Origin of the sequence: Mesorhizobium australicum WSM2073, from assembly GCF_000230995.2 — a bacterium.
Lineage (GTDB): Bacteria > Pseudomonadota > Alphaproteobacteria > Rhizobiales > Rhizobiaceae > Mesorhizobium > Mesorhizobium australicum.
On sequence record NC_019973.1, the window covers coordinates 4,289,544 to 4,343,768 of the forward strand.

The 54,225-nt window shown below is 62.0% G+C and carries 63 protein-coding genes and 3 tRNA genes (1 of these 66 cut by a window edge); 8 read left to right on the top strand and 58 right to left on the bottom strand.

What is annotated here, in order from left to right:
* The 6 genes from MESAU_RS20560 to MESAU_RS20585 form a co-directional block, all read right to left on the bottom strand.
* On the bottom strand, positions 1–381 hold the beginning of the coding sequence (locus MESAU_RS20560) for an RluA family pseudouridine synthase (protein WP_015317967.1). It extends 600 nt beyond the left edge of the window; the window shows 381 of its 981 coding nt (coding positions 1–381); it begins with the start codon at positions 379–381; its stop codon lies beyond the left edge, outside the window.
* A 63-nt stretch (positions 382–444) separates the two neighbouring features.
* Positions 445–819, bottom strand: a complete 375-nt coding sequence (gene crcB, locus MESAU_RS20565; protein ID WP_015317968.1) for a fluoride efflux transporter CrcB — start codon at positions 817–819, stop codon at positions 445–447.
* A 182-nt stretch (positions 820–1,001) separates the two neighbouring features.
* The gene (locus MESAU_RS20570) at positions 1,002–1,832 is read right to left on the bottom strand and encodes an aspartyl/asparaginyl beta-hydroxylase domain-containing protein (protein ID WP_015317969.1); all 831 of its coding nucleotides are present in this window, start codon (positions 1,830–1,832) and stop codon (positions 1,002–1,004) included.
* A 155-nt stretch (positions 1,833–1,987) separates the two neighbouring features.
* The gene (locus MESAU_RS20575) at positions 1,988–2,515 is read right to left on the bottom strand and encodes a DUF930 domain-containing protein (RefSeq protein ID WP_245262885.1); all 528 of its coding nucleotides are present in this window, start codon (positions 2,513–2,515) and stop codon (positions 1,988–1,990) included.
* Between the two features lie 149 nt (positions 2,516–2,664).
* Positions 2,665–3,972, bottom strand: coding sequence for a replication-associated recombination protein A (locus MESAU_RS20580; RefSeq protein WP_015317971.1), 1,308 nt, complete (start codon positions 3,970–3,972; stop codon positions 2,665–2,667).
* A 144-nt stretch (positions 3,973–4,116) separates the two neighbouring features.
* Positions 4,117–5,610, bottom strand: a complete 1,494-nt coding sequence (locus tag MESAU_RS20585) for a DegQ family serine endoprotease (RefSeq protein ID WP_015317972.1) — start codon at positions 5,608–5,610, stop codon at positions 4,117–4,119.
* A 137-nt stretch (positions 5,611–5,747) separates the two neighbouring features.
* Here MESAU_RS20585 and MESAU_RS20590 point away from each other — a divergent pair, with 137 nt between their 5' ends.
* Positions 5,748–6,359: a hypothetical protein gene (locus MESAU_RS20590; RefSeq protein ID WP_015317973.1), complete on the top strand. Its 612-nt coding sequence runs from the start codon at positions 5,748–5,750 to the stop codon at positions 6,357–6,359.
* A 63-nt stretch (positions 6,360–6,422) separates the two neighbouring features.
* Here the strand turns inward: MESAU_RS20590 and rplQ are convergent, their stop codons facing one another.
* From rplQ to rpsL, 31 genes are all read right to left on the bottom strand, one after another.
* Complete coding sequence (gene rplQ, locus MESAU_RS20595) at positions 6,423–6,854, bottom strand: 50S ribosomal protein L17 (RefSeq protein ID WP_015317974.1); 432 nt, start codon at positions 6,852–6,854, stop codon at positions 6,423–6,425.
* Positions 6,855–6,958: 104 nt separating this feature from the next.
* Entirely contained in the window at positions 6,959–7,969 is a 1,011-nt protein-coding gene (locus MESAU_RS20600) for a DNA-directed RNA polymerase subunit alpha (RefSeq protein WP_006205443.1), read from the bottom strand.
* A 103-nt stretch (positions 7,970–8,072) separates the two neighbouring features.
* Positions 8,073–8,462: a 30S ribosomal protein S11 gene (rpsK, locus tag MESAU_RS20605; RefSeq protein ID WP_006205444.1), complete on the bottom strand. Its 390-nt coding sequence runs from the start codon at positions 8,460–8,462 to the stop codon at positions 8,073–8,075.
* A 122-nt stretch (positions 8,463–8,584) separates the two neighbouring features.
* Positions 8,585–8,953: a 30S ribosomal protein S13 gene (gene rpsM / locus MESAU_RS20610; RefSeq protein ID WP_006205445.1), complete on the bottom strand. Its 369-nt coding sequence runs from the start codon at positions 8,951–8,953 to the stop codon at positions 8,585–8,587.
* 200 nt (positions 8,954–9,153) lie between these two features.
* Complete coding sequence (locus MESAU_RS20615) at positions 9,154–9,750, bottom strand: adenylate kinase (RefSeq protein ID WP_015317975.1); 597 nt, start codon at positions 9,748–9,750, stop codon at positions 9,154–9,156.
* Positions 9,747–11,087: a preprotein translocase subunit SecY gene (secY, locus tag MESAU_RS20620; protein WP_015317976.1), complete on the bottom strand. Its 1,341-nt coding sequence runs from the start codon at positions 11,085–11,087 to the stop codon at positions 9,747–9,749. The genes MESAU_RS20615 and secY overlap by 4 nt, the downstream gene beginning before the upstream one ends.
* 193 nt (positions 11,088–11,280) lie before the next feature.
* The gene (gene rplO, locus MESAU_RS20625) at positions 11,281–11,754 is read right to left on the bottom strand and encodes a 50S ribosomal protein L15 (protein ID WP_015317977.1); all 474 of its coding nucleotides are present in this window, start codon (positions 11,752–11,754) and stop codon (positions 11,281–11,283) included.
* 22 nt (positions 11,755–11,776) lie between these two features.
* A complete protein-coding gene (gene rpmD / locus MESAU_RS20630) occupies positions 11,777–11,974 on the bottom strand; it encodes a 50S ribosomal protein L30 (RefSeq protein ID WP_006205449.1) in 198 nt (65 codons plus the stop codon).
* A 24-nt stretch (positions 11,975–11,998) separates the two neighbouring features.
* The gene (gene rpsE / locus MESAU_RS20635) at positions 11,999–12,562 is read right to left on the bottom strand and encodes a 30S ribosomal protein S5 (RefSeq protein WP_006333394.1); all 564 of its coding nucleotides are present in this window, start codon (positions 12,560–12,562) and stop codon (positions 11,999–12,001) included.
* A gap of 132 nt (positions 12,563–12,694) precedes the next feature.
* On the bottom strand, positions 12,695–13,054 hold the full coding sequence (gene rplR, locus MESAU_RS20640) for a 50S ribosomal protein L18 (protein WP_015317978.1): 360 nt from the start codon (positions 13,052–13,054) through the stop codon (positions 12,695–12,697).
* Between the two features lie 137 nt (positions 13,055–13,191).
* Positions 13,192–13,725 (bottom strand): 50S ribosomal protein L6, encoded by a 534-nt coding sequence (gene rplF / locus MESAU_RS20645; RefSeq protein WP_015317979.1) that lies wholly within the window; start codon positions 13,723–13,725, stop codon positions 13,192–13,194.
* Positions 13,726–13,813: 88 nt separating this feature from the next.
* Positions 13,814–14,212, bottom strand: a complete 399-nt coding sequence (gene rpsH / locus MESAU_RS20650) for a 30S ribosomal protein S8 (protein WP_006205453.1) — start codon at positions 14,210–14,212, stop codon at positions 13,814–13,816.
* 12 nt (positions 14,213–14,224) lie between these two features.
* A complete protein-coding gene (rpsN, locus tag MESAU_RS20655) occupies positions 14,225–14,530 on the bottom strand; it encodes a 30S ribosomal protein S14 (RefSeq protein ID WP_013895695.1) in 306 nt (101 codons plus the stop codon).
* Between the two features lie 27 nt (positions 14,531–14,557).
* Entirely contained in the window at positions 14,558–15,136 is a 579-nt protein-coding gene (rplE, locus tag MESAU_RS20660) for a 50S ribosomal protein L5 (protein ID WP_015317980.1), read from the bottom strand.
* Positions 15,129–15,443 carry a 50S ribosomal protein L24 gene (gene rplX / locus MESAU_RS20665; protein WP_015317981.1) on the bottom strand — a complete coding sequence of 105 codons (315 nt, stop codon included), beginning with the start codon at positions 15,441–15,443 and terminating at the stop codon, positions 15,129–15,131. Before rplX ends, rplE begins: the two co-directional genes overlap by 8 nt.
* A 12-nt stretch (positions 15,444–15,455) precedes the next feature.
* A complete protein-coding gene (rplN, locus tag MESAU_RS20670) occupies positions 15,456–15,824 on the bottom strand; it encodes a 50S ribosomal protein L14 (protein ID WP_006205457.1) in 369 nt (122 codons plus the stop codon).
* Between the two features lie 72 nt (positions 15,825–15,896).
* Positions 15,897–16,136 carry a 30S ribosomal protein S17 gene (rpsQ, locus tag MESAU_RS20675; protein ID WP_010909280.1) on the bottom strand — a complete coding sequence of 80 codons (240 nt, stop codon included), beginning with the start codon at positions 16,134–16,136 and terminating at the stop codon, positions 15,897–15,899.
* 11 nt (positions 16,137–16,147) lie between these two features.
* Positions 16,148–16,348, bottom strand: a complete 201-nt coding sequence (rpmC, locus tag MESAU_RS20680) for a 50S ribosomal protein L29 (RefSeq protein ID WP_006205459.1) — start codon at positions 16,346–16,348, stop codon at positions 16,148–16,150.
* Between the two features lie 13 nt (positions 16,349–16,361).
* Positions 16,362–16,775 carry a 50S ribosomal protein L16 gene (rplP, locus tag MESAU_RS20685; RefSeq protein ID WP_006205460.1) on the bottom strand — a complete coding sequence of 138 codons (414 nt, stop codon included), beginning with the start codon at positions 16,773–16,775 and terminating at the stop codon, positions 16,362–16,364.
* Positions 16,776–16,802: 27 nt separating this feature from the next.
* Positions 16,803–17,528, bottom strand: coding sequence for a 30S ribosomal protein S3 (gene rpsC, locus MESAU_RS20690; RefSeq protein ID WP_013895697.1), 726 nt, complete (start codon positions 17,526–17,528; stop codon positions 16,803–16,805).
* A complete protein-coding gene (gene rplV / locus MESAU_RS20695) occupies positions 17,528–17,917 on the bottom strand; it encodes a 50S ribosomal protein L22 (RefSeq protein WP_010909277.1) in 390 nt (129 codons plus the stop codon). Before rplV ends, rpsC begins: the two co-directional genes overlap by 1 nt.
* A 2-nt stretch (positions 17,918–17,919) precedes the next feature.
* Complete coding sequence (rpsS, locus tag MESAU_RS20700) at positions 17,920–18,198, bottom strand: 30S ribosomal protein S19 (protein ID WP_015317982.1); 279 nt, start codon at positions 18,196–18,198, stop codon at positions 17,920–17,922.
* Between the two features lie 16 nt (positions 18,199–18,214).
* Complete coding sequence (gene rplB, locus MESAU_RS20705) at positions 18,215–19,048, bottom strand: 50S ribosomal protein L2 (RefSeq protein WP_015317983.1); 834 nt, start codon at positions 19,046–19,048, stop codon at positions 18,215–18,217.
* Positions 19,049–19,071: 23 nt separating this feature from the next.
* A complete protein-coding gene (locus MESAU_RS20710; RefSeq protein WP_010909275.1) occupies positions 19,072–19,365 on the bottom strand; it encodes a 50S ribosomal protein L23 in 294 nt (97 codons plus the stop codon).
* Positions 19,362–19,982, bottom strand: a complete 621-nt coding sequence (rplD, locus tag MESAU_RS20715; RefSeq protein ID WP_015317984.1) for a 50S ribosomal protein L4 — start codon at positions 19,980–19,982, stop codon at positions 19,362–19,364. Before rplD ends, MESAU_RS20710 begins: the two co-directional genes overlap by 4 nt.
* On the bottom strand, positions 19,982–20,704 hold the full coding sequence (gene rplC / locus MESAU_RS20720) for a 50S ribosomal protein L3 (protein WP_015317985.1): 723 nt from the start codon (positions 20,702–20,704) through the stop codon (positions 19,982–19,984). Before rplC ends, rplD begins: the two co-directional genes overlap by 1 nt.
* Before the next feature lie 61 nt (positions 20,705–20,765).
* On the bottom strand, positions 20,766–21,074 hold the full coding sequence (gene rpsJ / locus MESAU_RS20725) for a 30S ribosomal protein S10 (protein ID WP_010909272.1): 309 nt from the start codon (positions 21,072–21,074) through the stop codon (positions 20,766–20,768).
* A gap of 69 nt (positions 21,075–21,143) precedes the next feature.
* Positions 21,144–22,319, bottom strand: coding sequence for an elongation factor Tu (gene tuf, locus MESAU_RS20730; RefSeq protein ID WP_015317986.1), 1,176 nt, complete (start codon positions 22,317–22,319; stop codon positions 21,144–21,146).
* 66 nt (positions 22,320–22,385) lie between these two features.
* Positions 22,386–24,476, bottom strand: a complete 2,091-nt coding sequence (gene fusA, locus MESAU_RS20735) for an elongation factor G (protein WP_015317987.1) — start codon at positions 24,474–24,476, stop codon at positions 22,386–22,388.
* Positions 24,477–24,505: 29 nt separating this feature from the next.
* Positions 24,506–24,976 (bottom strand): 30S ribosomal protein S7, encoded by a 471-nt coding sequence (rpsG, locus tag MESAU_RS20740; RefSeq protein ID WP_008875664.1) that lies wholly within the window; start codon positions 24,974–24,976, stop codon positions 24,506–24,508.
* Between the two features lie 74 nt (positions 24,977–25,050).
* Positions 25,051–25,422, bottom strand: a complete 372-nt coding sequence (gene rpsL, locus MESAU_RS20745; RefSeq protein ID WP_006333356.1) for a 30S ribosomal protein S12 — start codon at positions 25,420–25,422, stop codon at positions 25,051–25,053.
* Between the two features lie 472 nt (positions 25,423–25,894).
* Here rpsL and MESAU_RS20750 point away from each other — a divergent pair, with 472 nt between their 5' ends.
* Positions 25,895–26,176 (top strand): hypothetical protein, encoded by a 282-nt coding sequence (locus MESAU_RS20750; RefSeq protein ID WP_015317988.1) that lies wholly within the window; start codon positions 25,895–25,897, stop codon positions 26,174–26,176.
* 154 nt (positions 26,177–26,330) lie between these two features.
* The gene (locus MESAU_RS20755; RefSeq protein ID WP_041163842.1) at positions 26,331–27,254 is read left to right on the top strand and encodes a Gfo/Idh/MocA family protein; all 924 of its coding nucleotides are present in this window, start codon (positions 26,331–26,333) and stop codon (positions 27,252–27,254) included.
* 21 nt (positions 27,255–27,275) lie between these two features.
* Here the strand turns inward: MESAU_RS20755 and MESAU_RS20760 are convergent, their stop codons facing one another.
* The 13 genes from MESAU_RS20760 to tuf (MESAU_RS20820) all read right to left on the bottom strand — a co-directional run bounded on the left by MESAU_RS20760 (position 27,276) and on the right by tuf (MESAU_RS20820) (position 44,389).
* Positions 27,276–27,941: an O-methyltransferase gene (locus MESAU_RS20760; RefSeq protein ID WP_015317990.1), complete on the bottom strand. Its 666-nt coding sequence runs from the start codon at positions 27,939–27,941 to the stop codon at positions 27,276–27,278.
* A gap of 82 nt (positions 27,942–28,023) precedes the next feature.
* A complete protein-coding gene (gene rpoC / locus MESAU_RS20765; RefSeq protein ID WP_015317991.1) occupies positions 28,024–32,220 on the bottom strand; it encodes a DNA-directed RNA polymerase subunit beta' in 4,197 nt (1,398 codons plus the stop codon).
* 152 nt (positions 32,221–32,372) lie between these two features.
* Positions 32,373–36,509, bottom strand: coding sequence for a DNA-directed RNA polymerase subunit beta (gene rpoB, locus MESAU_RS20770; protein WP_015317992.1), 4,137 nt, complete (start codon positions 36,507–36,509; stop codon positions 32,373–32,375).
* 265 nt (positions 36,510–36,774) lie between these two features.
* A complete protein-coding gene (gene rplL / locus MESAU_RS20775) occupies positions 36,775–37,152 on the bottom strand; it encodes a 50S ribosomal protein L7/L12 (RefSeq protein ID WP_015317993.1) in 378 nt (125 codons plus the stop codon).
* A gap of 54 nt (positions 37,153–37,206) precedes the next feature.
* The gene (rplJ, locus tag MESAU_RS20780; RefSeq protein ID WP_015317994.1) at positions 37,207–37,725 is read right to left on the bottom strand and encodes a 50S ribosomal protein L10; all 519 of its coding nucleotides are present in this window, start codon (positions 37,723–37,725) and stop codon (positions 37,207–37,209) included.
* A gap of 407 nt (positions 37,726–38,132) precedes the next feature.
* The gene (rplA, locus tag MESAU_RS20785; protein ID WP_015317995.1) at positions 38,133–38,831 is read right to left on the bottom strand and encodes a 50S ribosomal protein L1; all 699 of its coding nucleotides are present in this window, start codon (positions 38,829–38,831) and stop codon (positions 38,133–38,135) included.
* Between the two features lie 4 nt (positions 38,832–38,835).
* Positions 38,836–39,264 (bottom strand): 50S ribosomal protein L11, encoded by a 429-nt coding sequence (gene rplK, locus MESAU_RS20790; RefSeq protein WP_010909262.1) that lies wholly within the window; start codon positions 39,262–39,264, stop codon positions 38,836–38,838.
* A gap of 174 nt (positions 39,265–39,438) precedes the next feature.
* Positions 39,439–39,966, bottom strand: a complete 528-nt coding sequence (gene nusG / locus MESAU_RS20795; RefSeq protein ID WP_015317996.1) for a transcription termination/antitermination protein NusG — start codon at positions 39,964–39,966, stop codon at positions 39,439–39,441.
* Positions 39,967–39,993: 27 nt separating this feature from the next.
* Positions 39,994–40,197 carry a preprotein translocase subunit SecE gene (secE, locus tag MESAU_RS20800; RefSeq protein ID WP_013531408.1) on the bottom strand — a complete coding sequence of 68 codons (204 nt, stop codon included), beginning with the start codon at positions 40,195–40,197 and terminating at the stop codon, positions 39,994–39,996.
* A 359-nt stretch (positions 40,198–40,556) separates the two neighbouring features.
* Positions 40,557–40,632 (bottom strand) — tRNA-Trp (locus MESAU_RS20805).
* A 191-nt stretch (positions 40,633–40,823) separates the two neighbouring features.
* Positions 40,824–41,306, bottom strand: coding sequence for a group II truncated hemoglobin (locus MESAU_RS20810; RefSeq protein WP_015317997.1), 483 nt, complete (start codon positions 41,304–41,306; stop codon positions 40,824–40,826).
* Positions 41,307–41,402: 96 nt separating this feature from the next.
* On the bottom strand, positions 41,403–42,923 hold the full coding sequence (locus tag MESAU_RS20815) for a COG3904 family protein (RefSeq protein ID WP_263495494.1): 1,521 nt from the start codon (positions 42,921–42,923) through the stop codon (positions 41,403–41,405).
* Positions 42,924–43,213: 290 nt separating this feature from the next.
* On the bottom strand, positions 43,214–44,389 hold the full coding sequence (tuf, locus tag MESAU_RS20820; RefSeq protein WP_015317986.1) for an elongation factor Tu: 1,176 nt from the start codon (positions 44,387–44,389) through the stop codon (positions 43,214–43,216).
* Between the two features lie 293 nt (positions 44,390–44,682).
* Here tuf (MESAU_RS20820) and MESAU_RS20825 point away from each other — a divergent pair, with 293 nt between their 5' ends.
* The gene (locus tag MESAU_RS20825; protein WP_015317999.1) at positions 44,683–45,570 is read left to right on the top strand and encodes a DMT family transporter; all 888 of its coding nucleotides are present in this window, start codon (positions 44,683–44,685) and stop codon (positions 45,568–45,570) included.
* 109 nt (positions 45,571–45,679) lie between these two features.
* Here MESAU_RS20825 and MESAU_RS20830 read toward each other — a convergent pair whose 3' ends face one another.
* Positions 45,680–45,937 (bottom strand): GlsB/YeaQ/YmgE family stress response membrane protein, encoded by a 258-nt coding sequence (locus MESAU_RS20830; RefSeq protein WP_015318000.1) that lies wholly within the window; start codon positions 45,935–45,937, stop codon positions 45,680–45,682.
* Positions 45,938–46,068: 131 nt separating this feature from the next.
* Here MESAU_RS20830 and MESAU_RS20835 point away from each other — a divergent pair, with 131 nt between their 5' ends.
* Positions 46,069–46,533: a YidB family protein gene (locus MESAU_RS20835; protein ID WP_015318001.1), complete on the top strand. Its 465-nt coding sequence runs from the start codon at positions 46,069–46,071 to the stop codon at positions 46,531–46,533.
* Between the two features lie 78 nt (positions 46,534–46,611).
* Here MESAU_RS20835 and MESAU_RS20840 read toward each other — a convergent pair.
* Positions 46,612–46,685, bottom strand: a tRNA-Gly gene (locus tag MESAU_RS20840).
* 88 nt (positions 46,686–46,773) lie between these two features.
* A tRNA-Tyr gene (locus tag MESAU_RS20845) sits at positions 46,774–46,858 on the bottom strand.
* Positions 46,859–47,058: 200 nt separating this feature from the next.
* On the opposite strand from MESAU_RS20845, the gene MESAU_RS20850 reads away from it, so the two are divergent.
* Positions 47,059–47,907 (top strand): TrmH family RNA methyltransferase, encoded by an 849-nt coding sequence (locus MESAU_RS20850; RefSeq protein ID WP_015318002.1) that lies wholly within the window; start codon positions 47,059–47,061, stop codon positions 47,905–47,907.
* A gap of 121 nt (positions 47,908–48,028) precedes the next feature.
* On the opposite strand, the gene MESAU_RS20855 is transcribed toward MESAU_RS20850, so the two are convergent.
* The 3 genes from MESAU_RS20855 to gcl form a co-directional block, all read right to left on the bottom strand.
* Entirely contained in the window at positions 48,029–48,940 is a 912-nt protein-coding gene (locus MESAU_RS20855; protein WP_015318003.1) for a 2-hydroxy-3-oxopropionate reductase, read from the bottom strand.
* An 89-nt stretch (positions 48,941–49,029) separates the two neighbouring features.
* The gene (gene otnI / locus MESAU_RS20860) at positions 49,030–49,827 is read right to left on the bottom strand and encodes a 2-oxo-tetronate isomerase (RefSeq protein WP_015318004.1); all 798 of its coding nucleotides are present in this window, start codon (positions 49,825–49,827) and stop codon (positions 49,030–49,032) included.
* A 172-nt stretch (positions 49,828–49,999) separates the two neighbouring features.
* Positions 50,000–51,781, bottom strand: a complete 1,782-nt coding sequence (gcl, locus tag MESAU_RS20865) for a glyoxylate carboligase (protein WP_015318005.1) — start codon at positions 51,779–51,781, stop codon at positions 50,000–50,002.
* Positions 51,782–51,988: 207 nt separating this feature from the next.
* On the opposite strand from gcl, the gene bhcR reads away from it, so the two are divergent.
* Positions 51,989–52,810 (top strand): HTH-type transcriptional regulator BhcR, encoded by an 822-nt coding sequence (gene bhcR, locus MESAU_RS20870; RefSeq protein ID WP_015318006.1) that lies wholly within the window; start codon positions 51,989–51,991, stop codon positions 52,808–52,810.
* 149 nt (positions 52,811–52,959) lie between these two features.
* Complete coding sequence (locus MESAU_RS20875; protein WP_245262886.1) at positions 52,960–53,334, top strand: hypothetical protein; 375 nt, start codon at positions 52,960–52,962, stop codon at positions 53,332–53,334.
* A 67-nt stretch (positions 53,335–53,401) separates the two neighbouring features.
* On the opposite strand, the gene MESAU_RS20880 is transcribed toward MESAU_RS20875, so the two are convergent.
* A complete protein-coding gene (locus MESAU_RS20880; protein WP_041163844.1) occupies positions 53,402–53,707 on the bottom strand; it encodes a BA14K family protein in 306 nt (101 codons plus the stop codon).
* 291 nt (positions 53,708–53,998) lie between these two features.
* A complete protein-coding gene (locus tag MESAU_RS20885) occupies positions 53,999–54,223 on the bottom strand; it encodes a hypothetical protein (protein WP_015318009.1) in 225 nt (74 codons plus the stop codon).
* Positions 54,224–54,225: the final 2 nt, after the last annotated feature.

Here is a 54,225-nt window from a genome sequence, read left to right on the forward strand (position 1 = left end):
CAGCATGTCGTCGACATTGCGGGTAACGCCGGAGCCGCCCTGAACGGCGAGGCCCGCCGGCTTGTTGAAGACGAAGACCTTTGGGTCCTCGTGGATCAGCATCTTGGCGAGCACATCGGCGTCGCCCTGGTTGCGGATCGAGTGGCCGGTGAGCGCGCTCTCGCCCTTCTTGTCCACCTCGAGCGGCGGAACGCGGACCATCTGCCCCGGCTCGACGCGGGTGTCGGCCTTGACCCGGCCGCCATCGACGCGGATCTGGCCGGAGCGCAGCAGCTTCTGTAGATGGCCGAAGCCAAGGCCCGGGAAATGCGTCTTGAACCAGCGATCGAGCCGCATGCCCGCCTCGCCGGCCTCCACAGTGATCTGTTCAACGCCTGCCATGTCTTCTTCGCTTATCCGTTTCCCGAGCAGGGCTCTTGGCCTGCGCTTGGCGCGGCAATAACATTATGAAACGGTTCTTGCGAGCCAAAGTCCCAGAAACAGGGCAATGATCGCGCCAACGACGCTGGCAAGCGCATATCCGAATGCCGGCAGTGTCGAGCCTCGTTCCCACAGGGCGGCGAAGTCGAGCGAAAAGGCGGAGAAGGTGGTGAAGCCTCCGAGAATGCCGGTAGCAACGAACAGCCTGACCTCATCGGACCCGCTGCGACGCGCAAGGATGGCGATGAACAGCCCCATCGCAAACGAGCCGACGATGTTGATCGCCATCGTGCCCCAGGGATAGTTGGGACCGACGAGGCGCAGCGCGCCCATGCTGGTCAGATGGCGGATGCCGGCGCCGATGCCGCCGCCGACGGCTACGAGAAGCAGATTGAACATAGAACGTTACTGCCCCCGCGAGGACGCCGGCGTCAATCCCTTGAGCGAGGTGACGCAGCTTCGGGGATGGCAGAGATAGTCGACCTATCAAGAACCGGGCTTCCAACTCACGTAGCGCAATCACTGCCGTGACGCATTCAGGATACTGCCGGCTCCGCCGGCAATATCGACAGATCTTCAACTTAGGTGGTTTCGACCTTCTTTGGCTTTGTCGAGCCAATCATCTTCCAGTTCTTGTAGAACATCGAGTTGATGCGCTCGACGCTCACCGAGACGACCGCAAGCATGCCAGCGATCAGGCGGGGCACCGGGGATGGCCTGATAATATCCATGAACACGCAGTAGCGGCGGCCATCATACTCGTTGACCGAGCGATGCAGCAGCGTGTCGTCGAAAATGAACTGCGGATTGTCGTACCAGTAGTTCTTGACGTTGCCGCATTCGACGAAAATCTCCGCTTTCACCGGGATCAGATTGTAGAGGATGCGCAGGCTGAGCCGCAGCGGTCCGAAATGCCAGGAGGTCGATTCGCGCTTGCTGAAGACGGAAACGGCAATTGTCTTGATGTATTTGAAATCCTTGTTGAATTCCTCGACGTTGTCGATCCTGTGCTTGCCGTACCACTGGTAGACATACATGCCGCGCCGGCCGGCGCCGAAATTGGCGTCGATGTCGGCGATGATCTCATCCTTGCGCGCCTTGAAGACATCAAGGACCTCATTGACCTCGCGCTGATAGTCGGCGGGAAACTGCTCCAGCTTCCACACGCCCGGATTTCTGTAGCACAGGAGATCGACCAGCAGGTTGAAGGGCGACAGCAACCAGGTGAAGAGCCCGTTGCCAAGGAAGTAGCCGCTGAACAACGCCAAATCCTTCCTGTCGTTGCGCAACACGTCGATCAGACCACAGACGATGAAGATCGTCGTCAGGATCGGGATGAAATAGAAGCCAAGGGCGAGAAGCGGGATGGCAATGGCGAATTTGCGAAGGGATTTGCGAAGGGTTTTTGTCATTTTTCCACGCGCGAAGCGCGATCCTGTTGCGAATGAGGTGCCCAATCATGGCAACGGCCACCGCCCGACCGTGCGCCTTGATAAGGTTTTTTGGGTCACCGCACAACGGCCATGGTGTCTGGCCGGGCTGGTTGCCTGGTGGAGTTTGCCGGGCGTCAATGCACTGCCGGCAAGCCAAGCTCGTCCCATTTGTCCCTGGCCACGGGATCGCCGACCAGAAATTCAAAGCCAATGACGCTTTCGCCGTCCTTGGCGAGCTGGCATTTGAACTTCAGACTGTACCAGTTTTTACGGCTGCGAAAGGCCGCACCATTAGCGGCGATCGTCGTGCCGGTGATCTTCTCCTCCGCGGTCGCGTAGGGCACCACCCGCTCCGGCTGGAAATCCGCATGCCATTGGCGGATTTGGTCCATGGCCTCCAGATTGCAAAGCTGCACCATGCGCTCATCGGATGCGAAGGTCTTGAGATCGGCGCGGGCCTGCTTGCTGCGCGGATCGGCGAGGGTCTTGGCCGATAGCATCCGCGTTGGGCGGATCATGGCGGGCGTGGCGGGAAATCGAGGAGCGCTTGGAGCAGGCGCCGGTGCCTCGGGCATGGGTGCGCGGGGTGCCTCCTCGATGGGAGGTGCGGGCGGCCTTGTCGAAACCTCGAATTGCTGTGGCGTCAGGATGGCGACCGACACGCGCTCCTCCTCTGGCCCGCTCGAGCGCTTCGGCGATGGTAACAACATAACGCTGGCGGCGAGCAGCCCATGCAGGAGAACCGAAGTGGAAATCCCCCAGGGCGAGGCCTCGTTTCGCACTGACAAGGCCACCGGGCTCCGCAAGCCGGCTATTCCCGCTCTTTGCGCAGCTTTGCCCAGTAGTCGAGCCGCTTCCTGATGTCGCGCTCGAAACCACGCTCGGGCGGATCGTAGAAGGTCTGGCGGCCCATCTTTTCCGGAAAATAATCCTGGCCTGAAAAGGCATCTGGCTCATCATGGTCGTAGCGGTAGCCGGCGCCGTAATCCTCTTCCTTCATCAGCTTGGTCGGCGCGTTGAGAATGTGCTTCGGCGGCAGCAGCGAGCCATGTTCCTTGGCGGCCCGCGTGGCAGCCTTGAAGGCAGTGTAAACGGCATTGGATTTGGGCGCGGTGGCGAGATAGACGGTGGCCTCGGCAAAGGCGAGTTCGCCCTCCGGAGAGCCGAGATAGTCATAGGCATCCTTGGCCGCGTTGGCGACGACCAGGGCCTGCGGATCGGCCAGACCAATGTCCTCCATCGCCATGCGAACCAGCCGGCGGCCGAGATAGAGCGGATCCTCTCCGGCATCGAACATGCGCGCGAGATAGTAGAGGGCGGCATCGGGATCCGAGCCGCGCACCGACTTGTGCAGGGCCGAGATCAGGTTGTAATGGCCGTCCTGGCCCTTGTCGTAGATCGGCGCACGGCGCTGGACGATGCGCTGAAGCCCTTCGGGATCGAATATCTCGCCCGGCTTGGCCGCGCGCCAGACCTCTTCTGCCAGGGTCAGCGATGCGCGTCCGTCGCCATCGCTCATACGAATGAGCATCGTGCGTGCTTCATCATCAAGCGGCAGCGCCCTGCCCTCCGCCTCCTCCGCCCGCGTCATCAGCTTGGCGATGCTGTCCTCACCCAGCGAATGAAAGACCATGACCCGCGCGCGCGACAACAAGGCCGCGTTGAGTTCGAAGGACGGGTTTTCGGTGGTGGCGCCCACCAGCACGACCGTCCCATCCTCCATGACGGGGAGGAATGAATCCTGCTGGGCGCGGTTGAAACGATGAATCTCGTCGACGAAGAGCAAAGTCTGGCGGCCGTTGGCACGGCGCAGCTTGGCCGCCTCGAACACTTTCTTCAGGTCGGCGACGCCGGAAAAGACCGCCGATATCTGCTCGAAGGCAAGGCTGGTCTCGCCGGCAAGCAGCCTCGCCACCGTGGTCTTGCCGGTGCCTGGCGGCCCCCAGAAGATCATCGATCCCAGCGAACCGGAGCCGATCAACCGGGTCAGCGCGCCATCGGGTCCCGTCAGATGTTCCTGGCCAACGACCTCCCCAAGATTCTTCGGACGCAGCCTGTCGGCCAGCGGCCGTCCGGGCGGCACCTTTTCCGGTTCGTCAACGCTGAACAGATCGGCCATGCACTTCCTCAGAGCAATTCCCGGAAAAGTGTGAAGCGACTTTCCGTCCGGGATTGCGTCAAAACAAGGATATAGGGCAGGTCGGCGTTTTGGTGAAACGCCGACCTGCTCCAAGTTTGGAGCGCGATCCCTTCAGGGTCGAACTCAGTAACGCAAAACCTGGCGCAGTATCTGCCCGCCGCGCTCGACGGTAAAGCGCCACCAGCGCGTATCCTGCTGGGCTACCTGCGCCAGCACTGCGGCGGTGTCGATGGTGGTGCCGTTGACCTCGCGCACGATGTCGCCTGGCTGAAAGCCGAAATCGGCGGCCGGCGAATCGCGATTGATATCGATCACCGTCACACCCTTGAGGTCGGTACGCAAGCCAAGCTTCTGGGCAAGCCGCGGCGACAGTTCCGAGACCTTCGCGCCCGAGAACGGGCTGCGGCCATGCAGCGTCACTTCCGAGGCTTTTGCCCCCTCCGGCGCGCGCTCCAGCGCAATGTCCATCGCCGCTTGCTGACCCTTGGTCAGGATCGCGAAATTCGCCTTGGTGCCGATCGACAGTGTCGCCATGCGGTAGTCGAGCGCCTCGATGCTCTCGACCGGCTTGCCATTGATCTGCAGCACGACATCGCCCGGCTTCAACCCTGCCTTGCCGGCGGGACCCGTCGCGTCGACCGAGGAGACCAGCGCCCCGGTCGGCTTTTCCATGCCCAGTGATTCGGCGATCTGCGGCGTCACCGCTTCGAATTCGGCGCCGATATAGGGCCGCTCGAAGAAATCGAGACCGGCCTTGGCGGCATCGGCGAAAGCCCGTACCATATTGGCGGGGATGGCGAACCCGATGCCGATCGAGCCGCCGCTGCGGCTGTAGATGGCGGTGTTGATGCCGACCAGCTGGCCGCCCATGTTGATCAGCGCGCCGCCGGAATTGCCGGGGTTGATGGCGGCGTCTGTCTGGATGAAATAACCCGAATCCGAAACGCCGATATGGCTGCGGGCAAGCGCGGAAACGATGCCGCTGGTGGTGGTCTGGCCAACACCGAACGGGTTGCCGATGGCCAGCACCAGGTCGCCGACCTCAAGCGCGTCGGAATCCCCGATGGCGATGACCGGGAACGGCTTGTCGGACTCGATCTTGAGCACGGCGAGATCGAGCGTCTCGTCCTTCAGCATCACCTTGCTGGTGAATTCGCGGCCGTCGGCGGTCGCCACCTTGACCTCGTCGGCATCCTTGATGACGTGGAAATTGGTGACGATGACACCGCTCGGATCGACGAGCACGCCCGAGCCGAGCGAAGACTGCGCACGCGGCTGGGCACGGCCGAAGAATTCCTCGAAGAATGGATCGCCTTCGAAAGGCGATGTCACCTTGGCGGTCTGCGAGGCATAGACGTTGACCACCGCGGGTGCCGTTTGCTTGACCAGCGGCGCGAATGAAAGCTGGACCTCCTCGCGGCCGAAAGGCACGCGCTTGTCCGGACCTGAAGTGGCATTCTCGCCTTCGACGCCATGCAGCAAGTCCGTCAACACATCGGAGAGGCCTGGATCGGCGGGCTTGGCGGCGTCTTCGGCCTGCGCCTGCCGAACTGCCGGTGCGGCTGCGAACACAATGAAGGCGCAGAGCAGAACAAGGGACAGTCTTTTGGCGCGCATTGCGAATCCTCCAAGCGAGTTCGGGCGCATTGTCCCGACGAATGTGCAAAATGAAAGGCTAAGCCGCTGAAATCCGATTTTTTAAGCAGTAAAAGCAGCTAAAGCTGAACCTGAAGCCGAAAACCTCGTCAGCTCACATGAAAAAACAACTCCTGTCATTCCGTGACTTTTTGAAGACCGGCAGCTTGGGGCCGATCCGCCCCGACATGACAATGGCCGAGATTGTCGAGGTGCTCGGCACGCCTGAGCATGCTGACCCGGACTATTGGACGTTCGGAAAGCTCGAAATTTCCTTTGATATCGAGCCACCGCACCAGATGAACTGGTTTCAAATCGAAGAGGCCGGTTATCTCAAAGGCAAGTCGGAGACTGTCACCGATTGCTTTGCGCTTGCTCTAGATGGGCTCAGCGGAAAGACAAAGCCATCAGAGTTCCTGGGGGCCGGCCTTTGGCTTCCAGATCAGGCTAAAGTTTTCTACGCTACGTCTGGCCATGACATCGGGATGAATATCTGCGCCGGACTGATTCAGATTCATTTTCATGTGGCTACTGACTTCATCGGCGATCAGGACACCGAAGCGTATTTGGGCGCGTCCTCCACGTCGCAATCGATGAGGGAGATCGATTCTCGGGCCGTCCTCGACAGTATCTATTCTTACCCCAGCCCGAAGACTGAAGAGGTACCGGGCGCATTCAATTGGAAGCTGTTGAGTGGAAGCCAGTATCTGGCGCTTGCCAGCGGACGGTAAAACATCGGCAGACGCAAAAAGGGGCCCGCAGGCCCCTTCAATTCAATTCGGAAAGACCGAGCCTTATGCGGCCGCGGCATCCGCGTCGGTGGCTTCGGCTTCGATGCGGGCGCGGTCGCCGGCGCCCTTGGCCGAGGTGTCGCGATCGACGAACTCGATGACCGCCATCGCGGCATTGTCGCCGTGACGGAAGCCGGCCTTCATGATGCGCAGATAGCCGCCGTTGCGGGTGGCATAGCGCGGGGCGATGGTGTCGAACAGGCGCTTGACGACGCCCTCATTGCCGATCTGCGCGATCACCTGGCGGCGCGCGTGCAGGTCGCCGCGCTTGCCGAGCGTCACCAGCTTCTCGACGATCGGACGCAGGTCCTTCGCCTTCGGCAAGGTGGTGACGATCTGCTCGTGCTCGAGCAGCGACACCGCCAGGTTGGCGAACATCGACTTGCGGTGGCTTATGCTGCGGGCGAAGCGGCGGCCTTTGAAACCGTGGCGCATGGCTCTTTTCCTTCTTCAGTTGTTCAAGAGGCCACGGCCTCCGAGGGTTTTCCGCATGACCGTCGGATCGAGCGGCTCACGCCGCCGATCCTTGGAATTCATGCTCAATATTGGTCTTCGTAACGCTTGGCGAGGTCTTCGATGTTTTCCGGCGGCCAGTCCGGCACTTCCATGCCGAGGTGCAGGCCCATCGCCGCCAGCACTTCCTTGATCTCGTTCAGCGACTTGCGGCCGAAGTTCGGGGTGCGCAGCATCTCGGCTTCGGTCTTCTGGATGAGATCGCCGATATAGACGATGTTGTCGTTCTTCAGGCAGTTGGCCGAACGCACCGAAAGCTCGAGTTCGTCGACCTTCTTGAGCAGCGCCGGGTTGAAGGCGAGCTCGGTGACGGCTTCGGCGGCGACTTCCTTCTGCGGCTCGTCGAAGTTGACGAACAGGCCAAGCTGGTCCTGCAGGATGCGGGCGGCGAAAGCCACCGCGTCCTCGCCCGAGATCGAACCGTCGGTCTCGATGGTCATGGTCAGCTTGTCATAGTCGAGAACCTGGCCCTCGCGGGTGTTCTCGACCTTGTAGGAGACCTTCTTCACCGGCGAATAGAGGCTGTCGACCGGGATCAGGCCGATCGGCGCGTCCTCGGCGCGGTTGCGCTCGGCAGGCACGTAGCCCTTGCCGGTGTCGACGGTGAATTCCATGCGGATTTCAGCGCCTTCGTCCAGCGTGCAGATGACGTGGTCGGGGTTGAGGATCTCGACGTCGCCAACCGTCTGGATGTCGCCGGCAAGAACCGCACCCGGGCCCTGCTTGCGAACGACCATGCGCTTGGGGCCATCGCCTTCCATGCGGATTGCGATTTCCTTGATGTTCAGGACGATGTCGGTCACGTCCTCGCGCACGCCGGCGATGGACGAGAATTCATGCAGAACACCGTCGATCTGCACGGCGGTGACGGCCGCCCCGCGCAGCGAAGACAGAAGCACGCGGCGCAGCGCGTTGCCAAGCGTCAGGCCAAAGCCACGCTCGAGCGGCTCGGCGACCAGCGTGGTCAGCGTCTTCTTCTTCGACGAGAACTCGATCTTGTTCGGCTTGATCAGTTCCTGCCAATTTTTCTGGATCATGATGCTTTCCTTCCGTTGACCCGCCACCATCCAATCGTGGCGGGCGACCTGGAATACCGTGGAGGAACGCCCTTGGGCGCTCACGCGGCGTTCGATAAATTGCTTAGACGCGGCGCTTCTTGCGCGGGCGGCAGCCATTGTGCGGGATCGGCGTCACATCACGAATCGAGGTGATGGTGAAGCCGGCCGCCTGCAGGGCGCGCAGCGCCGATTCACGACCGGAGCCCGGTCCGCAGACCTCGACTTCGAGCATGCGCATGCCGTGTTCCTGGGCCTTCTTGGCAACGTCCTCGGCAGCCATCTGGGCGGCGAACGGGGTCGACTTGCGCGAACCCTTGAAGCCCTGGGCACCGGCCGACGACCAGGCAATCGAATTGCCCTGCGCGTCGGTGATGGTGATCATCGTGTTGTTGAAGGTCGAATTGACGTGGGCAACGCCCGACGAAATGTTCTTGCGTTCGCGACGGCGAACACGAGCGGCTTCCTTGGCCATGATAGTCCTTTCAGTTGATCTCTACACCGCCGTAATGCCAGCGGCTCCACCTGGAAAAGTGAATAGTGAATTAGTGAGTAGCGATGACGTCCTCACCACCCACTACCAACCACTCACTCTTATTACTTCTTCTTGCCGGCGATCGACTTGGCCGGGCCCTTGCGGGTACGTGCATTGGTGTGCGTGCGCTGGCCGCGAACCGGTAGCGAGCGGCGGTGACGCAGGCCGCGGTAGCAGCCAAGGTCCATGAGCCGCTTGATGTTCATCGACACTTCGCGGCGCAGGTCGCCTTCGACCTGATAGTCGCGGTCGATGGTCTCGCGGATCTGCAGCACTTCCGCATCGGTCAACTGGTTGACGCGGCGCTCGGCCGGGATGCCGACCTTGTCGACGATCTCCTGGGCGAACTTCTTGCCAATGCCGTGAATGTACTGAAGCGCGATGACGACGCGCTTGTTGGTCGGAATGTTGACGCCGGCTATACGAGCCATGTTCTTCTCTTCTCCATGTGGGCCGGACAAGCCGGCATTATTCAGATTGCCCCGCGTCCGGTGGAGGCCGGCCCTTGCGGGAGTTTCCAGTTCAAAGCGACTGCCCTGCCCTTGCGGACAGGCAAAGCGCGCATCTGATAGGAAGACGGGCCGCCATACCGCAGCAAGCCGTCTCCGTCAAGCTTAATCTTTAAATTCCCTTACCGCGCCTTCTCGGCCGCGGCGAGCACGGCTTCAATCTCGGCCGTTACGGCGTCGATGCTGGCCATGCCGTCCACAGTCTTGAGCTTGCCTTTGGCGTAATAGTAGCCGGTCAGCGGAGCGGTCTTCTTGTAGTACTCCCGCAGCCGCTCTTCGAACACGGCGGGATTGTCGTCCTTGCGCACCGGCTGGCCGGCGGCCTTTGCATCATCGGCGCGCTTGACGATTCGACCAACCAGGGCCCTGTCGTCGACGACCAGTTCGATGACGGTGTCGAGACCAATGCCACGCTCTGAAAGCATCGATTCAACCGCATCCGCCTGCACCAGCGTGCGCGGATAGCCGTCGAGGATAAAACCCTTGGCGCAGTCAGCCTGATCGATACGCTCGGCGACGATGGCGTTGACGATGGCGTCGGACACCAGCTCGCCGGCATCCATCACCGCCTTGGCACGCTTGCCGACCTCGGTACCGGCCTGAACGGCGGCACGCAGCATATCACCCGTCGAGAGCTGGGGTATGCCGTGTTTTTCTACCAGTCTTTGTGCTTGTGTCCCCTTGCCCGCTCCTGGCGGCCCAAGCAAAATCAACCTCATCTGGCTTTCTTCCCCCCGCGCAGCTTCGACTTCTTGATCAGGCCTTCATACTGGTGCGCGATCAGGTGACCCTGAATCTGCGCAACCGTATCGAGCGTGACACTGACCACGATCAGAAGCGATGTGCCACCGAGGTAGAATGGTACGCCAGTCGCCGAGATCAGGAACTCCGGCAGCAGGCACACCAGCACCAGATAGATGGCGCCGACGACGGTGATGCGGGTAAGGACGTAATCGATATAGTCGGCGGTGCGCTCGCCCGGACGATAGCCAGGGATGAAGCCCGAATGCTTCTTGAGCTGGTCGGCGGTGTCCTTCGGGTTGAACACGATCGCTGTGTAGAAGAAGGCGAAGAACACGATCATCGCCGCATAGAATGCCATGTAGAGCGGCTGGCCGTGGCCAAGCGAGGCCAGGATCGTGCTGGCCCAGGCCGGCATGTTGGTCGTCTGCGAGAAGCCGGCGACGGTGGCCGGCAGCAGAAGCAGCGACGACGCGAAGATCGGCGGGATGACGCCCGAGGTGTTGAGCTTGAGCGGCAGATGCGAGGTATCGCCCTGGAACATGCGATTGCCGACCTGGCGCTTCGGATACTGGATCAGCAGGCGGCGCTGGGCGCGCTCGAAGAACACGATAAGCGCTATGACGACGATGGCCAGCACGATGATCGCCAGGATCAGGCCGGTCGACAGGGCGCCGGTACGGCCGAGTTCCAGTGTGCCGGAAATGGCATGCGGCAAGCCGGCGACGATGCCGGAGAAGATGATCAGCGAAATGCCGTTGCCGATGCCGCGCGCGGTGATCTGCTCGCCCAGCCACATCAGGAACATGGTGCCGCCGACCAGCGTGACGACGGTGGAGATGCGGAAGAACATGCCGGGATCGCTGACGATGCCGTTGCCGTTCTCCAGTCCCACCGAAATGCCATAGGCCTGCACCAGCGCCAGGAGCACGGTGCCGTAGCGCGTGTACTGGTTGATGACCTTGCGGCCCTGCTCGCCTTCCTTCTTCAGCGCTTCCAGCGAGGGAATGACCGAGGTCATCAGCTGCATGATGATGGAAGCGGAGATGTAGGGCATGATGCCGAGTGCAAAGATCGCCATGCGCTGCACGGCACCGCCGGCGAACATGTTGAACATGCCGAGCACGCCCTTGCTCTGCGAGGAGAAGGCCTGGGCGAAAGCGTCGGGATTGATGCCGGGAAGCGGGATGTAGGTGCCGAGACGATAGACGAGCAACGCGCCGATGGTGAACCAGATGCGTTTCTTAAGGTCCTCCGCCTTGGCGAAGGCCGAGAAATTCAGATTCGAGGCTAGTTGTTCAGCAGCCGAAGCCATGCCTGATTCTCCGCTTGGTAACGCTTGATGGCCCGTGAGGTCAGGCGGTGCGTTTCACCGAAGCTCACGAGATAAGCTCCGGGCTGTAAACATGCAAGCGGCCGCGTCGACGCGGCCGCTAAATTGAGCAGGTCAAAGCGCGATCTCAAGCAAAAACGGATACCACTCTTGCCGACCGCTCTTCAAATTGCCGTTACTCGGCGGCTGCCTTTTCCGGCAGCTTGACCGAACCGCCGGCCTTTTCGATCTTCTCGATCGCGGCCTTGGAGGCGCCGGCGACGTCGAAGGCGAGCTTGGCCTTGAGTTCGCCATCGGACAGCACGCGCACGCCATCCTTGACGCGACGGATGACGCCGGCGGCGACAAGCGCCTCGGCCGTCACGGTCGCCTTGACGTCAAGCTTCTTGGCATCGACGGCTTCCTGGATACGGGCCAGCGAGACGACGGTGAAGCTCTTGGCGAAGATGTTGTTGAAGCCACGCTTCGGCAGACGCCTGTAGAGCGGCATCTGGCCACCCTCGAAGCCGTTGACGGCGACGCCGGAGCGCGCCTTCTGGCCCTTGACGCCGCGACCGGCGGTCTTGCCCGAGCCGGAGCCGATACCGCGGCCGAGACGCTTCTTGGAGTGCGTCGCGCCGTCCTTGTCACGCAGATCATTGAGTTTCATCTGGGTTCTCCTGCGCTCTTGCTCAGCCCTCGTCCACGACGCGGACGAGATGCTGGACGGCAGCGATCATGCCGCGCACGGAAGGCGTATCTTCCAGCGTGCGCTGCTTGTGCATCTTGTTGAGGCCGAGGCCGACCAGCGTTGCGCGCTGTTCCTTCGGGCGGCGGATCGGCGAACCGATCTGCTCAACGGTGATGGTCTTGGTTGCTTTCTTGGCCATGGTCAAAATCCCTGGTCAGATCGACTATTCTTCAGCCGCAACGGCGGTGCCGCGGCGGGCCTGAAGGGTCGAATACTTGATGCCACGCGCGGCAGCCACATCCTTGGGATGCATCTGGCTCTTCAGCGCGTCGAAGGTGGCGCGAACCATGTTGTACGGGTTCGACGAACCCATCGACTTGGCAACCACGTCGTGCATGCCGAGCGTCTCGAAGACGGCGCGCATCGGGCCGCCGGCGATGATGCCGGTACCCTGCTTGGCGGCGCGCAGCAGAACACGGCCAGCGCCCCAACGTCCCTCGACGTCATGGTGCAGCGTGCGGCCCGAGCGCAACGGCACGAAGATCATGTCGCGCTTTGCGGATTCGGTTGCCTTGCGGATAGCTTCCGGCACTTCGCGCGCCTTGCCGTGACCAAAGCCAACGCGGCCCTTCTGGTCGCCGACGACGACGAGCGCGGCAAAACCAAAGCGACGGCCGCCCTTGACGACCTTGGCGACGCGGTTGATGTGGACGAGCTTGTCCACCATGCCGTCATCGCGTTCTTCACGATCGCGGCCGCGGCCGCCATCCCTACGTTCCTGTGCCATATCCTGTTCCTTGTTCTTTTCCGGAAGCACGGGTTGCTGATTGCCGGCGCCGCTTTGGGTCGCCGACGGTGAAAACTATTTCTTCCTTTGCATGATCTTATCCGAAAAGTCTGCAACTTTTCGGGGTCATGCTTAGAAGCTGAGACCGCCTTCGCGGGCCGCTTCAGCCAGCGCCTTGACGCGGCCGTGATAGATGTAGGCGCCGCGATCGAAGACGACTTCCTTGACGCCAGCCTTGGTGGCGCGCTCGGCGATCAGCTTGCCGATCGCAGCGGCGGCAGCAGTGTCAGCGCCGGTCTTGAGCGAACCCTTGAGATCCTTCTCGAGCGTCGAGGCGGCGGCAATGGTGTGGCCCTTGGCGTCGTCGATGACCTGAACGTAGATGTTCTTAGACGTGCGATGAACCGACAGACGCGGACGCTCGCCGGCGACTTTCTTGATCTGACGGCGCACGCGCTGCGCGCGGCGCTGGATGGATTCCTTGATAGCCATGATAGTTCCTTGCCTTCAAAAAACGGGGGCCGCCATATGCGGTAGGCGAAGCGCCTCCCGCGACCGCTCCCCGCGGCGTTAACTTCCGTGGCTTGGTCCCTGTCCGAAAAGTCTGCAACTTTTCAGGACCAAGCCGATTACTTCTTCTTGCCTTCCTTGCGGACGATCTTCTCGCCAGCGTAGCGGACGCCCTTGCCCTTGTAGGGCTCGGGACCGCGGTATTCGCGGATCTCCGCCGCGACCTGGCCGACCTGCTGCTTATCGATGCCGGCCACGGTGATTTCGGTCGGCTTCGGCACGGTGATCGTGATGCCGGCCGGCGTCTCGTAGACGACATCATGGCTGAAGCCAAGGGCCAGTTGCAGGTTCTTGCCCTGCAAGGCGGCGCGATAGCCGACGCCGGTGATCTCGAGCTTCTTCTCGAAACCGTCCTTCACCCCCTGCAGGATGTTGACGATCTGCGTGCGCGACATGCCCCACTTGGAGCGGGCGGTCTTGGTCTGGTCGAGCGGCTGGACAGCGATTTCGCTGCCTTCCATCTTGACCAGGACTTCGTCGTTCACCACGAACTTCAGCTCGCCCTTGGGGCCCTTCGCCGTCACGGTCTGGCCATTGACGGTCGCGGTCACGCCCTGCGGCAGCGAAACGGGTTTCTTTCCAATACGAGACATCAGGTTGTCCTCGTCACTTCTCTTGTTTCAGGTCTCTGTCTTCGGGAACGATCCGAAGACCGAATTCCACGTGCGGTAAGCTGCCGGATCAGAAGATCTGGCAGAGGATCTCGCCGCCGACGTTCTGTTCGCGTGCTTCATGGTCGGCCATCACGCCCTTCGGTGTCGAAAGGATGGCAATGCCGAGGCCGTTGGCAACGTGCGGAATCGACTTGGCCGAGACGTAAACGCGGCGGCCGGGCTTCGAAACGCGGGCGATTTCGCGCACGACCGGGGCACCGTCGAAATACTTCAGCTCGATTTCGATCTCGGACTTGCCGTTGTCGAAATCGGTCTGGCTGTAATCGCGGATATAGCCTTCAGCCTTCAGCACGTCGAGGACGCGGGTGCGCAGACGCGAGGCCGGCGTCGAGACACTCGACTTCTTGCGGCCATAGGCGTTGCGGATACGGGTCAGCATATCGCCGAGAGGATCGCTCAATGACATGTTATGTCCTCCTTACCAGCTCGACTTGACCAGGCCCGGGATCTGGCCGTTATTGCCGAGGTCCCGAAGCGCGATGCGCGATACTTTGAGCTTGCGATAGTAGGCGCGCGGGCGGCCGGTGACTTCGCAGCGGTTGCGGATGCGGATTTTGGCCGAGTTGCGCGGCATGGCGGCAAGCTTGAGCTGAGCGCGGAAGCGCTCTTCCATCGGCTTGGATTGATCCATGATGATCGCCTTGAGCGCAGCCCGCTTGGGACCGTATTGGTCTGCAAGCTTGCGGCGCCTGTTGTTCTTCTCGACTGAGCTGGTCTTTGCCATTTCAGATTTTTCCTTTTCTCGCTGCCGTTACTGGCGGAAGGGGAAGTTGAAAGCCTTGAGCAAAGCCCTGGCTTCGTCGTCCGTCTTCGCAGTCGTACAAACGATGACGTCCATGCCCCAGATCTGATCAACCTTGTCGTAGTTGATCTCCGGGAACACGATGTGCTCCTTGATGCCCATGGCGTAGTTGCCACGGCCATCGAAGCTCTTGGGGTTCAGTCCGCGGAAGTCGCGGACGCGCGGCAGCGCGATGTTCACGAGACGGTCGAGGAACTCGTACATGCGTTCCTTGCGCAGCGTGACCTTGGCGCCGATCGGCATCTTCTCGCGAACCTTGAAGCCCGCGATCGAATTGCGGGCGCGGGTGACGACGGCCTTCTGGCCGGCGATCATCGCCAGGTCCTCGGCCGCGACCGAAGGCTTCTTCGAATCGGCGGTCGCTTCGCCCACACCCATGTTCAGCACGATCTTGTCGAGGCGCGGAACCTGCATCTCGTTGTCGTAGCCGAACTGCTCCTGCAGCGCCTTGCGGATGGTCTCGTTGTAGACCTGCTTGAGACGCGGCGTGCTGTTGGCAGTCGCCTGCTTGGTTTGAGCCTTAGCCATTGATGACTTCTCCCGAGCGCTTGGCGACGCGCACCTTCTTGCCGTCCTTCTGGAAGACGAAACCGACGCGGGTCGGCTTGCCATCCTTCGGGTCGGCCAGCGCGATGTTCGACAGCTGGATCGGCGCTTCCTTGGTGATGATCCCGCCCTCTTGGGACTGGGACTGCTTCTGGTGACGACGGATCATGTTGACGCCGCGCACCAGCGCGGTGTCATCCTTCGGCTGAACCGAGAGGACTTCGCCCGAACGGCCCTTGTCCTTGCCGGCCAGCACGACGACCTTGTCGCCTTTTCTAATCTTTTGCATTGGTCCGGCTCCTTACAGCACTTCAGGCGCGAGCGAGATGATCTTCATGTGGTTCTTGGCGCGAAGTTCGCGCGGAACCGGTCCGAAGATACGCGTGCCGATCGGCTCTTTCTTGTTGTCGACGAGAACGGCCGCGTTCTTGTCGAAACGGATCACGCTGCCGTCCGGGCGGCGGATGTCCTTGGCCGTGCGAACCACGACCGCCTTCATCACATCGCCCTTCTTAACGCGGCCGCGCGGAATGGCTTCCTTGATCGACACCACGATGATGTCGCCCACGGAAGCGTATTTCCGCTTCGAGCCGCCCAGCACCTTGATGCACATGACACGACGCGCGCCGGAATTATCCGCCACGTCGAGGTTTGTTTGCATCTGAATCATGACTGGCCGCCTTCTTCTTTTCTAACGGGATGGGCTCGAAGCCCCTCCCCGGTCTGTCCAAAATTCGTTTGTTTACGCCTGATCCGAGGATACGACGATCCAGCGCTTATCCTTGGAAATCGGCTTCGATTCCTGGATGAACACCTGATCGCCGACCTTGTGGGCGTTGTTCTCGTCGTGCGCCTTGTACTTCTTGGTCATGCGCACGGTCTTCTTCATCACGGGATGCGTGAAGCGCCGTTCGACCTTGACGACAACCGTCTTCTCGTTCTTGTCGCTGACGACGGTGCCCTGCAGAATGCGCTTTGGCATGGTTTTCGTCCTTAAGCCTTCTTGGCCGCGGACTTTTCCGCAGCGATGGTCTTGATACGCGCAATGTCCTTGCGAACCTGCCTCACGCGCGCGGTCTTCTCGAGCTGGCCGGTGGCCTTCTGGAAGCGCAGGTTGAACTGCTCCTTCTTCAGGCTGGCCAGGTCGTCGGTCAGCTGGTCCTGGGTCTTGGTCCGGATGTCTTCGGCTTTCATGATCAGCCCGTCCTTATTCTGCGATGCGCTGTACGAAGCGCGTCCTGACCGAGAGCTTGGCCGCGCCGAGACGCAGCGCCTCACGGGCGGTTTCTTCATTGACGCCGTCGATCTCGAACATGATGCGGCCCGGCTTGACGCGCGCCGCCCAGTAATCGACCGCGCCCTTGCCCTTGCCCATGCGGACTTCGGTCGGCTTCGAAGTGACCGGCACGTCCGGGAAAATGCGGATCCAGACGCGGCCGGCACGCTTCATTTCGCGAGTGATCGCGCGGCGGGCCGCCTCGATCTCACGCGCGGTGACGCGGTTCGGCTCAAGCGCCTTCAGCCCGAAACCACCGAAATCCAGGTTGGTGCCGCCCTTTGCGGTACCATGGATACGGCCCTTGAACTGCTTGCGGAACTTTGTGCGCTTTGGCTGCAGCATCGTTCTAACTCCAAATTCCTAAATGTCTCAGGCGTTTTCGCGACGACGACCGCGTTCGCGATCACCACCACCGCCATGCGCGGCATCACCCTCGGTCGCGCGGCGTTCCGAAGCCATCGGATCGTGCTCGAGGATCTCGCCCTTGAATACCCAGACCTTGACGCCGCAGATGCCATACGCCGTGTTCGCCTCGGCCGTGCCGTAGTCGACATCGGCGCGCAGCGTATGCAGCGGCACGCGACCTTCACGGTACCATTCCATGCGCGCGATCTCGGCGCCGCCAAGACGGCCGGCGCAGTTGATGCGGATGCCTTCGGCACCGAGGCGCATGGCCGACTGCACGGCACGCTTCATGGCGCGGCGGAACGCGATACGGCGCTCGAGCTGCTGGGCGATCGACTGGGCGACCAGGGTCGCGTCGATTTCCGGCTTGCGCACTTCAACGATGTTGAGGTGCGTCTCGGACTTCGTCATCTCCATCAGCTTCTTGCGAAGCTTCTCGATGTCGGCGCCCTTCTTGCCGATGATCAGACCCGGGCGCGCGGCATGGATGGTGACGCGGCACTTCTTGTGCGGACGCTCGATCACGACCTTCGAGATCGCGGCCTGCTTGAGTTCCTTCTCAAGATACTTGCGGATCTTGATGTCCTCATGCAGCAGCTTGCCGTACTCGCCGGTGTTCGCGAACCAGCGCGAATCCCAGGTGCGGTTGATGCCGAGGCGAAGACCGATCGGATTGACTTTCTGGCCCATTATGCGGCCTCCCCTTTTTCTTCGACTTCACGAACGACGATCGTGAGGTGCGAGAACGGCTTCTCGATACGGCTGGCGCGACCACGGCCACGAGCGTGGAACCGCTTCATGACGATCGACTTGCCGACATAGGCTTCCGCCACCACCAGCGCATCGACATCGAGGTCGTGGTTGTTTTCCGCGTTGGCGATTGCCGATTCCAGCGTCTTCTTGACCGTGCCGGAAATCCGCTTGGCCGAGAATTCGAGATCGGAAAGCGCTGTCGCGACCTTCTTGCCGCGGATCAGCGCGGCAACCAGGTTCAGCTTCTGCGGGCTGATACGGATCGTGCGCAACACGGCGCGCGCTTCGTTGTCAGCAAGCCTGCGCGGAGCTTTGGCCTTGCCCATGATTATTTCCTCTTCGCCTTCTTATCCGCGCCGTGACCGTAATAGGTCCGGGTCGGAGCGAATTCACCGAACTTGTGACCGACCATGTCCTCGTTCACCGAAACGGGAACATGCTTCTGGCCGTTGTAGACACCGAAGGTGAGGCCGACGAACTGCGGCAGGATGGTGGAGCGACGGCTCCACATCTTGATCACCTCATTGCGACCGCCTTCACGAACCTTGTCTACCTTCTTGAGAAGGTAGCCGTCGATGAAGGGGCCTTTCCAAATAGAACGAGTCACTTGGCGTTACCTCTTCTTAGCTCTTGCGCTGATGGCGCGAGCGCAGGATGAACTTGTCGGTCGCCTTGTTGGACCGCGTCTTCTTGCCCTTGGTCGGCTTGCCCCACGGGCTGACCGGATGACGGCCACCGGAGGTGCGGCCTTCACCACCGCCATGCGGGTGGTCGACCGGGTTCATGGTCACGCCGCGATTGTGCGGACGCTTGCCACGCCAAACCGTGCGGCCGGCCTTGCCGTCGTTGATGTTGCCGTGGTCCGGATTGGACACGGCACCGACGGTGGCCATGCAGGAGCCGTGAACGACACGCTGCTCGCCCGAGTTGAGGCGCAGGATCGCCATGCCCTGGTCACGGCCGACCAACTGGCCGTAGCCACCTGCCGAACGAGCGACCTGGGCGCCCTTGCCCGGCTTCAACTCGATGTTGTGGACGATGGTGCCGACCGGCATCGAGGCCAGCGGCATCGCATTGCCCGGCTTCACGTCGACCGCTTCGCCAGCCACGATCTTGTCGCCGGGAGCCAGACGCTGCGGAGCGATGATGTAGGACAGCTCACCATCATCATACTTGATCAGTGCGATGAAGGCGGTGCGGTTCGGATCGTATTCAATGCGCTCGACCGTGCCGACAACGTCGAACTTGCGACGCTTGAAGTCGATGATGCGGTACGAACGCTTGTGGCCACCACCGATGAAGCGGGCGGTGATACGGCCGTGGTTGTTGCGGCCGCCCGACTTGGTCAGACCCTCGGTCAGGCCCTTGACGGGCTTGCCCTTGTAGAGGCCCGAGCGGTCGACGATGACCAGCTGGCGGGTGCTCGGCGTTACCGGGTTGAATTTTTTCAGTGCCATTGTTGTTGTCCTCGCGGCCTTGCTCAGAGACCCGTCGCGACGTCGATCGACTGGCCGTCGGCCAGCGTCACGATCGCCTTCTTGACGTCGCTCTGGCGGCCGATCGTGCCGCGGAAGCGCTTGATCTTGCCCTTGCGGACAAGCGTGTTCACGGCCATCACCTTGACGCCGAACAGCGCTTCGACGGCGGCCTTGATTTCGGGCTTCGACGCCTTCTTGGCGACGTTGAAGACGACCTGGTTCTGCTCGGAGGCCATGGTCGACTTTTCAGTGATCGCCGGCGAGACGATCACGTCGTAGTGACGAAGGTCGGTCATTTAAAGCGCTCCTCGAGAGCCTCGACGGCGGCCTTTGAAAGGACCAGCGTGCCGCGGCGCAGAATGTCGTAGACGTTGATGCCCTGGATGGGCAGCACGTCGATGTTGGGGATGTTGGTGGCTGCCAGCTTGAAGTTCTTGTCAAGCTCGGCGCCGCCAATCACCAGGGCGTTGGTCAGGCCCAGCGTCGCGAAATTCGCGATCAGCGCCTTGGTCTTGGCCTCGGTCAGCTTCAGCTCGTCGATGATGATGATCGACGCGCTCTTGGCCTTGGCCGAAAGGGCATGCTTGAGGCCGAGCGCACGAACCTTCTTGGGCAGTTCATGCTCATGGCTGCGAACGACCGGGCCGTGGGCCTTGCCGCCGCCGCGGAACTGCGGAGCGCGTGCGGAGTGGTGACGGGCGCGGCCCGTACCCTTCTGCTTGTACATCTTGGCACCGGTGCGCGCGATTTCGGCGCGGCCCTTGGCCTTGTGCGTGCCCTGCTGCTTCTTGGCAAGCTGCCAGCGCACGACGCGCTGCAGGATGTCCTCGCGCGGATCAAGGCCGAAAATTCCGTCGGAAAGTTCCACCTTGCCGGCGTCTTTGCCGCCGAGCGTTGTGATCTTGAGATCCATTATTCCGCTCCCTCTGTGGCCGGAGCCTCGTTCTTAGCAGCTGCCGCAACGGCGCGGATCGCGGCGGGCTTCGGCGCATTGGCCGGCAGTGCCACCTTGGCCGCGTCGCGGACCAGGATCCAGGCGCCCTTCGATCCGGGAACCGCACCGCGGATCAGGATAAGGCCGCGGTCGGCATCGGTCGAAACGACCTCGACATTCTGTGTCGTCACGCGGGTGTCGCCCATGTGACCAGCCATATGCTTGCCCTTGAACACCTTGCCCGGGTCCTGGCGCTGACCGGTCGAGCCGTGTGTACGGTGCGAGACCGAGTTACCGTGGGTCGCGCGGCCACCACCCATGTGGTGGCGCTTGATGACGCCCTGGAAACCCTTGCCGATCGTCGTGCCCGTCACATCGACCTTCTGGCCGGCGACAAAATGGTCGACGGTGATCTCGGCGCCGACGTCGATCATGTTGTCGGCAGAGACGCGGAACTCGGCGACCTTCGCCTTCGGCTCGACGGAGGCGGTCGCGAAATGGCCGCGCATCGCCTTCGACGTGTTCTTCACCTTGGCGAGGCCAACGCCGAGCTGAACGGCGGTGTAGCCATTCTTCTCCTGCGTGCGCTGTGCCACGACCTGGCAGTTCTCCATCTGGAGAACGGTGACGGGAACATGTTCCCCGGCATCATTATAGATGCGGGTCATTCCCACCTTCTTTGCAATCACACCTGAACGCATCGGTTCAATTCCTTTAGAGTTCCGGGCCAGGGGCACCGCCCCTTACCGCGCTCTCATTCCCTTAGAGCTTGATCTCGACGTCGACGCCGGCGGCCAGATCGAGCTTCATCAAAGCATCGACCGTCTGCGGGGTCGGATCGACGATGTCGAGCAGACGCTTGTGCGTGCGCATCTCGAACTGCTCGCGGCTCTTCTTGTCGACGTGGGGCGACCGGTTGACCGTGAACTTTTCGATCCGCGTCGGCAGCGGAATGGGGCCGCGGACGTTTGCCCCGGTGCGCTTGGCCGTCGACACGATTTCCTTCGTCGAGGCGTCGAGCACGCGGTGATCAAACGCCTTCAGGCGGATGCGGATATTCTGTCCGTTCATGCGTCACTTCCTTGTTCTGGCGCGGCGCGGGCAACTCCGGCGCCCGCGACAGATCGGTTTAAGTCCAAATTACTCTTTGATGGTGACGACGATGCCGGCACCGACGGTGCGGCCGCCTTCACGGATGGCGAAGCGCAGCTTCTCTTCCATGGCGATCGGCACGATCAGCTCGACATCGACCGTGATGTTGTCGCCGGGCATCACCATCTCGGTGCCTTCCGGCAGCGACACGATGCCGGTCACGTCGGTCGTGCGGAAGTAGAACTGCGGACGGTAGTTGGTGAAGAACGGCGTATGACGGCCACCTTCGTCCTTGGTCAGGATGTAAGCTTCGGCCACGAACTTCTTGTGCGGCTTCACCGTGCCCGGCTTGGCCAGAACCTGGCCGCGCTCGACACCCTCACGATCAACGCCGCGCAACAGCGCGCCGATGTTGTCGCCAGCCTGGCCCTGGTCGAGCAGCTTGCGGAACATTTCGACGCCCGTGCAGGTCGTCTTGGTCGTCGGACGGATGCCGATGATCTCCAGTTCCTCGCCGACCTTGACCACGCCGCGCTCGACGCGGCCGGTGACGACCGTGCCGCGGCCCGAGATCGAGAACACGTCCTCGATCGGCATCAGGAACGGCTTGTCCAGCGGACGAACCGGCGTCGGGATGTAGGCGTCGACCGCAGCCATCAGCTCGCGGATCGCGTCCTCGCCGATCTTCTTGTCCGAATCTTCCAGAGCGGCCAGCGCCGAACCCTTGACGATCGGAATGTCGTCGCCGGGGAATTCGTTCTTCGACAGCAGTTCGCGAACCTCGAGCTCGACCAGTTCGAGCAGCTCGGCGTCGTCGACCTGGTCGACCTTGTTCAGGAACACAACGATCGACGGCACGCCGACCTGACGGGCAAGCAGGATATGCTCGCGGGTCTGCGGCATCGGGCCGTCGGCGGCCGACACGACCAGGATCGCGCCGTCCATCTGCGCGGCACCGGTGATCATGTTCTTCACATAGTCGGCGTGGCCGGGGCAGTCGACGTGGGCATAGTGGCGGTTGGCGGTCTCGTATTCGACGTGAGCCGTCGAGATCGTGATGCCGCGCGCCTTCTCTTCAGGCGCCGCATCGATCTGGTCGTAGCGCTTGTATTCGCCAAAATACTTGGTGATCGCCGCCGTCAGCGACGTTTTGCCATGGTCGACGTGACCAATCGTGCCGATGTTCACATGAGGCTTGGTGCGCTCGAATTTACCTTTTGCCATGTGATGTCTCCAATCCTGCTCGCCCGTGCGGGCCTTGATTTAAGTTACTGCTGCAACCCGTCGGGGTTACGCGTATTTCTTCTGGACTTCCTGGGCGACCGCAGTCGGCACAGGCTCGTAGTGATCGAACTGCATCGTGTAGGCCGCGCGGCCCTGGCTCATCGAGCGCAGGTTGTCGACATACTTGAACATGTTGGCGAGCGGCACCATCGCGTTGATAACCACCGCGACGCCACGTGCTTCCTGGCCCTGGATCTGGCCGCGACGGCCATTCAGGTCACCGATGACGCTGCCGACGTAATCTTCCGGCGTGACGACCTCGACCTTCATGATCGGCTCGAGCAGCTGTACGCCGAGCTTGGGCGCGGCTTCACGGAAGCAGGCACGGCCGGCGATTTCGAAGGCGAGCACCGAGGAGTCGACGTCGTGGTATGCGCCGTCGATGAGCGTCGCCTTGACGCCGATCATCGGGAAGCCCGCGAACGGACCCGACGACATGACGCTGTTGATGCCCTTTTCGACACCCGGGATGTATTCCTTCGGAACCGCACCGCCGACGATCTTGGTATCGAACTCGAACTCGGGGCTTTCCGGGTTCGGCTCGAACAGGATCTTGACGCGGGCGAACTGACCGGTACCGCCGGTCTGCTTCTTGTGCGTGTAGTCCTGCTCGTGCTTGCGGGTGATCGTTTCGCGGTAAGCCACCTGCGGCGCACCGACGTTGGCTTCCACCTTGAACTCGCGGCGCATGCGGTCGACGATGATGTCGAGGTGAAGCTCGCCCATGCCGGAAATGATGGTCTGGCCGGATTCTTCGTCGGTCTTGACGCGGAAGGAGGGATCCTCGGCGGCCAGGCGATGAAGGGCGAGACCCATCTTTTCCTGGTCGTTCTTGGTCTTCGGCTCGATGGCGATCTGGATGACCGGATCGGGGAATTCCATGCGCTCGAGGATGACCGGGTGCAGCGGATCGCTCAGCGTATCGCCGGTGGTGGTGTCCTTGAGGCCGGCCAGGGCGACGATGTCGCCGGCAAAAGCCTCTTCGACGTCGGCGCGCGAGTTCGCATGCATCTGAAGCATGCGGCCAATGCGCTCCTTCTTGCCCTTCACGGTGTTGTCAACCGAGATGCCCTTGGTGAGCTTGCCCGAGTAGATGCGGGCAAAGGTCAACGAACCGACGAACGGGTCGTTCATGATCTTGAAGGCGAGCATCGAAAGCGGCTCGTTGTCGTCGGCGTGACGTTCGATCTCGGCATCGGTCTTGGCATCGACGCCCTTGATGGCCGGAACATCGGCCGGCGACGGCAGGTATTCGACGACGGCGTCGAGCAGCGGCTGCACGCCCTTGTTCTTGAAGGCCGAGCCGCAGAACATCGGATAGAACTTCACCGCGATGGTGCCCTTGCGGATCAGCGCGCGGATCTCGTCATTCGACGGCATCTTGCCTTCGAGGTAATTCTCAAGCGCCGTCTCGTCCATTTCGACGGCGGCTTCGATCATCTTCTCGCGATATTCTTCCGCACGAGCCTGAAGGTCGGCCGGGATCTCGACGACGTCCCAGGCAGCGCCCAGCGTCTCGTCGCGCCAGACCAGTGCATTCATCTCGACCAGGTCGACGACGCCCTTGAATTCGGTCTCGGCGCCGATCGGCAGCTGCATGACGACGGCATGCGCCCCGAGGCGCGAACCGATCATTTCGACCGAGCGGTAGAAGTCGGCGCCGATCTTGTCCATCTTGTTGCAGAAGATCATGCGCGGAACGCGGTACTTGTCCGCCTGGCGCCAGACGGTTTCCGTCTGCGGCTCGACACCGGCATTGGCATCGAGCAGCGCAATGGCGCCGTCAAGCACGCGCAGCGAACGCTCGACTTCGATGGTGAAGTCGACGTGTCCGGGGGTGTCGATGATGTTGAAGCGGTGCATCTTGCCGTCACGAGCCTTCCAGAAGGTCGTGGTCGCGGCGGACGTGATGGTGATGCCGCGCTCCTGCTCCTGCTCCATCCAATCCATGGTGGCAGCGCCGTCGTGCACTTCGCCGATCTTGTGCGACTTGCCCGTGTAATAGAGGACGCGCTCGGTGGTCGTCGTCTTGCCGGCGTCAATATGCGCCATGATACCGAAATTGCGGTAGTCTTCGATTTTGTATTCGCGGGCCATCGTAGCTGCCTCTCAGTCTCGTTCGCGCTTTACCAGCGGTAGTGCGCGAAAGCGCGGTTGGCTTCTGCCATCTTGTGGGTGTCTTCACGCTTCTTCACGGCGGTGCCGCGGTTGTTGGCCGCGTCCATCAGCTCGCCGGAGAGGCGGTCGACCATGGTGGTCTCGTTGCGGTTGCGGGCCGCGGCGATCAGCCAACGGATCGCCAGCGCCTGGCGGCGCTCGGGGCGCACGTCGACCGGAACCTGGTAGGTGGCGCCGCCGACGCGACGCGAACGCACTTCCACATGCGGCGCGACATTGTCGAGCGCCTGATGGAAGACGGTGACCGGCTCCTGCTTGGTCTTCGACTGGACCTGGTCCAGCGCTCCGTAGACGATGGTCTCGGCAACCGACTTCTTGCCGTCATACATGACGGCATTCATGAACTTGGTGACGATCAGATCGCCGAACTTGGGATCCGGGTTGATCTCACGCTTTTCTGCACTGTGACGACGCGACATGGCTTTTGTCTCTCAATCTCGTAGCCCGGCGCATTCAAGCAGCACCAAGGCCGAAAAATCTTACTTCGGACGCCTTACTTCGGACGCTTGGCGCCGTACTTCGAACGGCGCTGCTTGCGGTTCTTCACACCCTGCGTGTCGAGCACGCCGCGGATGATGTGGTAGCGCACGCCCGGAAGATCCTTGACGCGGCCGCCGCGGATCATGACCACGGAGTGCTCCTGAAGGTTGTGACCTTCGCCGGGGATGTAACCGATCACTTCAAAACCATTGGTCAGGCGGATCTTGGCCACCTTGCGCAGCGCCGAGTTCGGCTTCTTCGGCGTCGTTGTATAGACGCGCGTGCAGACGCCCCGCTTCTGCGGGTTCTGCTGCATGGCCGGGACCTTGTTGCGCTTCACCGGCGCAATGCGCGGCTTGCGGATCAGCTGGTTGACGGTAGGCATTAAACCCTCTTGTCTCTCAATTCCGTGTCTCGTGCCGGTCAAGGCTCGCTCAAAGCGTCATTTCCATACGCAAATTCGGGCCACAAACCGCGCCTCGCGGTCTTGCCCGAACAAATCGCAGAGGAAGCGGAAACCGCTTCGTGCACGCCGGAAATGTCTTTTCGCTCGTAAAACGAACCCTGTTTGAGGCAAACTCCAAAGCGTGTCGCTTCGGAAGGGAGAGCCTCACATCGGTTCTGACTGGGCGGCTTCTACTCGTAAGCCCGCGAACCGTCAAGCCCGCAGTGGCAAATATTGCATCGAAGCCGGGACTTGGCAGCCATGCGAAAACCGCATGTAATTTTCTTTCGCGATTTTGCAATGCCGAGGAAGAAAGTGACCGGCTTTTGGCTTTTGCGCGCCCATGCTTCATGCGAAAAGGCGGCCTGAGCATCAACATCCCCTCGCCCGCGCTTGCCAGGAGGAATCAGCCGTGAACGACAATGAAGAACGCCCGGTCACCATCATCACCGGCCGGGTGTGGAAGCGCAAAGGCGGCAAGGTGGAAGGCGTGCATGTCATGCTGGTCGCTCCTGATGACGATTCGGCGGTGCGACGCGCCCTCGAATCGCTGGCGGCGGAAGGCTATGCCGAAGCCGAGCTCGACCAGATCGGCGATATGGACGGGGTGCCCGACGACGAGCCGCATCTGTCGGCCTACCAGGGCGCTCTCGAAGGCGAAGTGTCGATCGTCACCTTCGACGCGCCGATCTGATCATGGCGTGTCATGGGCGCGGTGTCCTTCCTTGCCCTCCTTGCCGTGACGCGATTCGTTCGGATAGCCGGCACGGCCGACGCTTGCCCGTCATGGCCGATCTGCTAAGAGACGCGCAGTCGTCCAAACCCGGCGGAGCCTCATGTCCTCATCCATCTCGCCCATCAGAATCGGCATTGTCGGCGTCGGCAAGATCGTCCGCGACCAACACCTTCCCGCCCTGGCCAAGGATCGGGATTACCAGCTGATCGCGGCGGCCAGCCGGCACGGCAAGGTCGATGGCATTGTGAATTTCCCCGACATCGAGACGATGCTTGGCGTGGTCCCCGAACTCGATGCAGTGTCGCTGTGCATGCCGCCGCAGTTCCGCTATGAAGCCGCGCGCAAGGCGCTCGAGGCTGGAAAGCACGTTTTCCTGGAAAAGCCGCCCGGTGCCACGGTCAGCGAGGTCGAGGACCTGAAGGCGCTCGCGGCGAAACAAGGCGTCTCACTGTTCGCAAGCTGGCATTCGCGCTACGCGCCGGCGGTCGAAGCGGCGCGGATATTCCTCGCTTCGACCAACATCAAATCGGCGGCGATCGTCTGGAAGGAAGATGTACGCCGCTGGCACCCAAACCAGGACTGGATCTGGCAGCCTGGCGGCTTCGGCGTCTTCGATCCCGGCATCAACGCGCTGTCGATCGCAACCTACATCCTGCCGGCCATGTACATCACTTCGGCCGTGCTCGACTTTCCGGTGAACCGTGACGCGCCGATCGCGGCCCAGGTCGCGTTCCGGGCAGCGAACGGATCGGATGTGACGATGGATCTCGACTGGTTGCAGACCGGACCGCAGAGTTGGGACATCCTGGCCGATACGGATGCCGGACAGATGGTGCTCTCGGGTGGCGGCTCGAAGCTCGCCGTCGATGGCAATATCGTACACGAGGAGCCGGAAGCGGAATATCCGATGCTCTACCGGCGCTTCGCCGAAATCGTGCACGCCGAGACGTCAGATGTGGACCTTGCGCCGCTCCAGCACGTTGCCGACGCCTTCATGCTCGGCAAGCGCAACGTGGTCGAGGCGTTTTTCGACTGAGGTCGCCGGGCCGCCTTGGCATCAGTCGACAACCGCAATCGCAAACCCGTCATAGCCCTTGGCGCCCACCGTCTGGATGGCGGTGCCGTCCAGCCGTTTGTCGCCACCGATGAATGAAAATGCCGCGCGGGCGCCCTCGACATTGGCATCGCGTCCATCTTCATCCAGAACGGCACCATCGCGGATGACGTTGTCGCAGACGATGACCGTTCCTGACCGCGACAGCCGCAAGGCGCAGGCCAGATAGTTCGGGTTGTTCGGCTTGTCCGCGTCGATGAAGACGAGATCGAACGGGCCGGCATTCTCGCCGCCCAGTTCTGTGAGCGACTGGAGCGCCGAACCGACACGCAGTTCCACACGGTCCGCAACCCCTGCCCGCTCCAAATTCGAACGCGCGACCTTGGCATGGTGCGGATCGAGTTCGAGTGTCACGACCTTGCCGTCAGCAGGCAATCCCCGCGCCATCCAGATGGTCGAATAGCCACCCAGCGTGCCGATCTCGAGCACCTTCTTCGCGCCGCTGATGCGCACCAGCAGCGAGAGCAGCTTTCCTTGCGCCGCCGAGACGTCGATCGCCGGCAGGCCCTGGCGGCGGTTGGCCGCCAGAACCGCGTCGAGAACGGGATCCGCCTCGAAGAGAGAAGAAACGATGTAGTCATCGACAGCCGTCCAGGTCTTCGTGTTCATCCGCTTTCCTCCGATCGCAAAAATGAAAAAGCCGCCGGGTTGCCCCGACGGCTTCTGTTGCCTGAGATTTTTGCCGCCGCGCCTACTGCGCGGCGGTTGTCATGTCCGCCAGCATCGGCTCGGCGACTTCCACACCGGAGGCCTTGCGGCGCTCGTCGATGATCAGTTCGTCGCGCGAGGTGGCGATGCGCCGGATCTGGCTCATCGTGCCGCCGGTGCCGGCGGGGATCAGCCGGCCGACGATGACGTTTTCCTTCAAGCCCTGCAGCATGTCGGTCTTGCCGGCAACCGCGGCTTCCGTCAGCACCCTGGTCGTCTCCTGGAAGGAGGCGGCCGAGATGAAGGACGGCGTCTGCAGCGACGCCTTGGTGATGCCCAAGAGCACCGGCTGGCCTTCGGCCGGCTTCTTGCCGTCCTCGACCAGGCGCTCGTTGACCTCTTCCAGTTCGATCACGTCGACGTGGTCGCCCGGGATATAGGTCGAGTCGCCCTGCACCGTGATCTCGACCTTCTGCAGCATCTGGCGAACGATCACCTCGATGTGCTTGTCGTTGATCGAGACGCCCTGCAGGCGGTAGACTTCCTGGATCTCGTTGACGAGGTAGGAAGCAAGTGCCTCCACGCCCTTGATCGCCAGGATGTCGTGCGGCGCCGGATTGCCGTCGAGGATGTAGTCGCCCTTCTCGATGACGTCGCCGTCCTGGAGATGGAACGGCTTGCCCTTCGGGATCAGGTACTCGACCGGCTCGAGCGTCGAGTCATGCGGCTCGATGATAATACGGCGCTTGTTCTTATAGTCGCGGCCGAAGCGGATCGTGCCATCGATCTCGGCGATGATGGCGTGATCCTTCGGACGACGTGCCTCGAACAGTTCGGCAACACGCGGCAGACCGCCGGTGATGTCCTTGGTCTTGGCGCTTTCCATCGGGATACGCGCCAGCACGTCGCCGGGGCGAACCTGAGCACCCGGCTCGACCGAGAGAATGGCCTCGACCGAGAGCAGGAAGCGGGCGTCGCCACCCTTCGACAGCTTGCCGACCTTGCCCTTGGTGTCCAGGATGGCAATCGCGGGCTTGAGGTCGTTGCCACGCGGCGTCGAACGCCAGTCGATGACCTCACGCTTGGTGATGCCGGTCGACTCGTCGGCCGTTTCCTGAACGGAAATGCCGTCGACCAGATCCTCATACGACACCTTGCCCTCGATTTCAGTGAGGACAGGACGGGTATAGGGATCCCACTCGGCGATACGCTGACCGCGCTTCACCTTGTCGCCATCGTCCACGAAGATGCGCGAACCATAGGTGACACGGTGCGTGGCGCGCTCCTTGCCGGCTTCGTCGAGGATCAGAACCGCCATGTTGCGGCCCATGACCATCTGCTGGCCGTCCGAGTTGCGCACCACGTTGCGGTTGCGGATCTCGACCTTGCCCTCATAGGAGGCTTCAAGGAACGAGCTATCCACCACCTGCGCCGTACCGCCCATGTGGAAGGTACGCATGGTGAGCTGCGTGCCCGGCTCGCCGATCGACTGCGCCGCGATGACGCCGACGGCTTCGCCCTGGTTGACCGGGGTGCCGCGGGCCAGATCGCGTCCGTAGCAGACCGCGCAGACGCCGATCCTGACTTCGCAGGTCAGGGCCGAGCGGATGCGGACCGACTGCACGCCGGCCTTTTCGATCTGCTCGACGTCACGCTCGTCCATCAGCGTTCCGGCCTTGACCAGAACCTCGCCCGACACCGGATGGGTGATGTCGTCGAGGGATGTACGGCCCAGCACGCGCTGGCCGACCGAAGCAACGACCTGACCGGCATCGACGATCGGCTGCATGGTGAGGCCCTTGTCGGTGCCGCAATCCACGGAGTTGACGATGCAGTCCTGCGCCACGTCGACCAGACGACGGGTGAGGTAACCCGAGTTCGCCGTCTTCAAGGCGGTATCGGCCAGACCCTTGCGGGCGCCGTGGGTCGAGTTGAAGTACTCGAGCACGGTCAGGCCTTCCTTGAAGTTCGAGATGATCGGCGTCTCGATGATTTCACCCGACGGCTTGGCCATCAGGCCGCGCATGCCAGCGAGTTGGCGCATCTGGGTGGGCGAGCCGCGCGCACCGGAGTGCGACATCATGTAGATCGAGTTCATCGGCTTCTGACGGCCGTTGTCCTCGAACTCGACCGCCTTGATGCGGGCCATCATTTCGTCGGCGACCTTTTCCGAGCACTTGGCCCAGGCGTCGACGACCTTATTGTACTTCTCGCCCTGCGTGATCAGGCCGTCATTGTACTGCTGCTCGTACTCCTTGGCCAAAGCCTCGGTGTCCGACACCAGCTTGATCTTGGTGTCCGGGATCAGCATGTCGTCCTTGCCGAACGAAATGCCGGCACGGCAGGCATGGGCAAAGCCGAGCGCCATGATGCGGTCGCAGAAAATGACCGTCTCCTTCTGACCGCAATGGCGGTAGACGGTGTCGATCATCTTGGAGATGTTCTTCTTGGTCATCTCCTGGTTGGCGGTCTCATAGGGCACGTTGACGTTCTTCGGCAGAAGCTCGCCGATGATCATGCGGCCAGGCGTGGTGTCATGGATCTTCGACACGACCTTGCCTTCGGCGTCGACCGTGCGGAAGCGGCCCTTGATCTTGGCATGCAGGGTCACGGCCTTGGTCTCGAGCGCGTGCTGGAGTTCGCCCATGTCGGCAAACACCATGCCTTCGCCCGGCTCGTTCTGGTTGACGATCGAGAGGTAGTAGAGACCCAGGACCATGTCCTGCGACGGCACGATGATCGGCGCGCCGGAAGCCGGGTGCAGGATGTTGTTGGTCGACATCATCAGCACGCGGGCTTCCAACTGCGCTTCCAGCGACAGCGGCACGTGAACGGCCATCTGGTCGCCGTCGAAGTCGGCGTTGAAGGCCGTGCAGACCAGCGGGTGAAGCTGGATCGCCTTGCCTTCGATCAGGATCGGCTCGAACGCCTGGATGCCCAGGCGGTGCAGCGTCGGCGCGCGGTTGAGCAGCACCGGATGCTCGCGGATGACCTCATCGAGGATATCCCAGACTTCCGGACGCTCCTTCTCGACCAGCTTCTTGGCCTGCTTGACGGTCGAGGAGTAACCCTTGGCGTCGAGACGGGCGTAGATGAAGGGCTTGAACAGTTCGAGCGCCATCTTCTTCGGCAGGCCGCACTGGTGCAGCTTGAGCTCCGGACCGGTGACGATGACCGAGCGTCCGGAATAGTCGACGCGCTTGCCGAGCAGGTTCTGACGGAACCGGCCCTGCTTGCCCTTGAGCATGTCGGACAGCGACTTCAGCGGACGCTTGTTGGCGCCGGTGATGACGCGGCCGCGACGGCCGTTGTCGAACAGCGCATCGACGGCTTCCTGCAGCATGCGCTTTTCATTGCGCACGATGATGCCCGGCGCCCGCAGCTCGATCAGCCGCTTCAGGCGGTTGTTGCGGTTGATGACGCGGCGGTAGAGATCGTTCAGATCGGACGTCGCGAAACGACCGCCGTCCAGCGGGACGAGCGGGCGCAGGTCCGGCGGGATCACCGGAACCACCTTCATGATCATCCATTCCGGACGGTTGCCGGATTCCATGAAGTTCTCGACGACCTTGAGCCGCTTCAGATACTTTTTCTGCTTCAGCTCGGACGTGGTCGATGCCAGTTCCGAACGCAGGTCGCCGGCGATCTTCTCCAGGTCCATGCCGGCCAGAAGGTCATGAATGGCCTCGGCGCCGATCATGGCGGTGAAACTATCCTCGCCATATTCGTCGACGGCGATCATGTACTCTTCCTCGCTGAGCAGCTGGTGCTCCTTCAGCGCGGTGAGGCCAGGCTCGGTGACGATGTAGTTCTCGAAGTAGAGGACGCGCTCGATGTCCTTCAGCGTCATGTCGAGCAGCGTGCCTATGCGCGAGGGCAGCGACTTCAGGAACCAGATGTGAGCGACGGGAGCCGCCAGCTCGATATGGCCCATGCGCTCGCGGCGGACGCGCGACAGCGTGACTTCGACGCCGCACTTCTCGCAGATCACGCCCTTGTACTTCATGCGCTTGTACTTGCCGCACAGGCATTCATAGTCCTTGATCGGGCCAAAAATGCGCGCGCAGAACAGACCGTCACGCTCCGGCTTGAAGGTGCGGTAGTTGATGGTCTCCGGCTTCTTGATCTCGCCGAACGACCAGGACAGAATCTTCTCAGGGCTGGCAAGCGAAATCCGGATGGAATCGAACACCTGCGCAGGCGCCTGCGGATTGAAGAGATTCATGACCTCTTGGTTCATGCCGTTCTCCTTTTCGGGGTCCTCGAAAACCCCTTGCATCTAACGCGGGCCGAATGCCCGCTGAGTGGTCGGCCCACCGGCCGAAGAATTGGTGCATCCGGTCGCGAGAGCCCTCTCCCGCGCCCGGATGTCTTGTTTACTCGGCCGCGCCCCTATTCGGCAGCATCGGGCAGCCGGATCGGGTTGTCGTCGAGCTTGGTGTTCTCGAGCTCGACATTGAGGCCGAGAGACCGCATTTCCTTGACGAGCACGTTGAAGCTCTCGGGAATGCCTGCCTCGAACGTGTCGTCGCCACGCACGATCGCCTCGTAGACCTTGGTGCGGCCGGCGACGTCGTCCGACTTCACCGTCAGCATTTCCTGCAGCGTGTAAGCGGCGCCGTAGGCTTCCAGTGCCCAGACCTCCATCTCGCCGAAGCGCTGGCCGCCGAACTGCGCCTTGCCGCCCAGCGGCTGCTGGGTGACGAGCGAGTACGGACCGATCGAACGCGCGTGGATCTTGTCGTCCACGAGGTGGTGAAGCTTGAGCATGTAGATATAGCCCATCGTCACCTTGCGATCGAACGGCTCGCCGGTGCGTCCGTCATAGAGCTGCGACTGACCGCTGGTGTGCAGGCCCGCCTGCTCCAGCATGATGTTGATGTCAGCCTCATGCGCGCCGTCGAACACCGGGGTCGCGATGGAGACGCCGCGGCGCATCTGCTCGCTCAGGCGAACGATGCTCTCGTCGTCATATTCGCGAACCGGCTCGTTGCGGTCGTTGGCCGGCATGAAGCTCTCGAGCGTCTTGCGCAGCGGCTTGATGTCGCCGGCTGTCTTGTACGCATCGATAAGCTCGCCGATCTTCCTGCCCATGCCAGCGCAGGCCCAGCCCAGATGCGTTTCCAGGATCTGGCCGACATTCATGCGGCTCGGCACACCCAGCGGGTTGAGCACGATATCGGCATGCGTGCCGTCCTCGAGGAAAGGCATGTCCTCGACCGGAACGATACGCGACACGACACCCTTGTTGCCGTGACGGCCGGCCATCTTGTCGCCGGGCTGCATCTTGCGCTTCACCGCCACGAAGACCTTGACCATCTTCATGACGCCCGGAGGCATTTCGTCGCCGCGCTGCACCTTCTCGACCTTGTCCATGAAGCGCTGTTCGAGCGCCTTCTTGGAATCGTCGTACTGGCCACGCAGGGCTTCCAGTTCGCTCTGGAGCTTTTCGTTCTCCACCGCAAACTGCCACCACTGCGAACGCGGATACTCGTCGAGCGTGTCCTTGGACAGCGTCGAGCCCTTCTTGAAGCCCTTCGGTCCAGCGATCGCTTCCTTGCCGACGAGAACGTCGGAAAGACGCGCATAGACGTTACGGTCCAGAATGGCCTGCTCGTCGTCGCGATCCTTGGCGAGGCGTTCGATCTCCTCGCGCTCGATCGCCATGGCGCGCTCGTCCTTCTCCACACCGTGGCGATTGAACACGCGCACCTCGACGACGGTGCCGAAAGTGCCCGGAGGCATGCGCATCGAAGTGTCGCGCACGTCGGAAGCCTTTTCGCCGAAGATGGCGCGCAGAAGCTTCTCTTCCGGCGTCATCGGGCTCTCGCCCTTCGGCGTGATCTTGCCGACCAGGATGTCGCCCGGCTGCACTTCCGCACCGATATAGACGATGCCGGCTTCGTCGAGGTTCTTCAGCGCTTCTTCCGAGACGTTTGGAATATCGCGCGTGATTTCCTCCGGACCGAGCTTGGTATCGCGCGCCATGACCTCGAACTCCTCGATGTGGATCGAGGTGAAGACGTCGTCGGCCACGATACGCTCGGAGAGCAGGATCGAGTCCTCGTAGTTGTAGCCGTTCCACGGCATGAACGCGACCAGCACGTTGCGGCCGAGCGCCAGATCACCAAGCTCGGTCGACGGACCGTCGGCGATGATGTCGCCCTTGTTGACCCGGTCACCCATGCGCACCAGCGGACGCTGGTTGATGCAGGTGTTCTGGTTCGAGCGCTGGAACTTCATCAGCCGGTAGATGTCGACGCCGGACTTGCCCGGATCGAGATCCTCGGTGGCGCGGATAACGATACGCGTCGCGTCCACCTGGTCGACGATGCCGCCACGACGCGCGCCGATGGCGGCGCCCGAGTCACGGGCGACGATCGGCTCCATGCCGGTGCCGACGAACGGCGCCTCGGCGCGCACCAGCGGCACGGCCTGGCGCTGCATGTTCGAGCCCATCAGAGCGCGGTTGGCGTCGTCGTTCTCGAGGAACGGGATGAGCGCCGCGGCAACAGACACCATCTGCTTGGGCGACACGTCCATCAGGTCGACGTTTTCGCGCGGCGCCATCATCACTTCGCCGGCGCTGCGGCAAATGACGAACTCGTCGACGAAGCCGCCATTCTTGTCGAGCTCGGCGTTGGCCTGCGCGACATGGTGCTTGGCCTCTTCCATCGCCGAGAGATAGACGACGTCATTGGTCAGCTTGCCGTCAACGATCTTGCGGTACGGGCTTTCGATGAAGCCGTACTTGTTGACGCGCGCGAAGGTCGCCAGCGAGTTGATCAGACCGATATTCGGGCCTTCCGGCGTCTCGATCGGGCAGATACGGCCGTAATGCGTCGGGTGCACGTCGCGCACTTCGAAGCCGGCACGCTCGCGGGTCAGACCGCCCGGCCCAAGCGCCGAGAGACGACGCTTGTGGGTGATCTCCGACAGCGGGTTGGTCTGGTCCATGAACTGCGACAGCTGTGAGGAACCGAAGAACTCGCGCACGGCGGCGGCCGCCGGCTTGGCGTTGATCAGGTCCTGCGGCATGACCGTGTCGATCTCGATCGAGGACATGCGTTCCTTGATCGCGCGCTCCATGCGCAGCAGGCCGACGCGGTACTGGTTCTCCATCAGCTCGCCGACCGAACGCACACGGCGGTTGCCGAGATTGTCGATGTCGTCGATCTCGCCCTTGCCGTCACGCAGTTCGACCAGCGTCCTGACCACGGCCAGGATGTCGTCCTTGCGCAGCACGCGCACGGTGTCCTCGGCCTTGAGCTCGAGGCGCATGTTCATCTTGACGCGGCCGACGGCGGACAGGTCGTAGCGCTCGCTGTCGAAGAACAGCGAGTTGAACATGGCTTCGGCGGTCTCGAGCGTCGGCGGCTCGCCCGGGCGCATGACACGGTAGATGTCGAACAGCGCGTCCTGGCGGCTCTCGTTCTTGTCGACGGCGAGCGTGTTGCGGATATAGGCGCCGACATTGACATGGTCGATGTCGAGGACCTGGATCTCCTGCTCGCCGGTGCCGAGCAGCACCTTGAGCGTCTTGTCGTCGATCTCGTCGCCGGCCTCGAGGAAAATTTCGCCGGTGGCGTAGTTGACGATGTCCTCGGCCAGGTAGTTGCCGAGCAGATCCTCGTCGGTCGCCTTAATCGCCTTGAGACCCTTTTCGCCGAGCTGGCGTGCCTGGCGAGCGGTGATCTTCTTGCCCGCCTCGACGACGATCTCGCCGGTGTCGGCATCGACCAGGTCGCCGACGGCCTTGAGGCCGCGGAAACGCTCGACGTTGAAGGGAATGCGCCAATGGTCGCCGGCGCGCTTGTAGGTGATCTTATTGTAGAAGGTCGACAGGATCTCCTCGCCGTCCATGCCAAGCGCCATCAGCAGCGACGTCACCGGAATCTTGCGGCGACGGTCGATGCGGGCGTGCACGACGTCCTTGGAATCGAACTCGATGTCGAGCCACGAGCCACGATAGGGGATCACACGGGCGGCAAACAGAAGCTTGCCCGACGAGTGCGACTTGCCCTTGTCGTGGTCGAAGAAGACGCCCGGCGAGCGGTGCATCTGCGAGACGATGACGCGCTCGGTGCCGTTGACGATAAAGGTGCCGTTCAAGGTCATGAGCGGCATGTCGCCCATGTAGACGTCCTGCTCCTTGATGTCCTTGATCGACTTGGCACCGGTATCCTCGTCGATATCGAACACGATGAGGCGCAGCGTCACCTTCAGCGGCGCGGCATAGGTCAGGTCGCGCTGACGGCATTCGTCAACGTCGAATTTCGGTCCTTCGAACTCGTACTTCACGAACTCCAGCATGGAGGAGCCGGAAAAATCGGAGATCGGGAAGACCGACTTGAAAACAGCCTGCAGTCCTTCGTCGGGACGCCCGCCCTTGGGCTCGTCCACCATCAGGAACTGGTCATAGGATGCCTTCTGAACCTCGATAAGGTTCGGCATCTCCGCAACTTCCGGGATCTTCCCGAAGAACTTGCGTACGCGTCTGCGGCCATTGAAAGTCTGGGTCTGGGCCATCGTCGCTCCTTAGCTCTAAACTCGGGACGAACCTCGCCGCGGTTCGTCTTGCATACTGAGCCACCTGGGCGGCGGCTCTCTGTCTGTTCTCCGGCCGCCTCTCCAATTGCTTGGCGGTTACCGGCTAAAACGGGAGAAAACCCGTTTCCTGAAGGCCGGTTTACGGCCCTCAGGAAAGAGGTTTTCGTACATCTCGCGTCACGCAGCCTCCCCTGATCACCCAAGGGAGTGGCGGACGGCGCGAGGCCGCCCGCCGCTTTTACGCTTACTTCAGGTCGACCTTGGCGCCGGCTGCTTCCAGCTGGGCCTTGAACTTGTCAGCGTCGGCCTTGGAAACGCCTTCCTTGACCGGCTTCGGAGCCGCTTCGACCAGGTCCTTGGCTTCCTTGAGGCCAAGACCGGTGATGGCGCGGACTTCCTTGATGACGTTGATCTTCTGAGCGCCGGCCTCGGTGAGAACGACGTCGAATTCCGTCTTTTCCTCGACCGGGGCAGCAGCAGCGGCAGCACCGCCAGCAGCGGCAACCGCCACCGGAGCAGCAGCCGAAACGCCCCACTTTTCTTCCAGAAGCTTCGACAGCTCAGCCGCCTCGAGGACGGTCAGCTTCGAAAGGTCGTCTACGATCTTTGCCAGATCAGCCATTGTTGTGTTCCTTCGTTAGGTTCGAACGTGTGTTTTTGATAGCGAGGAACGGCCTCATGCCGCCTCGTCCTTCCGGGCGTAAGCGCCGATGACGCGCGCGACCGAGGCCGCTGGCGCATTGACGATCTGGGCGATCCGGGTTGCCGGCGTGGCGATCATGCCAACCAGCCTGGCGCGCAGCTCATCGAGCGACGGAAGTGTGGCGAGTGCCTTCACACCGTCGGCGTTGAGCGAGGTGGTGCCCATTGCGCCGCCGAGAATGACGAGCTTGTCATTCCCCTTGGCGAAATCGGACGCGACCTTCGGCGCCGCAATCGGATCCTCCGAATACGCGATCAGCGTCTGTCCCTTGAACAGCTCGATGATCGATGCGGAGTCCGTGCCCTGAAGAGCGATTTTGGCGAGACGGTTCTTCGCGACTTTAACGGTGCCACCGGCAGCGCGCATCTTCGACCGAAGGTCGTTCATTTGCGCGACGGTGATACCGGCATAGTGGGCCACGACGACTGAACCCGCGCCCGAAAACGCATCATTCAGGCCCGTGACGAGTTCGCGTTTTTCCGCTCTGTCCACTGCCTATCTCCAGTTGACCCCAGTCCTGCCAATGGGAACATTCCCATTTCGAGGACAGGCGTCGGGTTGCCTTTTGCCGGCCGGGCCATCCAGTAACGGATCTCCCGAACGACGCTCGAGGATCCTGCCCCCTTTCGCCACATCGACGGCAAAGCCGGCGATGCGCAGACAAAAGGCAAACACGGTTCGAACCTTTCATTGGAGCTTGTTGCTCCGTTGTCCGGTTTTCACCCGTCTCATGCAGGCCCACATGAATTAAGGCCCTCCTCTTGAATCAAGGTTCGGGCCGCCCGCAATCTCGGACAGGATGTCCGGAAGCCTTCCGGCTTCCGGTACCGGGCCCAGGATAAATCCAAGGCCCGGAATTCAGTCACGGATCAGCCTTCGAAAGGCCAACCCAAATCCAATCAGGACGCGGCGAGCGTCGAGACGTCGAGCTTGAGGCCCGGGCCCATCGTCGAGGTGACGGACACCTTCTTGACGTAGTTGCCCTTGGCGCCAGCCGGCTTTGCCTTGGTCACCGCATCGGCGAAGGCACGGACGTTCTCTTCCAGCGCCTTAACGTCGAAAGAGACCTTGCCGACACCGGCATGAACGATGCCGGCCTTCTCGACACGGAACTCGACCGCGCCGCCCTTCGAAGCCTTGACGGCCGCGGCGACATCGGTGGTGACGGTGCCGACCTTCGGGTTCGGCATCATGCCGCGCGGGCCGAGCACCTTACCGAGACGGCCGACGAGCGGCATCATGTCCGGCGTGGCGATGCAGCGATCGAAATCGATCGTGCCCTTCTGGACGATGCCGACCAGATCCTCGGCACCGACGATGTCGGCACCGGCGGCCTTGGCCTCTTCGGCCTTGTCGCCACGGGCGAACACGGCGACACGGACCGAGCGGCCGGTGCCGTTTGGCAGGTTGACCACGCCGCGAACCATCTGGTCGGCATGACGCGGGTCGACGCCGAGGTTCATGGCCACTTCGATGGTCTCGTCGAACTTGACCGAGGAACGATCCTTGAGCAGCTTCAGCGCATCACCGAGCGCATAAGCCTTGTTGGGATCGATGCCTTCACGGGTCTTCGATACACGCTTTGCAATCTTTGCCATGATCTTAGCCCACCACTTCCAGACCCATCGAGCGGGCGGAGCCCTCGACCATGCGCATGGCCGCTTCGACGTCGTTCGCGTTCAGATCCTTCATCTTGGCGGTCGCGATTTCGCGAACCTTGTCGCGCGAAACCGTGCCAGCCTTGACCTTGCCCGGCTCCTTCGAGCCCGACTTCAGGTTCGCGGCCTTCTTCAGGAAGTAGCTCACCGGGGGCGTCTTCATGACGAAGGTGAACGACTTGTCCTGGTAATAGGTGATGACGACCGGAACCGGCGATCCCTTTTCCATTTCCTGGGTCTGCGCGTTGAACGCCTTGCAGAACTCCATGATGTTGATGCCGCGCTGACCAAGTGCCGGGCCGATCGGGGGAGACGGCGTGGCCGATCCCGCGGAGACCTGGAGCTTGAGCTGGCCTGCAATTTTCTTAGCCATCTCTTTTCCTGCCTTTGTCTATGCCGGCTCCACGATCTGGGAAACACCGGCGGTTGCAGTCTGGTGGTGCGGTTCTTGCGGCCGGCTAAAGCCGCCTTCGCCTCCCACCGTTCTCAAGCCGCGCGTTGCCGCGCCGCCTCCCCTGATCGCCGGACCGGCATCAGGGATTTCGGATCAGCCCTTTTCGACCTGTCCGAATTCCAGATCGACGGGCACGGCGCGCCCGAAGATCGAAACTTCCACCTTGAGCCGCGCCCGCTCCTCGTCCACTTCCTGGACGAAACCGTTGAACGACGCGAAGGGACCATCCGAAACGCGGATCGCCTCGCCGATCTCGAAAGTGACCGAGGGCTTCGGCCGCTCGACGCCTTCCTGTACCTGGTTCAGGATGCGCTGGGCTTCGGCCTCGGTGATCGGCACCGGCTTGGAGTCGCCGAGAAAACCTGTGACTTTCGGCGTGTTCTTGACCAGCGAGAACACGGCGTCGGTCAAGTTGGCCTTCAAGAGCACGTAGCCCGGGAAGAACTTGCGCTCAGCGTCGACCTTGCGGCCGCGACGAACCTCGACGACCTTTTCGGTCGGCACCACGATCTGCTCGATATCGGCGGACAGGCCCTTCTGCTTGGCCTTGTTCTCGATGTCCTCGGCGACCTTCTTCTCGAAGTTCGAATAGGCGTGGACGATGTACCAGCGCGTAGCCATTTTTTCGACTTCTCCTAATCGCCGGACTTAGCGTCCAATGCCCAGAATCTGCTCGACCGCGAGGCCCATGAGCTGATCGGCGGTGAAGAAGAAAATCATCGCAATCACAGCAAAGGCCAGGACCATGACCGTCGAGATCATCGTCTCGCGGCGCGACGGCCAAGTCACCTTGGCTGTCTCCGCGCGCACCTGCTGGAGAAAGACGAAAGGATTTGTGGTTTTCGAAGCCATATGCCGCCTGTCTTCAAGACCCGTTGGCCGGGTCCCCTGGATGATCCCGCTGGCCGGGACGTGCCGCCTGAGCCCAATCTCGCGCCGAATCAGCGCAATCATTTCGCCCATGCAAATCAGACGCGTAAAGCCGGCTTCCCAGCTCCACGCGTCGCGTGTCTGTTTCGTCTACATAAAACCGATTCTTGATCCACGCAAGTGGCAAGTGCCCGCTTTATGACCAAACGCCGCCTCGGAACCATCCAGTCGTTCCGTCCCGGCTATGGCGCCCTTATGCCCCAATCAGGCTAATATGGCAAGCGGCTCGCCGATTTTCAAAGGCTGGCCGCGAAATATCGTTTTGATGCCATCTTAGGAAATGGCACGGGCAGCAGGGCTCGAACCTACGACCTGCGGTTTTGGAGACCGCCGCTCTACCAACTGAGCTATGCCCGTACACGCGCGCTTCGGCGCAGGCGCTTCCTAAAAGCTTCCGCGCGCTCTGTAAAGAGCGGTTTGCAGGCAAACGTGCTTAACCCCTGCGCCAGAAATCGAGATGGTCGGCGACCAGCCCCTCGGCATCGATCTCCAGCTCCCGCCTGAAGTGGCTGGCGCGCGATTCATAGAGGTATCGCCGGCAGCCGAAGCTATTTTGCGTCCGGCACCCGATACGGACCGCCAGGCACGCCCCAGCCCCAGGCCGGCATCGGTTCGGTCTCGGGATCGCAGGTCTCGCCGAGATTGGAATTCATCTTGGCCAGCCGCGATCCCCATTCGACGTAGCCCATGAAGGCTGAACGGAATTCCGGATCGTCCGGCAGACCGACCTCATCCGCCGCGTCGGCGAGAAGATTGATCCAGCGGCGGCGCTGCTCCTCGCTCAAATGCTTGCCCAGATGATGCATGACCATTTCGCGGTGGCCGCCAAAGGTTTCGCTGTAGGTTTTCGGTCCGCCGAAGACCTCGCCGATGAAGGCCGCGACATGGGCGGGGTGGTCCGGCGACATGTGCTTGAACACCGGGCCAACGACCGGATCTCGTGCCACCTTGTCGTAGAAGGTTTGCGTCAGCCGGTTCAGCGCCTCGCTGCCTCCGGCCCATTCGTAGAGTGTCGGAACGTCCTGGCTCATTCTCGATCCTTCGCCGGCCCCGCCGCCGCGACGATAGCGGAAATCGGATATGGCTCAACCTGCCTCGATGGGCAGTTCCCCTGACATCACCGTGCTCTACAGCCTGGCGGGCGCGTCGGCCTGTGCATTGGCGGCTGGCAGGCCCAGGCAATTGTCGGGCTTGGCAACAGCCTTGCAAATCGTGGAGCCGGTCAGCGCGTCGACCGATTGCGGTCCCGTTGTCAGTCCAAGCTTGAGCATGGTGTCTGGGTCAAGTTGCCCCTCGGTCGAGCGTCGTTCGATTGTTGCGAACAGAGCGGGACTGATCGCCATCTCGTCGAGGTAGGCCTTGACCACCAGCTTCTGTCCCATCGGATACAGGCTGAGCCGCGCCCGGGGACCGACAAGCCGTCTGGCACCGCCGGCGACCACTAACGCACAGGCGGAATCACACTCCACCCCCGCATCGATGCTCAATCCGGCATAGGCTCCTTCCGTAGCCAGGCAGTTCCACGCGTCGGGGTCACAGTCGACGAAATCGGTGCGGGCAACGGCGATGTCGAGCTTTCTTTCATGGATAAGCCGCCCCATTGCGAGAGCGCTGGGCAGGTCGCCTCCGCGTGAGCTGATGACGACAGGCAGCCGTCGATCGCCAAGCGTGGCCAGCAACTGCCGCAGCTTCCGCGGCGCCTGGTTCGTGATCGCGCCTTCGGCCGATATCCATTCCGGACAATCGGGATCGCACAGCGGATTGCTGCCGCGAACGACGACAAACCGCATGTCCCCGCCGGCCTTCGCGGTGTCCGGTTGAACGGCAGCCATGGGCCTGGCTGCGGCCAATGGCGTCGTCTTGCTTGCGGGTCCAGCTATTTGCCGGCAGTTCGTGGCCGGCTGGGCCAGGCCGCAGAGGCTTGCCGTGGTCAACAGATCCACTGCGTCCCGGCTGGTGACCAACTTCATCCTCACCATGTCGTCGAGGGGAATCTGACGAATCTCACTGGCCGGCGTGGCCTTCATGATTTCCAGTACGCCGTCTGCTATCCCCATTTCCTTCAGGTACGCCGAAAGCGTCTTCTCGACGGTCCTGCTCATTTCGTAGGTTTTGTAGCTGCCAGCGTTTTTGCGGCTGACCACCTTGGTGCTGATGATCTTCTTCCTGCCGTTCACGATCCGGTACGTGGTCCGGTAGAGCAGCTTCTCCCGCTGGTATGTGGTGGTGATCTGGTGGACGCCGAGATAGCCGAAATCTCCGACGAAGCGGCGAACACCGCCGGAAAACATTAGCGGACAGGCCGAATTGCACATGGCTCCGTCGTCATAGGCCGTACCGAAATAATCGGCACTTTTGCCCTTGTTGTCCCCGCAGTTTTTTGTTTCCGGTTGGCAATCGGAAAAAACCGTCACGCCGACGGCGATATCGAGCTTGTTCTTGCGGATCATACGGCCGAGTGCCAACGCGGCCTCGACGTTACCGCCGGGCGAATTGACGACGACCGGCAATTGCCTTCCCTTGAGCGCCTTGAGCGTGCGCTTGAAGAGAGACGGCGTGCCCGCGTCGATGGTGCCGTCCGCCGATATCCATTCAGGACAGTTGGGTTCGCATCCCGGAGCGTTGCTGCGCACGACGACGAAGCGCATGGGCGGGATGTCGAGAGGCCCATCCTCCGCTCGCGCTGTCAAAACGGGCAGAGCCATGGCGACGGCGAGGCAAACCAGTGCCCATAACCGCCATGCCTTCCCATCGAAACGGTGCCTTGGAACCACGGTCGGCAAAGCTCCCCTCAGCGCAACCTATACTAGTTGCAGCCATGGCGCTTGCAACAGCTTTGAAACAAACGCGCAATGCTTGCGTTGCGAGGCGTCTGAAACGAAAAAAGGCGGCCCGAAGACCGCCCTTTCGTTTTCGAGACCGGCAGCAGCCGGATCGATTACTCTTTGATGGTGACGACGATGCCGGCACCGACGGTGCGGCCGCCTTCACGGATGGCGAAGCGCAGCTTCTCTTCCATGGCGATCGGCACGATCAGCTCGACATCGACCGTGATGTTGTCGCCGGGCATCACCATCTCGGTGCCTTCCGGCAGCGACACGATGCCGGTCACGTCGGTCGTGCGGAAGTAGAACTGCGGACGGTAGTTGGTGAAGAACGGCGTATGACGGCCACCTTCGTCCTTGGTCAGGATGTAGGCTTCGGCCACGAACTTCTTGTGCGGCTTCACCGTGCCCGGCTTGGCCAGAACCTGGCCGCGCTCGACACCCTCACGATCAACGCCGCGCAACAGCGCGCCGATGTTGTCGCCAGCCTGGCCCTGGTCGAGCAGCTTGCGGAACATTTCGACGCCCGTGCAGGTCGTCTTGGTCGTCGGACGGATGCCGATGATCTCCAGTTCCTCGCCGACCTTGACCACGCCGCGCTCGACGCGGCCGGTGACGACCGTGCCGCGGCCCGAGATCGAGAACACGTCCTCGATCGGCATCAGGAACGGCTTGTCCAGCGGACGAACCGGCGTCGGGATGTAGGCGTCGACCGCAGCCATCAGCTCGCGGATCGCGTCCTCGCCGATCTTCTTGTCCGAATCTTCCAGAGCGGCAAGCGCCGAACCCTTGACGATCGGAATGTCGTCGCCGGGGAATTCGTTCTTCGACAGCAGTTCGCGAACCTCGAGCTCGACCAGTTCGAGCAGCTCGGCGTCGTCGACCTGGTCGACCTTGTTCAGGAACACAACGATCGACGGCACGCCGACCTGACGGGCAAGCAGGATATGCTCGCGGGTCTGCGGCATCGGGCCGTCGGCGGCCGACACGACCAGGATCGCGCCGTCCATCTGCGCGGCACCGGTAATCATGTTCTTCACATAGTCGGCGTGGCCGGGGCAGTCGACGTGGGCATAGTGGCGGTTGGCGGTCTCGTATTCGACGTGAGCCGTCGAGATCGTGATGCCGCGCGCCTTCTCTTCAGGCGCCGCATCGATCTGGTCGTAGCGCTTGTATTCGCCAAAATACTTGGTGATCGCCGCCGTCAGCGACGTCTTGCCATGGTCGACGTGACCAATCGTGCCGATGTTCACATGAGGCTTGGTGCGCTCGAATTTACCTTTTGCCATAGTCTCTTTCCTTGGACGGCCTGGACCTTCAGTTCAGTCGAATGCGGGGCGATTAGCGATAAAGGCCAAAAAACACAAGCGTCTTTTGCCCGGGCGCCATCTCACTCGGCCAGAACCCATGATCCGATTGCGGGGATGTGGCGCTGATATGGGGATCCGTCGTTGAAAATGGAATGGGCGAAAACCGAGGGAGCAAAGCGAGGATTGCTCGGGTCTCCACGTCAGTCGCTGTCGGATTTATCGGCGGTTCATGGCCCATTGCGGCAGCGATCCGCGTCTGATCTCCTGCGCCGATGCATTTCATCCCGACTGCCGTTCGCGGCCCGCTGTTCATGATCGTCTCGACCGGGTCGTATCTGGTCAACGACACGATGATGAAGCTCGCCACGTCGGGGTTGCCCTCCTACGAAGTGCTCTTCCTGCGTGGTGCCGCGGCAACGCTGTGGGGCCTTCCGCTGTTGTTTGCGCTCGGCTACGGCAAGCAGATCCCGCTGATCTTCGACAGGCGGGTGCTGCGCAGGAACCTCCTCGAACTGGCGGCGATCCTCTGTTACGTCGTCGCGCTCGCCAACATGCAGATCGCCGATTCCACCGCGTTGGGGCAGATCACGCCGCTGCTGATGCTGGTCGGCTCCTCGATCCTGTTTGGCGAGCGTATCGGCGGCCAACGCATGGCGCTGATCGGGCTGGGCTTCATCGGCGCGCTGATGGTGGCGCAGCCCACCATGCAAGGCATTTCGATCTATGCCTTGCTGGCGCTCGGCAACGCGACGTTCGCCGCCGCGCGCGATCTGGCCGGCCGCAAGATCGCCGCCGAAGTGCCAGGAATGATCGTGGCGATCTCGGCGGTCGTCGTGGTCCTGATCGGCGCAGGCGCCGCGCACCTGGTTTCCGAGCGCTGGGTGGCGCCGGAGGCGCACCACCTGATGCTGATGGCGGGAGCCGGTTTCTTCCTGATCTTCGGCCACTTCTTCATCTTCATGGCCTATCGCGTCGGGCCGACCGGCGCGGTGGCGCCGTTCTATTACTGCTTCACGGTCTGGGCCGTCATTTCGGGGCTGCTGGTGTTCGGGCAATTCCCCAATGCACTGGCGGTCTGCGGCATCCTGCTGGTTGTCGCCAGCGGGCTGACCATCGTGTCGCTGGACCAGCGCAAGCGTCGGCTGGCCGTGGTCGCCTGATCCGCGGCGGCGCACCGGCATAATAGCTTCCGACACCGTGAGCGCGGTCAGCACCGACGGCGGATCATCGCAATTCAGAATTCGGCAGCCGATAATCCGCCGATCGCGTCTAGATGGTCCGCTTGCCAGCGAACTGATGATAGGCCCACAACACCACGACGGCACCCACGACGGCGACGATCAGGCTATAGATGTTGAGGCCGGTCACACCCGAAGCACCGAAGGCGCTGAAGATCAGCCCGCCGACAATGGCGCCGACAATGCCGAGCACGATATCCATGATCATGCCCTGACCGGTCTTGTTGACGATCTTACTGCCAATGAACCCGGCAATGACGCCGAGAATGATCCAGCTGATGATACCCATTTTTTCCTCTCCATTCCTCCGCCAACCGGACATTTTCATATGATTGTCAAAAGCTCAAGCCAGCTTGAAATTCCCCCCGAATGCGCCATTGTTGAAGACGGGCTGGGCTTGGTTGAAATGGAGGATCCACTATGGGACTTTTTGACAACGCCGTTCCCGGCGGCAATATCACCAAACCGCTGATGATCGCGCTCGGTGCGCTGCTGGTTGGGAAGATGCTGAGCGGCAGAAGCGCCGAACAGCCGGACCAGGCTCAGGCGCCGGCGCCCGCCGATCCCACGCCTGTCGGAACCGCGTCCGGTGACGGTGGGCTGCTCGGCGGACTGGGCGGGCTGCTCGACAAGCTCAAGAACGCCGGCCATGGCAATGTCGCCGACTCCTGGGTCGGCACCGGGCAGAACCAGTCAATCGGGGCCAATGAGTTGGGCAACGCGATCGGACCGCAGGTCATTCGCGAGATCGCCCAAAGGACGGGGCTCGACGAGCAGGAGCTGCTCAAGCAGCTATCGGCCGCCTTGCCCGGCATCGTCGACAAGCTGACCCCGAACGGCCAGGTACCGCAACAGCACCAGGTCGCCTCCGCCTTCAACAGCTGACGCGGCGCCCACCAATGCCTGAAGCGCTGCGCGCCTGCCGCGCAGTGTTTCGGCTTGCCGGTTGTTTCGCTGAAAATCTGGAGCGGGTAGCGGGAATCGAACCCGCATATTCAGCTTGGAAGGCTGCTGCTCTACCACTGAGCTATACCCGCGCCTTGCACTGAAGTATCGGATTTCCCGGAAAAGCGCCATGCGCTTTCGCCTCCGATGCTTTCACGTTTCAGGGCTTCCGGCCGGCAGTGGTGGAGAGGGTTGGATTCGAACCAACGTAGGCTAAGCCAACGGATTTACAGTCCGTCCCCTTTAACCACTCGGGCACCTCTCCAGTCTGCCGCCGGAGCCATGCAACGAGGCATTCTTGCCGATCCGGACCCGAGATAGATGTCTTCTCCGAAACCAGCGAAGCGCCTTATGGCGGCAAGGCCATTGGGTGTCAACCGCGCGGCCACGGTTTTTCGATGTTGTTCGCCGGCTGCGGCGACAGGGCATATCCTTGGCCGGAGGAGACGGCTATAGAAGCCGGCCATGAGCAACAATTCCAACACCCCCAAAGACACCCATTACGCCAAGCTGCGCCGCGCCTTTCGCGACGAGAAGAGCGGCGGCGCGCCGGCGTTCAAGCCACGGCAACCAGTGCCACCAGGCGAAAACGCAGCCGACGGGCTGGTGCGACTCTATGGCCTGCATACGGTGCGCGCGGCACTCGACAATCCGCGCCGCCGGATCAAGAAAATGCTGGTGACGCGCAATGCGGCCGAACGGCTTGAGATCGCCGATCTCGCCGCCCTGCCCTTCAAGGCTGAACTGGTCGAACCCAGGGACATCGACAAGATTACCGGATCGGACGCTGTGCACCAGGGGGTGCTGATCGAGGCCGAGCCGCTGAAGCCCAAGCGCCTCGACGCACTTGGCGACACAAGGCTGGTGCTGGTGCTCGACCAGGTCACCGACCCGCACAATGTCGGCGCCATGCTGCGTTCGGCGGTCGCTTTCGGCGCTGGCGCGCTGATCACCACGGCGCGCCACAGCCCGCAGGAATCAGGCGTGCTGGCAAAATCCGCCTCCGGTGCGCTTGAGCATATCGACCAGGTCGAGGTGAAGAACCTCGCCGATGCGCTCGGCCAGTTGCACGAAGCGGGCTTCCAGACCATCGGGCTCGATTCGGACGGGCCGGCTGAGCTCGAAACCAGCTTTGCCGGCGACAGGATCGCTTTGGTGCTCGGCGCCGAGGGCAAGGGGCTGCGGCAGAAGACGCGCGAGACGGTGACAACGCTGGCCCGCCTCGACATGCCCGGCGCCATCCGCTCGCTCAATGTGTCGAACGCGGCGGCGGTGAGCCTTTATGCGGCGCGGGCATTTCTGAAGCGCGGCTGACTGGAAGCGGCAAGCCTCCCGCCAGAAATCAAAACGGGTCCCGGCGATGCTTGCCGGAACCCGTTGCTGGGTTAAGACGGAAATTGACGGCCTGGGAACGTTACGCCGCCCTCTTCCGACCCTATGCCGGTTTGATTTCTCTTGCCTCCTTGCCGATTTCGAAATTCGCCATCCGCTCCAGCGCCCTCACCAGCGCGGAATGATCTTCCTTCGCGCCGCCATTGGCGGCGCAGGAATTGAACAGTTGCTGGGCGGTCGAGGTGTTGGGCAGCGACACACCAAGCGCCTTCGCACCCTCCAGCGCCAGGTTGAGATCCTTCTGGTGCAGTTCGATGCGAAAGCCGGGCGCGAAGGTGCGCTTGACCATGCGCTCGCCATGTACTTCGAGAATGCGCGAGGCGGCCAGCCCGCCCATCAGCGCCTGCCTGACCTTGGCTGGGTCGGCCCCAGCTTTTGAGGCAAAAACAAGCGCTTCGGCGACCGCTTCAATGGTCAGCGCGACGACGATCTGGTTGGCGACCTTGGTGGTCTGGCCGACACCATTGGGTCCGACCAAAGTGATGTTCTTGCCCATTTTCTCGAACACGGGTTTTGCGCGCTCGAAGGCCGGTTCCTCACCACCGACCATGATGGTAAGCGAAGCCGCCCTGGCACCGACCTCGCCGCCGGAAACCGGCGCGTCGAGATAGTCGCAACCGAGATCGTTGATCCTTTTCGCGAAGTCCTTTGTCTCGATCGGCGAGATCGAACTCATGTCGATCACCAGCTTGCCCTTGGCCAGGCCGGACGCGACTCCGTTGTCGCCGAACAGCACATCGGCCACCTGCGGTGTGTCGGGAACCATCAGCATGATGATCTCGGCGGCCCTCGCGACGGCGGCATGGCCGGCGACCGACTTCAGACCCTTGGCGACGAGATCGGCCGGCGGTTTTGAGCGGTGGTCGCTGGCGATGACGCTGTAGCCGGCCGCCAGCAGATGCCCCGCCATCGGCGCGCCCATGATGCCCAGCCCGATGAAGCCGATGGTTTCCATTGCTTCTCTCCGTTTTTTGTCAGATCGCGTTCCTTCACGCCCAGAGGGGGCGCAACAGAACGCGACCTGAATTGCAAGATTCTTGACAGCTAAGCGGCAGCACTTCCCTGCCCGGTCAGTTCCCTGAACCACCCCAGACCGGCCTCCGTCCCTGCCTTCGGCTTGTACTCCGCGCCAATCCAGCCGGCATAACCAATCCGGTCGATATGTTCGTAGAGGAAGGGATAGTTGATCTCGCCCGTCCCCGGCTCGTGACGGCCGGGATTGTCCGCAAGCTGGATATGCGCGATGCGGTCGAGGTTTGCCTCGATCTTGCGGGCGAGATCCCCCTCCATGATCTGCATGTGGTAGATGTCATATTGCAGGAACAGGTTCTTCGAGCCGACGCGGTCGATCAGCGCCAGCGCCTGGTCGGAATAGTTGAGGAAGAAGCCCGGGATATCGCGGGTGTTGATCGGCTCGATCAGCAGCTTGATGCCGGCTTGGTCGAGTTTCTCCGCCGCGAAAGCCAGGTTCTCGGCAAAGACATCCTCCAGCACCTTGCGGTCGACGTTGGCTGGCGCGATGCCGGCCAGGCAGTTGACCTGCCCGCAGCCAAGTGCCTGCGCGTAGGCGATCGCCCTGGCAATGCCCTGGCGGAATTCCGGCACGCGGTCCGGCAGCACGGCGATGCCACGCTCGCCCTTGGCCCAGTCGCCCGCCGGCAGGTTGAACAGCACCTGCGTCAGGCCGTTCTTCTTCAGTCGGGCGGCGACCACCTCGGGCGCATGATCGTAAGGGCCGATATATTCGACCCCCTTGAAGCCGGCGCGGGCGGCGGCATCGAAACGGTCGAGGAAATCATGCTCGCCAAAGAGCATCGACAGATTGGCTGAAAAACGCGGCATTCTTTTTTCTCCTTTTCTTGCCTGGAACCAAAGCCGTGTTGAGATTCAGGTCAGGCCTAGTCGAAAATGGTGGTTTCCGAGAACCGGAGCGGAGCGTACTTTTCGTACGTGAGCACCGGAAGCGCAGGAAGCCACCGTTTGCAGGCCGGCCTCACCTGAATATCAGCATGGCTTAGTCCAGCATCACGATCGCGGTGGGCGCGTCTTCCTGATGTTCGGCAAGGTCCTCGAATTCGGTGATTTTGTCGATCTCGGTCCCCATCGAGATGTTGGTGACCCGTTCGAGAATGAATTCGAGCACGACCGGAACCTGGTGTTCCTTCATCAGCCGCTGCGCTTGCTTGAAGGCGCCGGCGAATTCCTCCGGCTTGCGCACCCTGACCGCCTTGCAGCCCATTGCCTCGGCGACGGCGACATGGTCGACGCCATAGCCCGCCTCCGGATCGTCGGCCCGGTTGATGTTCTCGAAAGCAAGGCTGACCTCATAGTCCATCGAAAAGCCGCGCTGCGCCTGGCGGATGAGGCCGAGATAGGCATTGTTCACGACCACGTGGATATAGGGCAGCTTGTGCTGCGCGCCGACCGCCAGCTCCTCGATCATGAACTGGAAGTCGTAGTCGCCCGAAAGCGCCACTATGGTGCGCTCGGGATCGGCGGCGCGCACGCCGAGTGCGGCCGGCAAGGTCCAACCGAGCGGGCCGGCCTGGCCGCAATTGATCCAGTTGCGCGGCTTGTAGACATGCAGGAACTGCGCGCCGGCGATTTGCGACAGGCCGATGGTGGTGACATAGGTGACGTCACGGCCGAACGCCTTGTTCATCTCCTCGTAGACACGCTGCGGCTTCAGCGGCACCTGTTCGAAGTGGGTTTTGCGCTTCATCGTCTTCTTGCGGCCCTGGCACTCCCTGGCCCAGCCCGACCAATCGCGCAGCCTGCCCGCCGTCCTCCACTCGGTGGCGACGTCGAGCAGCATCTTCAGTGCCGCCCCCGCATCCGAAACGACGCCGAGATCGGGGGCGAAGACACGGCCGATCTGTGTGGGCTCGATGTCGACATGGATGAATTTCTTGCCCTTGGTGTAGACGTCCACCGAACCGGTGTGACGGTTGGCCCAGCGGTTGCCGATGCCGAAGACAAAATCGGCTTCCAGCATGGTGGCGTTGCCGTAGCGGTGCGAGGTCTGCAGCCCGCACATGCCGGCCATCAGCCGGTGATCGTCAGGAATCGCGCCCCAGCCCATCAGCGTCGGAATGACCGGAACGCCCGTGATCTCGGCAAACTCGATCAACAGGTCGGACGCGTCGGCATTGATGATGCCGCCGCCGGCAACGATTAGCGGCTTCTCGGCCGCGTTGAGCATCGCCAGCGCCTTTTCGGCCTGGGCGCGCGTCATCGCCGGCTTGAATGGCGTCAGCGGCTCATAGGCATCGATGTCGAACTCGATCTCGGCCAGTTGGACGTCGACCGGCAGGTCGATCAGCACCGGACCCGGCCGCGACGAGCGCATCAAATGGAACGCTTTTTGCAGCGCCATCGGCACCAGATAGGGCTCCATCACCGTCACCGCCCATTTGGCGACGGGCGCAGCGATCGCGGCGATGTCGACAGCCTGGAAATCCTCCTTGTTCAGCCGCGCGCGCGGCGCCTGGCCGGTGATGCACAGGATCGGAATGGAATCGGCCGTGGCCGAATAGAGCCCGGTGATCATATCGGTGCCGGCCGGCCCCGATGTGCCGATGCAGAGGCCGATATTGCCCGCCTTGGCTCGGGTATAGCCTTCAGCCATATGCGAGGCCCCCTCCACGTGGCGGGCAAGGACATGGCGGATCGTGCCCCTCGCCTTCAATGCCGAGTACAGCGGATTGATCGCCGCACCCGGCACGCCGAAAGCACAGGACATGCCTTCCTTTTCGAGAACGAGAACAGCGGCATCGACAGCGCGCATCCTGGCCATTTCCAGCCTCCACGAGATGATGTTGGGATGGCTAAGGATGACATCGGGCGGGCACTTTTTCAATTTTTTCAGAATATTTTTTCATTTATAGAAAATGGCTCTTACCAGCTGATTTTGTTTCCTTTTCCCTTTTCCAGGATTTGCACCGAGAATTTCATGAAAAACTTTTTCGTTGCATGTTGGGAGAAACGGTCGAGAATGCCAGCCATGGAAACGAGCGAAAAACGTCAGCGTGGCCGTCCGCGCGCCTTCAATGGTCCGGCCGAAGCTGCCTCGGTGCAGTCGCTCGACCGGGCCTTGCGTATCCTGGCCATTGTCGCGGAAGGCAGCGGCCTGTCGCTGAGCGAGATATCGGCGCAGAGCGGGCTTGCCGCCTCCACCGCCTACCGCATGCTGACGACACTCGAAAACCACGGCATGGTCGAGTTCGATACATTGGACCAGCTCTGGTCGATCGGCGTCGAGACCTACCGCATGGGCGCGGCGTTCCTGCGCCGCCGCAAGCTGGTCGACCGCGCCCGTATCGTCATGCAGGAACTGATGGAGAAGACCGGCGAGACCGCCAATCTCGGCGTCGCGGAAGACGATTGCGTGGTCTTCGTCAACCAGGTCGAGACGCACCAGGCGATCCGCGCCTTCTTCCGGCCGGGTACGCGCAGCCCTTTCCATGCCTCGGGAATCGGCAAGGCGGTGCTGGCACATCTCGAACCGGAGCGCGTCGGAACCATCCTGCGCAAGGCGGGCCTGCAGCGCTATACGGACAAGACCCTTTCCGACATCTCCGCCCTCGCGCACGATCTGGCCGTCGTCAAGCATCGCGGCTGGTCGGTCGACGACGAGGAGCGCCATCCCGGCATGCGATGCGTGGCCGCCGCCATCTTCAACGAGTATGGCGAGCCGATCGGCGGCGTTTCCGTGTCCGGGCCGACGGTGCGGGTCACGCCCGAGCGGCTGGCCGAGATCGGCCCGCTGGTGCGCGACGCGGCGGCCGAAGTGACGAAAATGATCGGCGGCTCGAAGGCAGGCTGATCAAGGGATAGACTAAACGCGCCGAAAATCGCTGCATGCCGCCGGCTGCATGGGATTTGACCGTCTTGCCGTCGCGTTCGAATGCATGCGAAAGGGCGCGCATGAGGAAAGTGGTTCAGCTTCTGCTTGCCGTTTCGCTGTGCGGATGCGTGGCGGCGGCACCACGACCCGATACCGGCGACCAGCGGGTCAATCCCATCCCGATCTCGCTCGCGCTGGAGGAGATCATCACGGCCGGTATCCGCCAGCGGCTGCCGGATTCGGCCTCCGCCAGGTTCGGAACCATGCTCGCAGGCGAGCGAAAGCTTGATGGCCGCGAGGAGATCGTGGTTTGCGGCACCGTCAATGCCAAAACCTCATCCGGCGTCGGCGACAAGCCATTCATCGCCAAAGTCTACCCGGACGCCGCAAGCCACTTCGAACTGGTCGCGATGGGCGACGAGACCGAGGCTGCCCGGCTTCAGATTGGCGGCACCTGCCGCGCGGCCGGTCTGCCGATCCTCGACCCGAAGATGCACCTCTAGAAAGACGGTCTTCAAACGACGAAGAGGGGCTGCCTCGCAACCCCTCTTTCCAGTCGCCCGCCGCCACTCAGAGCCGGCAGTAATGGCTGTAGCCGTCACGGCCGATATAGGTGTCGGAGTCCGGATCGTAGCTGGAGTAGCGATCGAAGCAGCGGCGGACGTGCCAGGAACCGCCATCTTCATCGACATAGACGGTGCGCGGCTGCTGCTGGGCAAGCAGGCTGCCGAGAACGAAACCGCCGACGCCGGCGGCGATGCCGATGCCGAGGCCGTGGTGATGCGAGTGGGCAGCAGAGGGCTGGACGGTGCCGACCAAAGCGGTGGCGGCGACGGTGGTGGCGATGAGGCCGGAAACGAGTGTGCGCTTGAACATGATGATCTCCTTGCTTCGTTTGGAGAGGCGAGCCATCCGCCTCTTGACGATCTGTCGTTGCGGCAAGGAAAAAGGTTCGACGGGTTTTTGATTTTTTTCGAAGAGCAGGAATTCGCTGGCTGAAAAGGCGTGGCGACCCTCGCCGACGTTGATCATCCATTCCGGCACTTCAGGCACCTTGCGCCGATCGGTCATCGTCCGTGACGGCGACTGGAAGCGCCGCGTTCGATGAGAAAAGGGCGGCCGAAGCCGCCCTTTGCTGGAGGTTTCAATCAAGCCGCCAGGCTGCGCTCAGTAGAGGATGATGTGGCGGTGGTGGTGATGACGATGATGGTGATGGCCATAGACCCACCAGTAATCCGGATAGTCCGGGTAATCCTGGTAGTAGAGGTAGTCGTCGAAATGACGATGATGATGATGCATGCCGTGAGCCGACGAAGACTGAACGGTGCCGGCGAGCGCGCCGGTTGCAACGACGATGGCGACGATGCTGGAAACGAAACTGCGCTTGAACATGA

Bases quoted from the DNA above. Each gene is read 5' to 3' on its own strand.
- rpoB (WP_015317992.1), bottom strand. From the start codon at position 36,509: ATGGCCCAGACCCAGACTTTCAATGGCCGCAGACGCGTACGCAAGTTC.
- MESAU_RS20850 (WP_015318002.1), top strand. From the start codon at position 47,059: ATGAGCAACAATTCCAACACCCCCAAAGACACCCATTACGCCAAGCTG.
- MESAU_RS20855 (WP_015318003.1), bottom strand. From the start codon at position 48,940: ATGGAAACCATCGGCTTCATCGGGCTGGGCATCATGGGCGCGCCGATG.
- rplC (WP_015317985.1), bottom strand. From the start codon at position 20,704: ATGCGTTCAGGTGTGATTGCAAAGAAGGTGGGAATGACCCGCATCTAT.
- MESAU_RS20810 (WP_015317997.1), bottom strand. From the start codon at position 41,306: ATGAGCCAGGACGTTCCGACACTCTACGAATGGGCCGGAGGCAGCGAG.
- MESAU_RS20815 (WP_263495494.1), bottom strand. From the start codon at position 42,923: ATGCGCTTCGTCGTCGTGCGCAGCAACGCTCCGGGATGCGAACCCAAC.
- MESAU_RS20570 (WP_015317969.1), bottom strand. From the start codon at position 1,832: ATGACAAAAACCCTTCGCAAATCCCTTCGCAAATTCGCCATTGCCATC.
- rplO (WP_015317977.1), bottom strand. From the start codon at position 11,754: ATGAAACTCAATGATCTGCGTGACAAGGACGGCGCGACGCACTCCAAG.
- MESAU_RS20590 (WP_015317973.1), top strand. From the start codon at position 5,748: ATGAAAAAACAACTCCTGTCATTCCGTGACTTTTTGAAGACCGGCAGC.
- rplR (WP_015317978.1), bottom strand. From the start codon at position 13,054: ATGGCTATCAAGGAATCCATCCAGCGCCGCGCGCAGCGCGTGCGCCGT.
- rpsL (WP_006333356.1), bottom strand. From the start codon at position 25,422: ATGCCTACCGTCAACCAGCTGATCCGCAAGCCGCGCATTGCGCCGGTG.
- rpsE (WP_006333394.1), bottom strand. From the start codon at position 12,562: ATGGCACAGGAACGTAGGGATGGCGGCCGCGGCCGCGATCGTGAAGAA.
- crcB (WP_015317968.1), bottom strand. From the start codon at position 819: ATGTTCAATCTGCTTCTCGTAGCCGTCGGCGGCGGCATCGGCGCCGGC.
- MESAU_RS20580 (WP_015317971.1), bottom strand. From the start codon at position 3,972: ATGGCCGATCTGTTCAGCGTTGACGAACCGGAAAAGGTGCCGCCCGGA.
- MESAU_RS20880 (WP_041163844.1), bottom strand. From the start codon at position 53,707: ATGTTCAAGCGCACACTCGTTTCCGGCCTCATCGCCACCACCGTCGCC.
- MESAU_RS20585 (WP_015317972.1), bottom strand. From the start codon at position 5,610: ATGCGCGCCAAAAGACTGTCCCTTGTTCTGCTCTGCGCCTTCATTGTG.
- rplP (WP_006205460.1), bottom strand. From the start codon at position 16,775: ATGCTGCAGCCAAAGCGCACAAAGTTCCGCAAGCAGTTCAAGGGCCGT.
- rplF (WP_015317979.1), bottom strand. From the start codon at position 13,725: ATGTCTCGTATTGGAAAGAAACCCGTTTCGCTGCCGCAGGGCGTGACC.
- MESAU_RS20825 (WP_015317999.1), top strand. From the start codon at position 44,683: ATGCATTTCATCCCGACTGCCGTTCGCGGCCCGCTGTTCATGATCGTC.
- rplD (WP_015317984.1), bottom strand. From the start codon at position 19,982: ATGGATCTCAAGATCACAACGCTCGGCGGCAAAGACGCCGGCAAGGTG.
- rplA (WP_015317995.1), bottom strand. From the start codon at position 38,831: ATGGCAAAGATTGCAAAGCGTGTATCGAAGACCCGTGAAGGCATCGAT.
- MESAU_RS20615 (WP_015317975.1), bottom strand. From the start codon at position 9,750: ATGAGGTTGATTTTGCTTGGGCCGCCAGGAGCGGGCAAGGGGACACAA.
- tuf (WP_015317986.1), bottom strand. From the start codon at position 22,319: ATGGCAAAAGGTAAATTCGAGCGCACCAAGCCTCATGTGAACATCGGC.
- rplQ (WP_015317974.1), bottom strand. From the start codon at position 6,854: ATGCGCCACGGTTTCAAAGGCCGCCGCTTCGCCCGCAGCATAAGCCAC.
- bhcR (WP_015318006.1), top strand. From the start codon at position 51,989: ATGGAAACGAGCGAAAAACGTCAGCGTGGCCGTCCGCGCGCCTTCAAT.
- rplX (WP_015317981.1), bottom strand. From the start codon at position 15,443: ATGCAAAAGATTAGAAAAGGCGACAAGGTCGTCGTGCTGGCCGGCAAG.
- rpmC (WP_006205459.1), bottom strand. From the start codon at position 16,348: ATGAAAGCCGAAGACATCCGGACCAAGACCCAGGACCAGCTGACCGAC.
- MESAU_RS20710 (WP_010909275.1), bottom strand. From the start codon at position 19,365: ATGACCGACCTTCGTCACTACGACGTGATCGTCTCGCCGGCGATCACT.
- rplE (WP_015317980.1), bottom strand. From the start codon at position 15,136: ATGGCTAAGGCTCAAACCAAGCAGGCGACTGCCAACAGCACGCCGCGT.
- rpsK (WP_006205444.1), bottom strand. From the start codon at position 8,462: ATGGCCAAGGAAGCCGCTCGTGTTCGCCGTCGCGAACGCAAGAACATT.
- MESAU_RS20885 (WP_015318009.1), bottom strand. From the start codon at position 54,223: ATGTTCAAGCGCAGTTTCGTTTCCAGCATCGTCGCCATCGTCGTTGCA.
- rplB (WP_015317983.1), bottom strand. From the start codon at position 19,048: ATGGCACTGAAAAAATTCAACCCGGTAACGCCGAGCACCCGCCAGCTG.
- nusG (WP_015317996.1), bottom strand. From the start codon at position 39,966: ATGGCTACGCGCTGGTACATCGTCCACGCCTATTCGAACTTCGAGAAG.
- rplK (WP_010909262.1), bottom strand. From the start codon at position 39,264: ATGGCTAAGAAAATTGCAGGCCAGCTCAAGCTCCAGGTCTCCGCGGGA.
- rplN (WP_006205457.1), bottom strand. From the start codon at position 15,824: ATGATTCAGATGCAAACAAACCTCGACGTGGCGGATAATTCCGGCGCG.
- tuf (WP_015317986.1), bottom strand. From the start codon at position 44,389: ATGGCAAAAGGTAAATTCGAGCGCACCAAGCCTCATGTGAACATCGGC.
- rpsG (WP_008875664.1), bottom strand. From the start codon at position 24,976: ATGTCGCGTCGTCACAGTGCAGAAAAGCGTGAGATCAACCCGGATCCC.
- rpsN (WP_013895695.1), bottom strand. From the start codon at position 14,530: ATGGCAAAGACCAGCTCAGTCGAGAAGAACAACAGGCGCCGCAAGCTT.
- rpsQ (WP_010909280.1), bottom strand. From the start codon at position 16,136: ATGCCAAAGCGCATTCTGCAGGGCACCGTCGTCAGCGACAAGAACGAG.
- rpsM (WP_006205445.1), bottom strand. From the start codon at position 8,953: ATGGCTCGTATAGCCGGCGTCAACATTCCGACCAACAAGCGCGTCGTC.
- MESAU_RS20835 (WP_015318001.1), top strand. From the start codon at position 46,069: ATGGGACTTTTTGACAACGCCGTTCCCGGCGGCAATATCACCAAACCG.
- rpsH (WP_006205453.1), bottom strand. From the start codon at position 14,212: ATGTCATTGAGCGATCCTCTCGGCGATATGCTGACCCGTATCCGCAAC.
- otnI (WP_015318004.1), bottom strand. From the start codon at position 49,827: ATGCCGCGTTTTTCAGCCAATCTGTCGATGCTCTTTGGCGAGCATGAT.
- MESAU_RS20830 (WP_015318000.1), bottom strand. From the start codon at position 45,937: ATGGGTATCATCAGCTGGATCATTCTCGGCGTCATTGCCGGGTTCATT.
- MESAU_RS20600 (WP_006205443.1), bottom strand. From the start codon at position 7,969: ATGATCCAGAAAAATTGGCAGGAACTGATCAAGCCGAACAAGATCGAG.
- secE (WP_013531408.1), bottom strand. From the start codon at position 40,197: ATGGCTTCGAAAACCACAAATCCTTTCGTCTTTCTCCAGCAGGTGCGC.
- rplL (WP_015317993.1), bottom strand. From the start codon at position 37,152: ATGGCTGATCTGGCAAAGATCGTAGACGACCTTTCGAAGCTGACCGTC.
- rpmD (WP_006205449.1), bottom strand. From the start codon at position 11,974: ATGGCCAAGAAAGCAACCAAGACCATCACCGTTGAGCAGATCGGTTCG.
- secY (WP_015317976.1), bottom strand. From the start codon at position 11,087: ATGGCTTCGGCTGCTGAACAACTAGCCTCGAATCTGAATTTCTCGGCC.
- rpoC (WP_015317991.1), bottom strand. From the start codon at position 32,220: ATGAACCAAGAGGTCATGAATCTCTTCAATCCGCAGGCGCCTGCGCAG.
- gcl (WP_015318005.1), bottom strand. From the start codon at position 51,781: ATGGCCAGGATGCGCGCTGTCGATGCCGCTGTTCTCGTTCTCGAAAAG.
- rpsJ (WP_010909272.1), bottom strand. From the start codon at position 21,074: ATGAACGGACAGAATATCCGCATCCGCCTGAAGGCGTTTGATCACCGC.
- MESAU_RS20760 (WP_015317990.1), bottom strand. From the start codon at position 27,941: ATGAACACGAAGACCTGGACGGCTGTCGATGACTACATCGTTTCTTCT.
- rplV (WP_010909277.1), bottom strand. From the start codon at position 17,917: ATGGGCAAGGCCAAAGCTCCGCGCAGGCTTGCTGACAACGAAGCGCGC.
- rpsC (WP_013895697.1), bottom strand. From the start codon at position 17,528: ATGGGCCAGAAAGTCAATCCGATCGGTCTTCGCCTCGGCATCAACCGC.
- fusA (WP_015317987.1), bottom strand. From the start codon at position 24,476: ATGGCCCGCGAATACAAAATCGAAGACTACCGCAATTTCGGTATCATG.